General features: G+C 72.4%; 55 protein-coding genes and 2 riboswitches (2 of these 57 only partly in view). Of the genes, 21 read left to right on the top strand and 34 right to left on the bottom strand.

Going from position 1 to position 55888, the window contains the following annotated elements; genetic code table 11:
- The 5 genes from ACWGIS_RS19175 to ACWGIS_RS19155 form a co-directional block, all read left to right on the top strand.
- On the top strand, positions 1–555 hold the 3' portion of the coding sequence (locus ACWGIS_RS19175; RefSeq protein WP_453363614.1) for an ATP-binding cassette domain-containing protein. Its footprint begins 348 nt before the window's first position; 555 of the gene's 903 nt are visible here — the last part of the coding sequence; the start codon falls outside the window, past its left edge; its stop codon occupies positions 553–555.
- Positions 527–2611 carry a YhgE/Pip family protein gene (locus ACWGIS_RS19170; RefSeq protein WP_453363613.1) on the top strand — a complete coding sequence of 695 codons (2085 nt, stop codon included), beginning with the start codon at positions 527–529 and terminating at the stop codon, positions 2609–2611. Before ACWGIS_RS19175 ends, ACWGIS_RS19170 begins: the two co-directional genes overlap by 29 nt.
- A 23-nt stretch (positions 2612–2634) precedes the next feature.
- Entirely contained in the window at positions 2635–3264 is a 630-nt protein-coding gene (locus ACWGIS_RS19165) for a TetR/AcrR family transcriptional regulator (RefSeq protein WP_453363612.1), read from the top strand.
- A gap of 378 nt (positions 3265–3642) precedes the next feature.
- A complete protein-coding gene (locus tag ACWGIS_RS19160) occupies positions 3643–4257 on the top strand; it encodes a DUF4126 domain-containing protein (protein WP_453363611.1) in 615 nt (204 codons plus the stop codon).
- 45 nt (positions 4258–4302) lie between these two features.
- Complete coding sequence (locus tag ACWGIS_RS19155) at positions 4303–5808, top strand: phytoene desaturase family protein (protein WP_453363610.1); 1506 nt, start codon at positions 4303–4305, stop codon at positions 5806–5808.
- A gap of 70 nt (positions 5809–5878) precedes the next feature.
- Here the strand turns inward: ACWGIS_RS19155 and ACWGIS_RS19150 are convergent, their stop codons facing one another.
- From ACWGIS_RS19150 to ACWGIS_RS19125, 6 genes are all read right to left on the bottom strand, one after another.
- Positions 5879–6778 (bottom strand): SCO2102 family sporulation regulator, encoded by a 900-nt coding sequence (locus ACWGIS_RS19150; protein ID WP_453363609.1) that lies wholly within the window; start codon positions 6776–6778, stop codon positions 5879–5881.
- 23 nt (positions 6779–6801) lie between these two features.
- Positions 6802–7758 carry a methylenetetrahydrofolate reductase [NAD(P)H] gene (gene metF / locus ACWGIS_RS19145; protein WP_453363608.1) on the bottom strand — a complete coding sequence of 319 codons (957 nt, stop codon included), beginning with the start codon at positions 7756–7758 and terminating at the stop codon, positions 6802–6804.
- A gap of 95 nt (positions 7759–7853) precedes the next feature.
- The gene (thiE, locus tag ACWGIS_RS19140) at positions 7854–8543 is read right to left on the bottom strand and encodes a thiamine phosphate synthase (RefSeq protein ID WP_453363607.1); all 690 of its coding nucleotides are present in this window, start codon (positions 8541–8543) and stop codon (positions 7854–7856) included.
- Positions 8544–8631: 88 nt separating this feature from the next.
- Complete coding sequence (locus tag ACWGIS_RS19135) at positions 8632–9003, bottom strand: Rv2175c family DNA-binding protein (RefSeq protein ID WP_355791340.1); 372 nt, start codon at positions 9001–9003, stop codon at positions 8632–8634.
- A gap of 88 nt (positions 9004–9091) precedes the next feature.
- Positions 9092–10315: an NAD(P)/FAD-dependent oxidoreductase gene (locus ACWGIS_RS19130; RefSeq protein WP_453363606.1), complete on the bottom strand. Its 1224-nt coding sequence runs from the start codon at positions 10313–10315 to the stop codon at positions 9092–9094.
- Between the two features lie 32 nt (positions 10316–10347).
- The gene (locus ACWGIS_RS19125) at positions 10348–10695 is read right to left on the bottom strand and encodes a hypothetical protein (RefSeq protein ID WP_453363605.1); all 348 of its coding nucleotides are present in this window, start codon (positions 10693–10695) and stop codon (positions 10348–10350) included.
- A gap of 51 nt (positions 10696–10746) precedes the next feature.
- Positions 10747–10859, top strand: a riboswitch (TPP riboswitch).
- Here ACWGIS_RS19125 and thiO point away from each other — a divergent pair.
- The 6 genes from thiO (at position 10857) to ACWGIS_RS19095 (ending at position 16651) form a co-directional block, all read left to right on the top strand.
- Entirely contained in the window at positions 10857–12053 is a 1197-nt protein-coding gene (thiO, locus tag ACWGIS_RS19120; RefSeq protein ID WP_453363604.1) for a glycine oxidase ThiO, read from the top strand. It overlaps the preceding riboswitch by 3 nt.
- A complete protein-coding gene (thiS, locus tag ACWGIS_RS19115; RefSeq protein WP_453363603.1) occupies positions 12050–12250 on the top strand; it encodes a sulfur carrier protein ThiS in 201 nt (66 codons plus the stop codon). The genes thiO and thiS overlap by 4 nt, the downstream gene beginning before the upstream one ends.
- 3 nt (positions 12251–12253) lie before the next feature.
- Entirely contained in the window at positions 12254–13048 is a 795-nt protein-coding gene (locus tag ACWGIS_RS19110; RefSeq protein WP_355792728.1) for a thiazole synthase, read from the top strand.
- A 156-nt stretch (positions 13049–13204) separates the two neighbouring features.
- Positions 13205–15139, top strand: a complete 1935-nt coding sequence (gene pknB / locus ACWGIS_RS19105) for a Stk1 family PASTA domain-containing Ser/Thr kinase (RefSeq protein ID WP_453363602.1) — start codon at positions 13205–13207, stop codon at positions 15137–15139.
- An 81-nt stretch (positions 15140–15220) separates the two neighbouring features.
- A complete protein-coding gene (locus tag ACWGIS_RS19100) occupies positions 15221–16096 on the top strand; it encodes a deoxyribonuclease IV (protein WP_453363601.1) in 876 nt (291 codons plus the stop codon).
- A gap of 78 nt (positions 16097–16174) precedes the next feature.
- Positions 16175–16651, top strand: coding sequence for a DUF4396 domain-containing protein (locus ACWGIS_RS19095; RefSeq protein WP_453363600.1), 477 nt, complete (start codon positions 16175–16177; stop codon positions 16649–16651).
- 25 nt (positions 16652–16676) lie between these two features.
- On the opposite strand, the gene ACWGIS_RS19090 is transcribed toward ACWGIS_RS19095, so the two are convergent.
- A complete protein-coding gene (locus ACWGIS_RS19090) occupies positions 16677–17309 on the bottom strand; it encodes a sulfite oxidase-like oxidoreductase (protein WP_453363599.1) in 633 nt (210 codons plus the stop codon).
- Positions 17310–17464: 155 nt separating this feature from the next.
- On the opposite strand from ACWGIS_RS19090, the gene bfr reads away from it, so the two are divergent.
- On the top strand, positions 17465–17944 hold the full coding sequence (bfr, locus tag ACWGIS_RS19085) for a bacterioferritin (protein ID WP_384809366.1): 480 nt from the start codon (positions 17465–17467) through the stop codon (positions 17942–17944).
- A gap of 14 nt (positions 17945–17958) precedes the next feature.
- Here the strand turns inward: bfr and ACWGIS_RS19080 are convergent, their stop codons facing one another.
- The 3 genes from ACWGIS_RS19080 to ACWGIS_RS19070 form a co-directional block, all read right to left on the bottom strand.
- Positions 17959–18210, bottom strand: coding sequence for a (2Fe-2S)-binding protein (locus ACWGIS_RS19080; RefSeq protein ID WP_453363598.1), 252 nt, complete (start codon positions 18208–18210; stop codon positions 17959–17961).
- A 160-nt stretch (positions 18211–18370) separates the two neighbouring features.
- Positions 18371–19723 (bottom strand): class II 3-deoxy-7-phosphoheptulonate synthase, encoded by a 1353-nt coding sequence (locus tag ACWGIS_RS19075; RefSeq protein WP_453363597.1) that lies wholly within the window; start codon positions 19721–19723, stop codon positions 18371–18373.
- A gap of 146 nt (positions 19724–19869) precedes the next feature.
- Positions 19870–21024: a glycoside hydrolase domain-containing protein gene (locus ACWGIS_RS19070; protein ID WP_453363596.1), complete on the bottom strand. Its 1155-nt coding sequence runs from the start codon at positions 21022–21024 to the stop codon at positions 19870–19872.
- Positions 21025–21111: 87 nt separating this feature from the next.
- On the opposite strand from ACWGIS_RS19070, the gene ACWGIS_RS19065 reads away from it, so the two are divergent.
- The gene (locus ACWGIS_RS19065; RefSeq protein WP_453363595.1) at positions 21112–21252 is read left to right on the top strand and encodes a trp operon leader peptide; all 141 of its coding nucleotides are present in this window, start codon (positions 21112–21114) and stop codon (positions 21250–21252) included.
- A gap of 111 nt (positions 21253–21363) precedes the next feature.
- Positions 21364–23262: an anthranilate synthase family protein gene (locus ACWGIS_RS19060; RefSeq protein WP_453363594.1), complete on the top strand. Its 1899-nt coding sequence runs from the start codon at positions 21364–21366 to the stop codon at positions 23260–23262.
- On the opposite strand, the gene ACWGIS_RS19055 is transcribed toward ACWGIS_RS19060, so the two are convergent.
- The 5 genes from ACWGIS_RS19055 to ACWGIS_RS19035 form a co-directional block, all read right to left on the bottom strand.
- A complete protein-coding gene (locus ACWGIS_RS19055) occupies positions 23205–24209 on the bottom strand; it encodes a 2-hydroxyacid dehydrogenase (protein WP_453363593.1) in 1005 nt (334 codons plus the stop codon). The genes ACWGIS_RS19060 and ACWGIS_RS19055 overlap by 58 nt on opposite strands.
- Before the next feature lie 70 nt (positions 24210–24279).
- Positions 24280–25308: a 6-phosphofructokinase gene (locus ACWGIS_RS19050; protein ID WP_453363592.1), complete on the bottom strand. Its 1029-nt coding sequence runs from the start codon at positions 25306–25308 to the stop codon at positions 24280–24282.
- A gap of 158 nt (positions 25309–25466) precedes the next feature.
- Positions 25467–26114, bottom strand: a complete 648-nt coding sequence (locus ACWGIS_RS19045) for a response regulator (protein ID WP_453363635.1) — start codon at positions 26112–26114, stop codon at positions 25467–25469.
- Between the two features lie 258 nt (positions 26115–26372).
- Entirely contained in the window at positions 26373–27593 is a 1221-nt protein-coding gene (gene macS / locus ACWGIS_RS19040; RefSeq protein ID WP_453363591.1) for a MacS family sensor histidine kinase, read from the bottom strand.
- 27 nt (positions 27594–27620) lie between these two features.
- A complete protein-coding gene (locus ACWGIS_RS19035) occupies positions 27621–28436 on the bottom strand; it encodes a lysophospholipid acyltransferase family protein (RefSeq protein ID WP_453363590.1) in 816 nt (271 codons plus the stop codon).
- Positions 28437–28682: 246 nt separating this feature from the next.
- Here ACWGIS_RS19035 and ACWGIS_RS19030 point away from each other — a divergent pair, with 246 nt between their 5' ends.
- Both ACWGIS_RS19030 and ACWGIS_RS19025 read left to right on the top strand, forming a co-directional pair.
- Entirely contained in the window at positions 28683–29492 is an 810-nt protein-coding gene (locus ACWGIS_RS19030) for an alpha/beta hydrolase (protein WP_453363589.1), read from the top strand.
- Positions 29485–30117 carry a hypothetical protein gene (locus ACWGIS_RS19025; RefSeq protein WP_453363588.1) on the top strand — a complete coding sequence of 211 codons (633 nt, stop codon included), beginning with the start codon at positions 29485–29487 and terminating at the stop codon, positions 30115–30117. Before ACWGIS_RS19030 ends, ACWGIS_RS19025 begins: the two co-directional genes overlap by 8 nt.
- Positions 30118–30163: 46 nt before the next feature.
- Here ACWGIS_RS19025 and ACWGIS_RS19020 read toward each other — a convergent pair whose 3' ends face one another.
- From ACWGIS_RS19020 to ACWGIS_RS18995, 6 genes are all read right to left on the bottom strand, one after another.
- Positions 30164–30934 (bottom strand): endonuclease/exonuclease/phosphatase family protein, encoded by a 771-nt coding sequence (locus tag ACWGIS_RS19020; RefSeq protein ID WP_453363587.1) that lies wholly within the window; start codon positions 30932–30934, stop codon positions 30164–30166.
- A 221-nt stretch (positions 30935–31155) separates the two neighbouring features.
- Complete coding sequence (locus ACWGIS_RS19015) at positions 31156–32109, bottom strand: ROK family glucokinase (protein WP_355794362.1); 954 nt, start codon at positions 32107–32109, stop codon at positions 31156–31158.
- Positions 32110–32163: 54 nt separating this feature from the next.
- A complete protein-coding gene (locus ACWGIS_RS19010; RefSeq protein WP_453363586.1) occupies positions 32164–32640 on the bottom strand; it encodes a DUF5304 domain-containing protein in 477 nt (158 codons plus the stop codon).
- Positions 32641–32742: 102 nt separating this feature from the next.
- Positions 32743–33912 carry an ArsA family ATPase gene (locus tag ACWGIS_RS19005; RefSeq protein WP_453363585.1) on the bottom strand — a complete coding sequence of 390 codons (1170 nt, stop codon included), beginning with the start codon at positions 33910–33912 and terminating at the stop codon, positions 32743–32745.
- 483 nt (positions 33913–34395) lie between these two features.
- The gene (locus tag ACWGIS_RS19000) at positions 34396–34839 is read right to left on the bottom strand and encodes an SRPBCC family protein (RefSeq protein WP_453363584.1); all 444 of its coding nucleotides are present in this window, start codon (positions 34837–34839) and stop codon (positions 34396–34398) included.
- A 180-nt stretch (positions 34840–35019) separates the two neighbouring features.
- Positions 35020–35817, bottom strand: a complete 798-nt coding sequence (locus ACWGIS_RS18995) for a metallophosphoesterase family protein (protein ID WP_453363583.1) — start codon at positions 35815–35817, stop codon at positions 35020–35022.
- 296 nt (positions 35818–36113) lie between these two features.
- Between ACWGIS_RS18995 and ACWGIS_RS18990 the strand changes: the two genes are divergently transcribed.
- Entirely contained in the window at positions 36114–37910 is a 1797-nt protein-coding gene (locus ACWGIS_RS18990; protein WP_453363582.1) for an AMP-dependent synthetase/ligase, read from the top strand.
- A gap of 514 nt (positions 37911–38424) precedes the next feature.
- Here the strand turns inward: ACWGIS_RS18990 and ACWGIS_RS18985 are convergent.
- Positions 38425–39567 (bottom strand): glycosyltransferase family 4 protein, encoded by a 1143-nt coding sequence (locus ACWGIS_RS18985; RefSeq protein ID WP_453363581.1) that lies wholly within the window; start codon positions 39565–39567, stop codon positions 38425–38427.
- 137 nt (positions 39568–39704) lie between these two features.
- Between ACWGIS_RS18985 and ACWGIS_RS18980 the strand changes: the two genes are divergently transcribed.
- On the top strand, positions 39705–40946 hold the full coding sequence (locus tag ACWGIS_RS18980) for a glycosyltransferase 87 family protein (RefSeq protein ID WP_453363580.1): 1242 nt from the start codon (positions 39705–39707) through the stop codon (positions 40944–40946).
- Between the two features lie 28 nt (positions 40947–40974).
- Here ACWGIS_RS18980 and ACWGIS_RS18975 read toward each other — a convergent pair whose 3' ends face one another.
- From ACWGIS_RS18975 to ACWGIS_RS18955, 5 genes are all read right to left on the bottom strand, one after another.
- Complete coding sequence (locus tag ACWGIS_RS18975) at positions 40975–42186, bottom strand: hypothetical protein (protein ID WP_453363579.1); 1212 nt, start codon at positions 42184–42186, stop codon at positions 40975–40977.
- 88 nt (positions 42187–42274) lie between these two features.
- Positions 42275–43288, bottom strand: a complete 1014-nt coding sequence (locus ACWGIS_RS18970; protein WP_453363578.1) for an NlpC/P60 family protein — start codon at positions 43286–43288, stop codon at positions 42275–42277.
- Positions 43289–43526: 238 nt separating this feature from the next.
- The gene (locus ACWGIS_RS18965; protein WP_453363577.1) at positions 43527–44561 is read right to left on the bottom strand and encodes an NlpC/P60 family protein; all 1035 of its coding nucleotides are present in this window, start codon (positions 44559–44561) and stop codon (positions 43527–43529) included.
- A gap of 351 nt (positions 44562–44912) precedes the next feature.
- Positions 44913–46262, bottom strand: a complete 1350-nt coding sequence (locus ACWGIS_RS18960) for an NYN domain-containing protein (protein WP_453363576.1) — start codon at positions 46260–46262, stop codon at positions 44913–44915.
- A 71-nt stretch (positions 46263–46333) separates the two neighbouring features.
- Positions 46334–46573, bottom strand: coding sequence for a hypothetical protein (locus ACWGIS_RS18955; protein WP_355781480.1), 240 nt, complete (start codon positions 46571–46573; stop codon positions 46334–46336).
- A gap of 154 nt (positions 46574–46727) precedes the next feature.
- Here ACWGIS_RS18955 and ACWGIS_RS18950 point away from each other — a divergent pair, with 154 nt between their 5' ends.
- Positions 46728–47459: a rhomboid family intramembrane serine protease gene (locus ACWGIS_RS18950; RefSeq protein ID WP_453363575.1), complete on the top strand. Its 732-nt coding sequence runs from the start codon at positions 46728–46730 to the stop codon at positions 47457–47459.
- Positions 47456–47737: an Lrp/AsnC family transcriptional regulator gene (locus ACWGIS_RS18945; protein ID WP_355781475.1), complete on the top strand. Its 282-nt coding sequence runs from the start codon at positions 47456–47458 to the stop codon at positions 47735–47737. Before ACWGIS_RS18950 ends, ACWGIS_RS18945 begins: the two co-directional genes overlap by 4 nt.
- A gap of 56 nt (positions 47738–47793) precedes the next feature.
- On the opposite strand, the gene ACWGIS_RS18940 is transcribed toward ACWGIS_RS18945, so the two are convergent.
- From ACWGIS_RS18940 to ctaE, 6 genes are all read right to left on the bottom strand, one after another.
- The gene (locus ACWGIS_RS18940) at positions 47794–49155 is read right to left on the bottom strand and encodes an aminotransferase class V-fold PLP-dependent enzyme (protein ID WP_453363574.1); all 1362 of its coding nucleotides are present in this window, start codon (positions 49153–49155) and stop codon (positions 47794–47796) included.
- A 188-nt stretch (positions 49156–49343) separates the two neighbouring features.
- Positions 49344–49460: riboswitch (SAM riboswitch) on the bottom strand.
- An 85-nt stretch (positions 49461–49545) separates the two neighbouring features.
- A complete protein-coding gene (gene trpD / locus ACWGIS_RS18935; protein ID WP_453363573.1) occupies positions 49546–50610 on the bottom strand; it encodes an anthranilate phosphoribosyltransferase in 1065 nt (354 codons plus the stop codon).
- Positions 50611–50765: 155 nt separating this feature from the next.
- The gene (gene qcrB / locus ACWGIS_RS18930) at positions 50766–52400 is read right to left on the bottom strand and encodes a cytochrome bc1 complex cytochrome b subunit (RefSeq protein ID WP_453363572.1); all 1635 of its coding nucleotides are present in this window, start codon (positions 52398–52400) and stop codon (positions 50766–50768) included.
- The gene (gene qcrA / locus ACWGIS_RS18925; protein WP_453363571.1) at positions 52397–53461 is read right to left on the bottom strand and encodes a cytochrome bc1 complex Rieske iron-sulfur subunit; all 1065 of its coding nucleotides are present in this window, start codon (positions 53459–53461) and stop codon (positions 52397–52399) included. The genes qcrB and qcrA overlap by 4 nt, the downstream gene beginning before the upstream one ends.
- Positions 53458–54267 carry a cytochrome bc1 complex diheme cytochrome c subunit gene (gene qcrC / locus ACWGIS_RS18920; protein WP_453363570.1) on the bottom strand — a complete coding sequence of 270 codons (810 nt, stop codon included), beginning with the start codon at positions 54265–54267 and terminating at the stop codon, positions 53458–53460. Before qcrC ends, qcrA begins: the two co-directional genes overlap by 4 nt.
- Positions 54268–54340: 73 nt before the next feature.
- Positions 54341–54961: an aa3-type cytochrome oxidase subunit III gene (gene ctaE, locus ACWGIS_RS18915; RefSeq protein WP_355781457.1), complete on the bottom strand. Its 621-nt coding sequence runs from the start codon at positions 54959–54961 to the stop codon at positions 54341–54343.
- A 187-nt stretch (positions 54962–55148) separates the two neighbouring features.
- On the opposite strand from ctaE, the gene ACWGIS_RS18910 reads away from it, so the two are divergent.
- Entirely contained in the window at positions 55149–55550 is a 402-nt protein-coding gene (locus ACWGIS_RS18910; RefSeq protein ID WP_453363569.1) for a hypothetical protein, read from the top strand.
- Positions 55551–55656: 106 nt separating this feature from the next.
- On the opposite strand, the gene ACWGIS_RS18905 is transcribed toward ACWGIS_RS18910, so the two are convergent.
- Positions 55657–55888: the final stretch of an Ig-like domain-containing protein gene (locus ACWGIS_RS18905; protein WP_453363634.1), read on the bottom strand. It continues 1070 nt past the right edge of the window; the window shows 232 of its 1302 coding nt (coding positions 1071–1302); the start codon falls outside the window, past its right edge — the gene reads right to left on this strand; its stop codon occupies positions 55657–55659.

Genomic DNA, 55888 nt, shown 5'->3' with positions numbered 1-55888 from the left:
TTCACCGGTCCGCTCCGCGACGGCCTGCGCGCGCTGCTGCGTCCGCGGGCCGAGCGGCTGGCCGAGGCGAGGGGGCGCGTCGACCTGGCGCTGGCCGCCGTCGGGCTCGACCTGACGACGCTGCCCAAGGGAGCGCGGACCGCCGTACGCGACCTGGAACGGCTGGAGGCGCTGCGGCTGTCCCTCGCCCTGGCCCTCGTCGACGAACCGCGGCTGCTGGCCGTGGACGACACCGACCTGAAGCTCTCCGATGCCGAACGCGCCGAGGTCTGGGCGCTGTTGAGGTCGCTGGCCGACTCCGGCCCGACCGTCCTCGCGGTGTGCAGCCGGGCCCCGGAGGACGCCGTCGTGGTGTCCACCCGCCCCGCACCCGGCGAGACGGACCCGGACGCACCGGACGACGCCCGCCCCGGGGACGCGCGGGACGTCGGGACCGCGGACGGGGACGAGGCCGACGAGGCCGACGACGACGGAGCCGACGGGACCCACGGGACCCACGGGGACGACGACGACAAGGAGACAGCGGATGCGCTCGCCGAGACTGGCCGCGCTTGAGCTCAGGCGGTTCGGCAGGGGCAGGCTGCCGCGCGCGGCGCTGGCCGCCCTGCTGCTCCTGCCCCTGCTCTACGGCGCCCTGTACCTGTACTCGTTCTGGGACCCGTACGGGCGGCTGGACCGCATTCCCGTGGCCCTCGTGAACGACGACCGGGGGGCGAGCGCCGCCGGGCGGAAGATCGCCGCCGGCGACGACATCGCCAAGGGGCTGCGCGAGAGCGACACCTTCGAGTGGCACGAGGTGAGCGCGGCCGAGGCCCGCAGAGGCGTCGAGGACGGCACGTACTACCTGTCGCTCACCATGCCGGAGGACTTCAGCCGGCGGATCGCGTCCAGCTCCGGGGACTCCCCCGAGACGGGCGCGCTCCAGGTGCGTACGAACGACGCGAACAACTACATCGTCGGGCAGATCTCGCGGACGGTGTTCAGCGAGGTACGCACGGCGGCGTCCACGAAGGCCTCGCGGTCCTTCCTGGACCGGATCTTCATCTCCTTCTCCGACATCCACGGCGAGACCGTGCGGGCCGCCGAGGGCGCCGACAAGCTCAAGGGCGGGATCGGCAAGGCGAAGAAGGGCTCCAAGGACCTCGCCGACGGGCTCAAGGACGCGAAGGCGGGCAGCGGGAAGCTCGCCGGCGGCCTGAAGAAGCTCGACAAGGGGGCGGGCGACCTGGAGGACGGGTCGAAGCGGGTCGCGGACGGCACCCGGGCACTCGCCGACAAGGTCAACGGCGTCGCCGACACCGTGCGGCCCTTCCTGAGGGACAACGAGAAAACGATCGGGGACACGGCACGGCTGGTCGCCGACTCGGCGTCCGCCATCCGCCACAACCTCGACACCCTGGTCAAGACGGCACCGACCGCCGCCAGGAGCGCCCACACGGCCGCCGACGCCCTCGACCGCGTCCACAAGGCCCGCTGCGAGACCGCGCCGCTGCCCGACACCGCGTGCCCGGACCTGAAGAAGGCCGCGCAGGCCGCCGCGGACGTGGCGAAGGTCGCCGACGACGTGAACGCCCTCGTGACCGGGCAGGACGGCGACCTCGACGAGCTCGACAAGAACCTGGCCACCCTCCAGAAGCAGGCCGAGCACCTCGCCGACCGCTCACCGCACCTCTCCGAGGACCTCGACAACGCCGTCAGCAAGATCAACGAGCTGAACAGCGGGGCCGGGAAGGTCGCGGCGGGAGCCAAGAGGCTGCACACCGGACTCGGCACGGCGAAGACCGGCGCGAGCGACCTCGACAAGGGCCTCGGCACGCTCCGGACGGGCGCGGTCGATCTCAACGGAGGCATGTACAAGCTGGTCGACGGCTCAGGGAAGCTCGCCGGCGGCCTCCACGACGGGGCGGGGAAGATCCCGGACTACGACGAGGACGACCGCGACCGGCGCACCCAGGTCATGTCCGACCCGGTGCAGCTCGCCTCGCGGGACCTGCACAAGGCGCCCAACTACGGCACCGGGTTCGCGCCGTACTTCATCCCGCTGTCCCTGTGGGTGGGCGCGATGGTCGCCTACATGCTGATCCCGCCGCTCAACCGGCGCGCGCTCGCCGCGGGCGCCCCGGCCTGGCGGATCGCGGTGGCGGGCTGGCTGCCGGTCGCCGCCCTGGGCGTCCTCCAGACCGCCGCCCTGATGTCGGTGCTGCACTGGCTGATCGGCCTGGACATGGTCAGAGCCGCCGGGACGGTGGGCTTCCTGTTCCTGGTCAGCGCCTGTTTCGCGGCGATCGTCCAGTGGCTGAACGCCCGCTTCGGCGCCGCGGGCCGCGTCCTCGTCCTCGCCCTGCTGATGCTCCAGCTGACCTCGGCGGGCGGCACGTACCCCGTGCAGACGAGTCCCGGCTTCTTCAACGCGATCCACCCCTTCCTGCCGATGAGCCACGTCGTCGACGCCCTGCGCAGACTCATCACCGGCGGCGGCCTCGGCCCCGTCTGGCAGGCGTGCGCCGTCCTCGTCGCCTTCACCGCGGGCGCCCTCGCCCTCACCGCCGTCTCCGCCCGCCGCAGGCAGGTGTGGACCCTCGACCGGCTGCACCCGGAGCTGACCCTGTGACCGTGCCTGTGACAATCGACGCCATGGAAAGCACCAGTGCCACGGGGGCCGGGAGCAGCCGACGCGAGGCGACCCGGCAGAAGCTCTACGAGGCGGCCGTCACCCTCATCGCCGAACAGGGCTTCTCCGCCACGACCGTGGACGAGATCGCCGAACGTGCCGGAGTCGCGAAGGGCACGGTCTACTACAACTTCGCGAGCAAGTCCGTCCTCTTCGAGGAGCTGCTGCGGCACGGTGTCGGGCTCCTGACCGCCTCCCTCCGCGAGGCCTCCGAGAAGGCCGCGCGCGAGGGCGGCAGCAAGGTCGACGCGCTGGACGCGATGATCCGCGCGGGGCTCGTCTTCATCGACCGCTACCCGGCGTTCACGCAGCTGTACGTGGCGGAGCTGTGGCGGACCAACCGGGCCTGGCAGTCCACCCTGATGGTGGTCAGGCAGCAGGCGGTCGCGGTCGTCGAGGACGTCCTGCGCGACGGCGTGGCCAACGGCGAGCTCAGCGGGGAGCTGGACATCCCGCTGACGGCGGCGGCGCTGGTCGGCATGGTCCTGGTGGCCGCCCTGGACTGGCAGGCGTTCCAGCCGGAGCGCTCCCTGGACGACGTCCACGCGGCGCTCTCCCTGCTCCTCCAGGGGCGCGTGAGCGGCAGCCGCTGACCTCGGGAGCGGACACGAGGAAGCGCCGGTCCGCCGCGGCCGCGTCCCCCCGCGGACCGGCTCGGACCGGCGCTCCCTGTCTTCCCCGTCCCCCCGTACCCCCCGTACCCCCGTCGGGTCCCGTGCGGTCGCCCGCCGGGTCCCCCGTGCCTCGCTCCCGCCGAGAGACCGGCGGAAGGAGCGGTCGAGGGCGCCCCGCCGTTCCGCCGCCCCGTGTCGGCGGTGCCGGAGCGGCGCCCCTTTCCGTGCCTCCACTCTGTCCTCCCCAGAGGCCGGGCCCATCCGTCCGGCTACTCATCCCGCCCCCTGGGTACCGGTACTCAGCCCTGGGCACCCGGACCCACGACGCGGCGGCGCCGGATGGCTACGATCGCGTCCGTGTCCGTACTCCCCCTGGTGTTCACGAGCGGCTGGGCCAGCGGCATCAACGCCTACGCGGTGGTGCTGCTCCTCGGCGTCTTCGGCGCGACCGGCCTGACCGACGAGGTGCCGGAGTCCCTCCAGCGCCCCGAGGTCCTGATCACCGCCGGAGTCCTCTTCCTGTGCGAGGCGGTCGCCGACAAGATCCCGTACGTCGACACGGTGTGGGACTCGGTGCACACCGTCATCCGGCCCGTGTCGGGGGCGGTGGTCGGGGCCCTGCTCGCCGGGCAGAGCGGTTCGCTCCCGGATCTCGCGGCGGGCGCCCTCGGGGGTTCGACCGCGCTGGCCAGCCACGCGGTCAAGGCCGGCACCCGGATGGCGATCAACAGCTCGCCCGAGCCGTTCAGCAATATCGTCGTGAGCACGGCCGAGGACCTCGGGGTCGCCGGGATCCTCACCTTCGCGATGTTCCATCCGCGGGCCGCGGCAGTCGTCGCGGGCGCGCTGCTGCTGTCCGGGCTGCTGATGCTGTGGTTCCTGGTCTCGCGCATCCGGCGGTTCCTGCGCCGCAGGGCCCAGCGCCGGGAGGAGCGGCTGCTCGCCGCACGGGCCGGGCGCGCGGCCGACTGACGGGCGCGCGCCGGGCTGTCGGCGGTGGCCGATAAAGTCCCTGGCATGGCACGGATTGCGGTGATCGGCGCCGGGATGGGCGCGATGGCGGCCGCTGCCCGGCTGGCCGTCGCGGGCCACCGGGTGGTGGTGTACGAGCGCACGCGGACGTACGGCGGGGCGGTGCGCCGGCTGGAGCGCGACGGGTTCTCCTTCGACCTGGGCCCCGGGCTGCTGACGCTGCCCGCGGTCTACCGCGACCTGTTCGTCAAGACGGGCAGGGAGCCGCTGGAGCGCTGCGTCGAGCTGGTCCAGGTGGACCCCTCCTCGCGGCACCTGTTCGCGGACGGCACCGAGGTCGCGCTGCCGAACGCCTCCCGCGCGGGCGTCGTGTCCGCCCTGGACGAGGCGTGCGGATCGGGCGCGGGAGCGCGCTGGGGAGACTTCCTGGTGCGGGCGCGCGAGGCCTGGGACCGCACGCGCCGGCCCCTCCTGGAGGAGCCCCTGTGGCCGAACTGGCCGGTGCTCGCCGAGCGTGAGCCCTATCCGTCGGTGCCCCACAAGCGGCTGCTGCGCACCCGGCGGGCCGCCACGCTCGCCGAGGTCGGCGCCTGGGAGCTGCGGGACCCGCGCCTCGTGGCGCTGCTGGAGAGCCACGCCCTCGCGTACGGGCTCGACCCCCGCACCGCGCCGGCGAGCGCGGCCGTGCTGCCGTACATGGAGCACGCCTTCGGCACCTGGTACGTGCGCGGCGGTCTGCGGGAGCTGGCCCGGGCGGTGTACGAGCGGTGCCTGGCCCGCAAGGTGGAGTTCGTCTTCGGTGCCGACGTCGTGCGGATCGTGGAGAAGGACGGGCGGGCCGCGGGGGTGGAGCTCGCGGGGGCCGCGGCGGGGACGGTCGCCGAGGCCGACTTCGTGGTGGCCGGCGTCGCGCCCGGTGTCCTGGACGCCCTCGCGTCCGGGACGGCGGTGCGGGGCGGGGCCGGCGCCGTCCCGCCGCAGGAGGGCGGGGCGAGCCGGCTGACCGTGCTGCTGGCGTTGCGGGGCGGACGTCCGGAGGGAGCGGCGCACCGCACCGTGGTGCACGCGCCGGACCGCGACGCCGAGTTGAGCCGCCTGTTCGGTGAGGACCCGGGGCTCGCCGCCGCGCCGACGGTGACGGTGCTGCGTCCCGGCGACCCGGCGTCGGCGCCGGACGCGGACCACGAGGCGGTGACGCTGACCACCACCGTCCCGCCGGGCCTGGAGGTGTCCGGGCGGGACGTGGAGCGGCTGCTCGACGTCGCGGAGCGGGCCGTGCCGGGGCTGCGTGACCGTCTCCTGTGGCACGAGGCGCGGACGCCCGCGGACATCGCCGCGGCGACGGGCGCGGCCGGCGGCGCGGTGCCGCCCCCGTCGCTCGCGGCGGCGGACGGGCGGCTGCTGCACCCGTCGAACGGCACGGGTCTGCCGGGCCTGTTCGCCGTGGGCGGCTGGGCGCATCCGGGCGGCGGGCTGCCGCACGCGGGCATGTCGGGCGCGCTGGTGGCGGGTCTCGTCGTGGAGGGGCCGGACTTCCGGGGCTCGCAGTGACCGCGCGGGTCCCGCGGGCGGGGTCCGGTCCGGGCCGGACGGGGCGGGCCCCACGGCGCCGCCGCCGGGGTCAGTACCGGTACTGCTCGTCGTAGCCGGTGTTGCCGTGCCCGTTGCCGTCGCCCTGGTAGGGATACGGCTGCTCCGGCGGGAGTTCGCCGCCGTAGGGGTCATCGGCGTTGCGCTGCTGGGGCACCCAGACACCGCCGGGCGGGGTCTCGCCGGGCTGGCCGCCGCCGTACTGCGACTGGTCGTAGCCCTGCTGGCCGTACTGCTGCTGGCCGCCGTAGGTGGTGTCGTACGAGGCGCTGCCGTAGGTCTGCGTGCCGATGTACGGGTCGGAGTAGGCGGCGTACTGCTGCTGCCCGGTGTCGTAGCCGTACTGCTGCTGGTCGTATCCCGTGTAGCCGTCGTAGGCGTACGCCTGCTGGTTCTGGGACTGGTCGGCACTGCCGTAGGACTGCTGGGCCGCGTAGGCGTTCTCGTCGTAGACGCCGTAGGAGCCGGTGTCGTCGGGCAGCGGCTGCGGCTCGTACACGGCGGTGGCCTCGGCGGCCGGGGCGGCGGAGGCGGGCTGCGCCGGGGTGAAGACGTCGTCCGGGTCGTAGTCGTCGTCCGGCGCGTAGGACGGACGGGCGGCCGGCTCCTGGCCGGAGTCCTCCGGCGCCAGGTCCTCGCGGTCCGGCTCCCCGCGGCGCCGCTTGCTGGCGCCGGGACGGCCGCCGATCGCCCAGCCCGTGGAGAAGCCGCGGCGGAAGGAGAGCGTCACGTACGTCTGGCCGACCGCGAAGGCGGCGGCGCCCAGGCCGATGACCACCACGGAGGGGATCAGCACGCCGAGCACGACGCAGAGGAAGCCGCCGAAGGCGAGCAGCCGCCAGCGCAGCCGCGCCTTGTACTGCAGCAGCACCTCACCCAGCAGCCACAGCGCGACCATCCCGAACGCGATGTAGAGGACCGTCCAGCCCATGTACGCCCCTCTCCCAGTAACCGCTACGCAGTGTGTCGCACACCGGCGCGGTCGGTCCAGGCCCGCTGTGGGTGGTGCAGGCCCAGGTTCTCGTAGATCTCCAGTGTCGCCGTGGAGTTGTTGAGCGTGATGAAGTGCAGACCGGGAACTCCCTCGGCCAGCAGTCGCGCGCAGAACTCGGTGGCGAACTCGATGCCAATGGAGCGTACAGCCGCCGGATCGTCTTTGGCTGTGAGGATCCGCTCTTTCAGCTCGGCCGGGATGGAGGCGTTGCTGAGCTGCGGCAACCGTTCCAGCATCCGCACGCTGGTGACCGGCATCACCTCGGGGATCACCGGCGTGCCGCAGCCGGCCGCGGAGACGCGGTCGCGCAGCCGCAGGTACGACTCCGGCCGGAAGAACATCTGGGTGATCGCGTAGTCCGCGCCGGCGCGGCACTTGTCGACGAAGTGGGCGACGTCCAGGTCCCATTCCGCGGACCGCGGGTGCATTTCGGGGAAGGCAGCGACGCCGACGCAGAAGTCACCGGACTCCTTGATCAGCCGCACCAGGTCGGCCGCGTAGGTCAGGCCCTTGGGGTGCGGCACCCAGTCGCCCATGGGGTCGCCGGGCGGGTCGCCGCGGACCGCGAGCATGTTGCGGATCCCGGCGTCCGCGTACTGACCGATGATGTTGCGCAGTTCGGCGACGGAGTGGTTCACCGCGGTCAGGTGGGCGACCGGGGTGAGCGTGGTGTCGGCGACGATCTGCTGGGTCTCCCGGACCGTGCCCGCGCGCGTGGAGCCGCCCGCGCCGTAGGTCACGGAGACGAAGTCGGGTGCGACGGCCTCGACCCGGCGCAGGGCGTTCCACAGGTTCCGCTCGCCCTTGGGGGTCTTCGGCGCGGAGAACTCGAACGAGTACGTCTTCTTGCCGGTCGCGAGCATGTCGCGCACGGTACGTGCGCGGTCAGTCCTGGTGGAAGCAGATCCGAGGGCCATGTTCGCAGGTTAGCCAGGGGATGCCGCCACCCCAACCGAACCGATGATATTTGTCCGATTTGTCGACTTCTTGTCCACCCTTCGGACACTCAGCGTCACCCTCCGCCGTCCCACACCCCGCGCAGCCGCTTGGCGAACTCGCCCGCCGCCGCTCCCGGGTCGTCGGCCTCCGTGATCGCCCGGACGACCACGACCCGGCGGGCGCCCGCCTCCAGGACCTGGTCGAGATTGCCCAGGTCGATGCCGCCGATGGCGAACCAGGGGCGGCCGGTGCCGAGCGACGCCGTGTGCCGGACCAGATCGAGGCCGGGGGCGTGGCGGCCGGGCTTGGTGGGGGTGGGCCAGCAGGGGCCCGTGCAGAAGTAGTCGACGCCCTGCTGGACGGCGGCGGCCTCGGCCTCGGACTCCGCGTGCGTGGAGCGGCCGATCAGGATGTCGTCGCCGAGGATCGCGCGGGCCGCGGGGACCGGCAGGTCGCCCTGGCCCAGGTGCAGGATCGCGGCGCCGGCCGGATGCCGCGCGCGGCTCGCGTGGGCCACGTCCGCCCGGTCGTTCACCGAGAGCAGCGCGCCGTGGCGGCGGCACTTCTCGGCGAACAGCTCCAGGTACTCGAGCTCCTCCGCCGCCTCCAGGCTCTTGTCCCGCAGCTGCACGAGGTCGACACCGCCGGCCAGGACCGCGTCGAGGAACTCCGGGAGGTCGCCCTGGCGCCTGCGGGCGTCCGTGCACAGGTAGAGGCGGGCGTCGGCGAGCTGGGCGCGGGCGGCGGCACCGGTCTCGGGCATGGCTGGGTCCCCCGTGGTCGGTGGTGTACGGACCACGGCGGCCGGGCGGGCCGGCGGGCCGTGGTCCGTACACCGGAAGGTGGTCGGATCAGACGGCGAGCGCCTGGGCGCGGCGCTTCACCTCCGTGCCGCGATTCTCGCTCAGAGCCTGCGCGGGGGTGCCGGGCAGGGTCGAGTCGGGGGTGAAGAGCCACTCGAGCATCTCTTCGTCGGTGAAGCCGTCGTCCCGCAGGAGCGTCAAGGTGCCGGACAGGCCCTTGACGACCTTCTGCTCGGCCCCGTCGATGAAGGCGGCGGGGACGTGCAGCGCGCGGTTCTCACCACGGCGTACGGCGATGAGCTGGCCGTCCTTGACCAGCTGCCGGACGCGGGTCACCTCGACGCCGAGCAGTTCGGCGATGTCGGGGAGGGTGAGCCAGGCGGGGACGAGAGCATCGATCTTTGCGTCAATCTCGGTCACGGGACAAGCCTGCCATCTGGGACCGACAGTCGGAAGCCGGGCCCGTCCGACCTGGGGAGGAGCGAGCGCGCGCGGACCGCGGGACGGCCTACGCCGCCGCCGTCTTCAGCGGCTTCGACGGGTCCGTCAGCGCGTCCGCGTCCATCGGCGTACCGGCCTCGATCAGCTTGCGTCCCTGGGCCAGGTCCCGGGGCCGGCCCACGGCGAGCAGGGCGACCAGGCGGCCCTCGCGGAGCCAGCAGACCGTCCAGGCGGCGCCCGAGGGGTCGCCGCGCCACAGGGTCCTGTCGGCGCCGGCGTGGTGGCCGATGTACTGGACGAAGCGGCCGAACTGCTCGGACCAGAAGTAGGGCACCGGGTCGTACGCCGCGGGGGCCTCGCCGATGATGTTCGCCGCCACGGTGCGCGGCCCCTGGAGCGCGTTGTCCCAGTGGTGGACCAGCAGGCGCCCCTCGTAGCGGCCCGACGGGAAGGAGGCGCAGTCGCCGACCGCGTAGACGTCGGGCGCGGAGGTGCGCAGGTGGGCGTCGGCCACGATCTCGCCCTGGGCGCCGAGTTCGATACCGGAGCCGGTGAGCCAGCCGGTCGCGGGGCGGGCCCCGATGCCGACGACGACCGCGCCCGCGGGCACCCGCGAACCGTCGTCGAGGACGACCGCGCCGGGCTCGACGCGCTCCACGCGCGCGTGGGTGCGCAGCGCGGCCCCGCTGTCGGCGTACCAGGCGGCCATGGGGGCGGCCACCTCGGGAGGCAGCGCACCGGCGAGCGGCCGGTCGGCGGCCTCGACGACGGTCACCGCGCATCCGGCCTCGCGGGCCGCGGTCGCGAACTCGGCGCCGATCCAGCCCGCTCCGACGACCACGATGTCGTGCTGCTCGGCGAGCACCGGGCGCAGCCGCTCGGCGTCGTCCAGGGTGCGCAGCAGATGGACTCCGGGGATGCCTTCGGTGCCCGGCAGCCGAATCGGTTCCGCCCCGGTCGCGATCACCAGGACGTCGTACGGCACGGGCCCGTCGGCGGTGTCCAGTTCGTGCTCCGCGGGGCGTACGCCGAGCACCTCGCAGCCGAGCCGCAGCCCGATGCCGAGCGCCTCGAAGTCGACGTCGAAGGCGGAGCCCTCGGCCTTGCCGAGCAGCACGGCCTTGGACAGCGGCGGACGGTCGTAGGGCTGGTGCGGCTCCCCGCCGATCAGGGTCACCGTGCCGGTGAAGCCCTGTTCCCGCAGGGCGACCGCGGTCTGCACCCCGGCCATGCCCGCGCCCACGACGACGACCCGCCGTGCCGTGTCCCCGGACTGCGTCTGCTCGCTCACGTGATCACCATAGACACCTGACACGGCGTCAGTCACCGGGCGTGGGCGATCTCCTCCACCACGCTCGTCCCGCTGCCCTCCTGCGACTCCCACTGCCAGTTCTCCTCAAGCCGTACCCGTCCGTCGGCCAGCTCGACGACCTGGGACACGCAGTGCCCGGAGGAGGTCGTTCCGTCGTGCTTCAGCTGCACGTACCGGAAGTCGAGGCGGTCACCCTCACGACTACCCACGAGATGACCTCGTACGACATCGCCGCCCGCGTACTCGGCCCAGATCCGCCCGTCCCGCTCGTGGTAGGTGAACCGGGTGCGGGTGCCGACCTGTCCCGGGGCCTGGTCGGCGACCGGGGCGAGGACGAGGCCGTCGAGCGAGCGGGCCATGCGGGGAGCTCCTCTACTGGGGTCCGGGGCGACGGGCTAGGGTGGCCAACGTAAAGCACACGCGGGAGCCCGGACGCACCGGGCTGAGAGGGAGGCTGGACGGCCTCCGACCGTACGAACCTGATCCGGGTCATGCCGGCGAAGGGAGGGGCTGGACGCCCATGTCGCGTACCTCACAGTCCACGGACACCGCACGCGGGTCCTCGGGTCCGCCGGACGTCCTCGTGGTGGGCGGGGGCATCATCGGTCTGGTGACCGCCTGGCGGGCCGCGCAGCGCGGGCTCACCACCGCGGTCGTGGACCCCGAGCCGGGCGGCGGCGCCGCGCAGGTGGCCGCCGGCATGCTGGCCGCCGTCACCGAACTCCACTACGGCGAGCAGACGTTGCTCGGCCTCAACCTGGCCTCCGCCGAGCGCTACCCCGACTTCGTGGCGGAGCTGACCGAGGTCACCGGCCTCGGCCTCGGCTACCGCCGCTGCGGCACACTCGCCGTCGCGCTCGACGCCGACGACCGCGCCCACCTGCGCGAACTGCACGCGCTGCAGCGCCGGTCGGGCCTGGAGTCGGAGTGGCTCAGCGGACGTGACTGCCGCCGGCTGGAGCCGATGCTCGCACCGGGCGTGCGCGGCGGGCTGCGGGTGGACGGCGACCACCAGGTCGATCCGCGCCGGCTCGCCGCCGCGCTCGTCGTGGCCTGCGAGCGCGCCGGGGTGGTCCTGCACCGGACCTGGGCCGAGCGGCTGAGCGTCGTCCGGGGCCGGGCCACCGGGGTGGTCACCGCGGACGGCGGCGCGCTGCCGGCCGGCCGGGTCGTCCTCGCCGGGGGCAGCCTGAGCGGACGGCTGGCGGGCGTCCCCGACGACCTGCTGCCGCCGGTGCGCCCGGTGAAGGGGCAGGTGCTGCGGCTGACCGTGCCGCGGCCGTACGCGCCGTTCCTCAGCCGGACCGTGCGCGCCGTCGTGCGGGGCAGCCACGTCTACCTGGTGCCGCGCGAGAACGGCGAGCTGGTCGTCGGCGCCACCAGCGAGGAGCTGGGCTGGGACACCACGGTCACCGCGGGCGGTGTGTACGAGCTGCTGCGCGACGCCCACGAACTGGTCCCCGGGATCACGGAACTGCCGCTGACCGAGACCCGCGCCGGGCTGCGCCCCTGCTCGCCGGACAACGCCCCGCTGCTCGGGCCCACCGGACTGGACGGCCTGCTGCTGGCCACCGGCCACCACCGCAACGGCGTGCTGCTCACCCCGGTCACCGGCGACGCCATGGCGCACGTCCTGACCACCGGTGAACTCCCGGACGTGGCACGCCCGTTCACCCCCCGACGCTTCAGCACCGCCCGCACGGAGCAGCCCGCATGAACATCTTCGTCAACGGGGAGCGCCGGCACGTCGCCCCGGGCACCGCGCTCGACGCCCTCGTCGCGACCCTCACCGCGGCCCCGTCCGGTGTCGCCGCCGCCCTGAACGAGACCGTCGTCCCGCGCCGTCAGTGGGCCGGCACGGCCCTCGCCGACGGGGACCGCGTCGAAGTACTCACCGCCGTCCAAGGAGGCTGACCCATGGCCGACGACCCCTTCGTCCTCGGCGGCACGTCCTACGCGTCCCGCCTGATCATGGGTACCGGCGGCGCCCCCAGCCTGGACCTGCTGGAGCGCTCCCTGGTGGCCTCGGGCACGGAGCTGACCACGGTCGCGATGCGCCGGGTCGATCCGCGGGCGCACGGTTCGGTGCTGTCCGTCCTGGACCGGCTCGGCATCCGGGTCCTGCCGAACACGGCGGGCTGCTTCACGGCGGGCGAGGCGGTCCTCACCGCCCGGCTCGCTCGGGAGGCCCTCGGCACCGACCTGGTCAAACTGGAGGTCATCGCGGACGAGCGCACGTTGCTGCCGGACCCGATCGAGCTGCTGGACGCCGCCGAGACGCTGGTCGACGACGGGTTCACGGTGCTGCCGTACACGAACGACGACCCGGTGCTGGCGCGGAAGCTGGAGGACGTCGGCTGCGCCGCGATCATGCCGCTGGGCTCGCCCATCGGCTCCGGCCTCGGTATCCGCAACCCGCACAACTTCCAGCTGATCGTGGAGCACGCGCGTGTGCCGGTCATCCTGGACGCGGGCGCCGGGACCGCGTCGGACGCCGCGCTCGCCATGGAGCTGGGGTGCGCGGGTGTGATGCTCGCCTCGGCCGTGACCCGGGCTCAGGAGCCGGTGCTGATGGCCGACGCCATGCGGCACGCGGTCGAGGCGGGGCGGCTGGCGTACCGGGCGGGCCGCATCCCGCGCCGGCACTTCGCGGAGGCGTCCTCCCCGGTGGAGGGGCGTGCGCGGCTGGACCCGGAGCGCCCCGCCTTCTAGGGCGCTGCGCGAGCGTTCCGGCGTTCGTCCCGGGGCGGGCCGCCCGGACCGGCCCGCCTCGGACAGGCCACACGACAGTCACAGGTCTGCTGCATTCCGCCCCCGGAAAGAGCGGACCGGGTGGGCGTGACGGTGGCGGCTCGTAGACTCACCTGCGTGGATACGACCCTTCAGGACCCGCTTGTCGGGCAGGTGCTCGACGGCCGCTACCGCGTCGACGCGCGGATCGCGGTCGGCGGGATGGCCACGGTCTACCGGGCCCTGGACACCCGCCTCGACCGCGTGCTCGCGCTCAAGGTGATGCACCCGGCGCTGGCCGCCGACGCCTCCTTCGTCGAGCGGTTCATCCGGGAGGCCAAGTCCGTCGCCCGGCTCGCCCACCCGAACGTGGTGCAGGTCTTCGACCAGGGGACGGACGGGTCGTACGTCTACCTGGCCATGGAGTACGTCGCCGGGTGCACCCTGCGCGACGTGCTGCGCGAGCGCGGGGCGCTCCAGCCGCGGGCCGCGCTCGACATCCTGGAGCCGGTCCTCGCCGCGCTCGGCGCCGCCCACCGGGCCGGTTTCGTGCACCGCGACATGAAGCCGGAGAACGTCCTGATAGGGGACGACGGCCGGGTCAAGGTGGCGGACTTCGGTCTCGTGCGCGCCGTGGACACGGTGACGAACACCACGGGGTCCGTCCTCGGCACCGTCTCCTACCTCGCCCCCGAGCAGGTGGAGCACGGCACGGCGGACCCCCGCGTCGACGTGTACGCCTGCGGTGTCGTCCTGTACGAGATGCTCACCGGCGACAAGCCGCACTCCGGCGACTCCCCCGCGCAGGTGCTCTACCAGCACCTGAACGCGGACGTGCCGCCGCCGTCGGCCGCCGTGCCGGGGCTGCCCCTCGCCCTCGACGACCTGGTCGCCTCGTCGACCGCGCGCAACCCCGAGGTGCGTCCGTACGACGCGGTGGCGCTGCTCGCCGAGGTGCTGGAGGCGCGCGGCGGACTGACCGCCGAGCAGCTGGACGCCGTACCGCCGAAGGCCGTGGCGGTGAACCACGACAACGCCGAGGACCGGACGAGCGTGATCCCGCGCTCGCTGTCCGGGCAGCGGCCGCTGCCGGTGAACGAGGACGAGGCGGTGCTGAACCGCACCAGCCGCCTCGCGAGCCCGCCGGTCCCGCCGCGGCGGCCCACCGGCGCGGGTGTCCGGCCCGGGCGCGGGATGGTGGCGATCGTTGCTGCCGTGCTGCTGGTGCTCGGCGTCGGCGCGGGCGTCTGGTACATCAACTCCGGGCAGTTCACCAAGGTCCCGGCGGTGCTGGAGAAGACCGAGGACCAGGCGAGGGACCGGCTGGAGGCGGCCGGACTCGACGTCAAGGAGGTCCGGCGGGACTTCAGCGACACGGTGAAGCGGGGCACGGTCAGCAAGGTCGACCCGGGTGTCGGTGAGCGGATCCGGGAGAACGACTCGGTGACGCTGACCATCTCCAAGGGCCCCGAGGTCGTGAAGGTGCCCGACCTGGAGGGCGAGACGCTGGAGAGCGCCAGGGACCGGCTGAAGTCGGCGGGCCTGGCGGCCGGGATGGTCACCCGCGACTTCAGCGAGGACGTCGACCGCGGTTCCGTGATCGGTACGGAGCCCGGGGCCGGGACCGAGCGGCACGCCGGGTCGGCCATCGCGATCACGGTGAGCAGGGGCCGCGCGATCGACGTGCCCGACGTCACGGGTTCCTCGGTCGAGGACGCCACCGAGGAGCTGGAGGACGCGGGCCTGAAGGTCGAGGTCGCCGCGGAGCGGGTGACGTCGTCGGAGTTCGACAAGGGCGAGGTCGCCGAGCAGAAGCCGCGCGGCGACGAGAAGCAGCTCGCCGAGGGCGACACCGTGACGCTGACCCTCTCCAAGGGCCCGGAGATGATCGAGGTCCCGGACGTCGTCGGGGACAGCGTGGACGACGCGACCCGGGAGCTGGAGGACGCCGGGTTCGAGGTCGACCAGGACCGCGGGCTGCTCGGCCTCTTCGGGGACACCGTCGAGAGCCAGTCGGTGGACGGCGGGGACAAGGCCCCCAAGGGGTCGACGATCACCATCGAGATCCGCTGAGCGGTGCCGGCCGTTTCCCGGGGACGGCCGGTACGACCGTGACGTCCGGCGCCGGAGCACCCGCGAGCACATGACACCCTGATGGGTGTGACAAGCAAGCAGCTCCGCAATCCCGTCGGCAGCCACGTCCCGGTGGCCGGCGGCCTCGACACCGTCGGCCTGGCCTACGCGCGTGAGATGGGCGCCGAGGCCGTGCAGGTCTTCGTCGCCAACCCGCGCGGCTGGGCGACGCCGGCCGGCAACCCGAAGCAGGACGAGGCGTTCCGCACGGCGTGCGCCGCCGAGTCGATACCGGCGTACGTCCACGCCCCCTACCTGATCAACTTCGGGTCGCACACGGAGGCGACCGTCGAGAAGTCGGTGGCCTCGCTGCGGCACTCGCTGCGCCGGGCCCGGCAGATCGGCGCGCTCGGCGTGGTCGTGCACACCGGGAGCGCCACCGGCGGCCGGGAGCGGGCGACGGCTCTCGCGCAGGTACGGGAGCGGATGCTGCCGCTGCTGGACGAGCTGACCCACGACGACGACCCGTACCTGCTGCTGGAGTCGACGGCGGGCCAGGGCTCCTCCCTGTGCTCCCGGACCTGGGACTTCGCGCCCTACTTCGAGGCGCTCGACGCCCACCCGAGGCTCGGCGTCTGCCTGGACACCTGCCACGTCTTCGCCGCGGGCCACGACCTGACCGGCCCGGACGGCATGCGCCAGACCCTGGACCTGCTGGTCTCCACCGTCGGCGCGGGCCGTCTGCGGCTCGTCCACGCCAACGACTCCATGGACGTGGTCGGCGCCCACAAGGACCGCCACGCCAACATCGGCGCGGGCCACATCGGCGAGGACCCGTTCCGCGAGCTGATGACGCACCCCGCCACCGAGGGCGTACCGCTGGTCATCGAGACGCCCGGCGGCAAGGAGGGACACGCGGCGGACGTGGAGCGGCTCAAGAAGCTGCGCGACGGCTGACCCCGTTGAGGAATACCCCAGGGGGGTATACGGTTCCTGTCAGGTGCAGGAACCGCTACCTGACGTTGGGGGCATCTCATGGAGCACGACACACACACCGGGCACGCGCACCGGGCCGAGGTCACCTGGGCCATGGCCGCCCAGGCCACGCTGCACTGCCTGACCGGCTGCGCCATCGGCGAGGTGCTCGGCATGGTGATCGGCACCGCGCTCGGCTGGGGCAACGTGCCGACGATGGTCCTGGCGATCGCCCTGGCCTTCTTCTTCGGCTACTCGCTCACGCTGCGCGGCGTGCTCAAGGCGGACGTCGGCTTCCGGACGGCGTTCCGGATCGCCCTCGCCGCGGACACGCTGTCCATCGCGGTGATGGAGCTGATCGACAACTCGGTGATCGCCCTGTGGCCGAACGCCATGGACGCCCACCTCGACGACCTGCTGTTCTGGGGCGCCCTGGCGATCTCGCTGGTCGTCGCCTTCGTGGTGACGACGCCGGTGAACCGGTGGATGATCGGCCGCGGCAAGGGCCACGCGGTGGTGCACGCGTACCACCACTGAGGCAGCGGGAACGGCACCGAGAGAGTCAGAGCTCGGGGCCGTCCCCGGGCTCCTCCTGGTACGAGTAGCGCTGCTCGCGCCAGGGGTCGCCCACGTTGTGATAGCCGCGCTCCTCCCAGAAGCCGCGGCGGTCGGCCGTCATGTACTCGACGCCCCGGACCCACTTGGGCCCCTTCCAGGCGTACAGGTGCGGCACGACCAGGCGCAGCGGGAAGCCGTGCTCGGCGGTGAGCAGCTCGCCGTCCTTGTGGGTGGCGAAGATGGTGCGCTCGGAGGCGAAGTCGTCGAGGCGCAGGTTCGAGCTGAAGCCGTACTCCGCCCAGACCATCACGTGGGTCACGGAGGGCGCCGGCGGGGCCAGCTCCAGGATCGTGCGGGCCGGGATGCCGCCCCATTCGGCCCCGATCATGCTGAACTTCGTGACACAGTGCAGATCGGCGACCACGGTGGCGTACGGCAGGGCCGTGAACTCCTCGTGGGTCCAGCAGCGCTTCTCCTGGTCGGCGGTGGCGCCGAAGACCCTGAACTCCCAGCGCTCGGGGCGGAACTTGGGCACCGGGCCGTAGTGCGTGACCGGCCAGCCGCGCTGAAGTCGCTGTCCCGGCGGAAGGTCCGGCTGTGCCGCTTCTCCAGATTCACGCTCCACCGGCTGACCCATGACTCCATCCTGACAGACCTGGGACGGTGCACATGACCAGGCCTGTCCCGATTCGGGCAACTCCTACTAAGCGTGCACTTACTGGACTGCCCGGGGTGCCGATGCGAGGATGCGGCGCAACCTGCCCACTCCCCCGCCTGGAAGGAGCCTCTGCGATGCAGGGCGACCCCGAGGTCCTCGAATTCCTCAACGAGCAGCTGACCGCCGAGCTCACCGCGATCAACCAGTACTTCCTGCACGCGAAGATGCAGGAGAACTTCGGCTGGACGAAGCTCGCGAAGTACACGCGGCACGAGTCGTTCGACGAGATGAAGCACGCCGAGCTGCTCACCGACCGGATTCTCTTCCTGGACGGCCTGCCGAACTACCAGCGGCTCTTCCATGTCCGGGTGGGGCAGACGGTGACCGAGATGTTCCAGGCGGACCGGCAGGTGGAGGTGGAGGCGATCGACCGCCTCCGGCGCGGGATCGACGTGATGCGCGCGAAGGGCGACGTCACCTCGGCGAACATCTTCGAGTCGATCCTCGCGGACGAGGAACACCACATCGACTACCTGGACACCCAGCTGGAGCTGGTCGAGAAGCTCGGTGAGGCGCTCTACATCGCGCAGCTGATCGAGCAGCCGGAGAGCTGAGCCGCGGTGGCGGGCTAGGCGGCCTCGTCCAGGGCGGCGGGCGCCGCGGTCCCGGCGAGCACCGGACCCGCGCGGTCCAGCAGCTCGGGACGCGGGGCGGCCCCCCGGCCGAGCAGGGCCTGGATGCGGCGGACGCAGGAGCCGCAGTCCGTGCCGGCCTTGCAGGCCGAGGCGATCTGGCGGGGGGTGCAGGCACCGGCCTCCGCGTGCTGCTTCACCTGCGCCTCGGTGACACCGAAGCAGTTGCAGACGAACACGCGGCTCACCTCCCGAAGGGATCCTGGGTCATGCCGTCCCGATTGTTCGGTGAGGCAAACCTAACCTTACCCATAGCTCGGGAACCGCAAAAGTGGGGTGGGGCGCGGATCGTATGTGATCCGCGCCCCACTTCACGTCGCGACGAGCACCGGACCGGCCGGTGGGCCGCTACTGGTCCCGGTACATCTCGGAGACCAGGAACGCCAGGTCCAGGGACTGGCTGCGGTTCAGGCGGGGGTCGCAGGCCGTCTCGTAGCGCTGGTGCAGGTCGTCGACGAAGATCTCGTCGCCGCCGCCCACGCACTCGGTGACGTCGTCACCGGTGAGCTCGACGTGGATGCCGCCCGGGTGGGTGCCGAGCGCCTTGTGGACCTCGAAGAAGCCCTTGACCTCGTCGAGCACGTCGTCGAAGCGCCGGGTCTTGTGGCCGGAGGCCGCCTCGTAGGTGTTGCCGTGCATCGGGTCGGTGATCCAGGCGACGGTCGCGCCGGAGGCGGTGACCTTCTCGACCAGCTCGGGCAGCTTGTCGCGGACCTTGTCCGCGCCCATCCGCACGATGAAGGTGAGGCGGCCGGGCTCGCGGTCCGGGTCGAGACGCTCGATGTACTGCAGCGCCTCCTCGGCCGTCGTCGTCGGGCCGAGCTTGATGCCGATCGGGTTGCGGATCTTCGAGGCGAACTCGATGTGCGCGCCGTCCAGCTGGCGGGTGCGCTCACCGATCCACACCATGTGGGCCGAGACGTCGTACAGCCGCCCGGTGCGCGAGTCCACCCGGGTGAGCGCCGACTCGTAGTCGAGCAGCAGAGCCTCGTGGGAGGCGTAGAACTCGACGGTCTTGAACTCCTCCGGGTCGGCCCCGCAGGCGTGCATGAAGTTCAGCGCCTGGTCGATCTCCCGGGCCAGCTGCTCGTAGCGCTGGCCGGAGGGGGACGACTTCACGAAGTCCTGGTTCCAGGCGTGCACCTGGCGCAGGTCCGCGTAACCGCCGGTGGTGAAGGCACGCACCAGGTTGAGCGTCGAGGCGGAGGCGTTGTACATCCGCTTCAGCCGCTCGGGGTCCGGGATGCGGGCCGCTTCGGTGAAGTCGAAGCCGTTGACGGAGTCGCCCCGGTAGGTGGGCAGCGTCACGCCGTCGCGGGTCTCGGTCGGCTTGGAGCGCGGCTTGGAGTACTGGCCGGCGATCCGGCCGACCTTCACGACCGGCACCGAGGCGGCGTACGTGAGCACGGCGCCCATCTGGAGCAGGGTCTTGAGCTTGTTGCGGATCTGGTCGGCGGACACCGCGTCGAAGGCCTCGGCGCAGTCGCCGCCCTGGAGGAGGAACGCCTCTCCCTTGGCGACGGACGCCAACCGGGCGCGCAGCTGGTCGCACTCGCCCGCGAAGACGAGCGGCGGATACGACTCGAGGTCCGCGATCACATCGCGCAGAGCCTCGGCATCGGGGTACTCGGGCTGCTGCGCCGCGGGAAGGTCTCGCCAGGTGTTGCCAGCGCTCGCGCTGGACTTAGCGTTCACGGTCACCTCCCCCACATTACGGGGTCGTGTCCGGCGTCCATCCACCTGCTCATCAAGTGAGACGGCGGCCGCTCGTACGGCACGGGACCGGGGGCGGCCGGCGAGGACGGGGCGGGCCCGGCGCGGTGGGGCCCGCCGGGCCGGGCGCGCGGTCAGGGGCCGACGTCGAGCTGGTTGCGGTCGATGCCGATCTTCACCCCGCCGTGGGTCTCGGTGCGGTCGCCCGCGTACTGGTGGATGCGCTGGTGGTCCGCCCACATGGTGTCCGGGATCGCCGGGTCGGACGTGGTGGCCGAGTCGTTCCAGCGGGCGAAGTGGATCACGTCGGGGAGCGTGCCGCCGTCCGCGTTCGCGACGAGGTCGGGGACCAGGGAGGTCGCGCTGCCGTACGCCCCCGAGCGGTAGCCGAGTTCGTGCAGCCGCTCGGTGTACGCCTCCAGGTACGCGAGCACGCGCCGGGTCACCGCCGCGCCGCGGACGTAGTGCTCCAGGTCGTTGTAGATCACGGTGCCCTTGCCGAAGCCGAGCGCCCCCGCCTGCCGGGCGGCGTCGTCGGCGGCGGCGGTGCCCTGCGGCTCCGGGTCGGTGATCGCCGTACAGCCGCTCCCGCAGCTGCCTCCGTCGGACGAGGGCTGCCGGCCGACGTAGAGCGGGAAGAAGCGCCAGCCGTTGGCGTACTGGGTCTGCACCCAGCGGGCGGTGAGGTTGCGCTGGGCGCAGGCGCGGTTGATGCCGCCGATGTAGATGCCGACCGCGCCGTAGCCGGAGGTGCCCTTCCAGGCGTCCATGGCCGCCTGGCCGGGGGCGGTGCAGGCGTCGAAGCCCTTGCCCCGGAAGGCCGTCGCGTCGGCGGGCAGGGCCGCGGGAGCGCCGGCGAGGGTCTCGGCCCGCGCGGAGGCGACGGGCAGCCCGGCGGTGCGCAGGATCTCCCGGATCCGCGAGCGGTCCTGCCCGTACGCGGCGGTGACGGCGATCCGGTCGGCGGTGGCCCGGTAGGTGCCGGCCGTGCGGTTCTCGGTGACCTCGGCGGCGGCGGACCCGGCGGGCTGCACCAGGAGCGCCTCGGTGCGCCCCGCCGGGTCCGCGGGGCAGTTCTGCCGCTCGCCCGGCGTCCCGAGGTACACGACGTGGCGGTCGAAGCGGACGCAGGCGTCCGGGTCCTTCTCCAGGTCCACCACCCGCCAGGACGCGGGGACGGTGAACACGTGGCCCCGGTAGGCGACCTCGACGGTCTCCTCCGGGGGCGGGGACGCGGCCGGAGCGGCGGCGAGCGGATGGGCGGCGAGCGCGGTGGCGGCGGCGAGCACCGTGAGGACACGGGCGCCGCGGCGGCGGACTCGGGGGGAACGGGCTGGCTGGATGGCTCTCTCCTCGGTCGGGCTTCCTGGCCATGAATGGCCGCGCGGGGCGCCCGGCGAACCCCTCGCCGCCGCGGTTCACGCTGTTGCCGGTCCCGGCCGTCGGGTAGGGTGCGGCGCATGTTCGCGCACTCGACCAGGAACTGGTGGTGGACCGCTCATCCGGCGGCCCACTGACTGCGCGTACGCACACACGTCGCGAAGGCCGCCCGAGGGGCGGCCTTCGGTGTTTCCCGGCCCGGCCGTTCCTCCCGGCGGATCTCCGCCCTCCGAGAAGGAACAGGACCGATGAACCTGCCCGACCTGCTCGACGATCCCCGTCCGTTCGCCCTGCTGCGCCGCCGCACCCCCGGCCACGACCACGACACGGTGGAGCTGCTGCTCGGTCCGGTGCGCGAGGTCGACCGCCTGGCCGACATCCCGGTGGGCGAGCGTCCCTCCCTCGCGCTGGTGCCGTTCCGGCAGATCCGCGAGCGCGGTTTCGACGTGCGCGACGACGGCACCCCGCTGGCCGTGCTGACCGCCGAGGAGACGCGCGTGGTCCCGCTGGCCGAGGCGCTGGCGCAGCTCCCGTCGCACGACGTGCGCGTCGAGGACGGCGGCTTCGACGTCGCCGACGAGGAGTACGCCGGGATCGTCGGCCGGGTGCTGGAGGAGGAGATCGGGCGGGGCGAGGGCGCGAACTTCGTCATCCGGCGTACGTACGAGGGCCGGATCCCCGGGTTCGGCCGGGCCGACGCCCTCGCCCTCTTCCGCAGGCTGCTGGTCGGCGAGCGGGGCGCCTACTGGACGTACGTCGTGCACACCGGGGACCGGACGCTGGTCGGGGCGAGCCCCGAGGTGCACGTGCGGATGTCCGGCGGGACCGTCGTGATGAACCCGATCAGCGGGACCTACCGCTACCCGGCCGAGGGGCCGACCCCCGAGGACCTGCTGGACTTCCTCGCCGACGGCAAGGAGATCGAGGAGCTGTCGATGGTCGTCGACGAGGAGCTCAAGATGATGTGCACCGTCGGCGACCGGGGCGGCGTGGTGATCGGGCCGCGGCTCAAGGAGATGGCCCATCTGGCGCACACCGAATACGAGTTGCGGGGCCGCTCGTCGCTGGACGTGCGCGAGGTGCTGCGGGAGACCATGTTCGCGGCGACCGTCACCGGGTCGCCGGTGCAGAACGCCTGCCGGGTGATCGAGCGGCACGAGGTGGGCGGGCGGGGCTACTACGCCGGAGCGCTGGCCCTCCTCGCCCGGGACGAGGGCGGGGCGCAGACCCTCGACTCCCCCATCCTGATCAGGACCGCCGACATCGACGCGGACGGCGGGCTGCGCGTGCCGGTGGGCGCCACGCTGGTCCGCGGCTCGGACCCGGCGGGCGAGGTCGCCGAGACCCACGCGAAGGCCGCCGGGGTCCTGGCGGCGCTGGGGGTGCGTCCGGGCAGGCCGCGGGCCGAGGGCGTACGGCCGCGGCTGGCCGACGATCCGCGTGTGCGGGCCGCGCTGGACGGGCGGCGGGCCGCGCTCGCGCCGTTCTGGCTGCGGATGCAGGAGCGGGCCGACGAACCGGCCGGGCACGCGCTGGTCGTGGACGGCGAGGACACGTTCACCGCGATGCTGGCGCACGTGCTGCGGTCGTGCGGGCTCGCGGTGACGGTGCGGCGGTACGACGAGCCGGGGCTGCGGGAGGCCGTCCTCGGGCACGAGGGGCCGGTGGTCCTCGGCCCCGGTCCCGGCGACCCCTCGGACACCGCCGACCCGAAGATGCGGTTCCTGCGCTCCCTGACCGCCGAGGTGCTGCGCGGGCACCGGCACGGGGTGCTGGGCGTCTGCCTCGGCCATGAGCTGATCGCCGCCGGGCTTGGCCTCCCGATCGTCCGCAAGGACGTCCCGCACCAGGGCGCCCAGACCGGCATCGACCTGTTCGGGCGCACCGAGACCGTCGGCTTCTACAACAGCTTCGCGGCCCGCTGCGACGACCGGGACCGCGCCGGGCTGGCCGCCCGGGGCGTCGAGGTCGCCCTGAGCGCCGCCGGCGAGGTGCACGCGCTGCGCGGGCCCGGGTTCGCGGGCGTGCAGTTCCACCCGGAGTCGGTGCTGTCGCTGCGCGGTACGGAGATCGTGCGGGAGCTGCTGGCTCAGCTGCGCGCGAGCGCCGGCACGAGCACGTTCTCCGAGCGCCGGCCCGCGAGGTAGTCGAGGACGTTGCGCACGGTGGTGTCGACGATCTGGGCGACGGCGTCCTCGGTGTAGTACGCCTGGTGGGAGGTGACCAGGACGTTCGGGAAGGTGACGAGGCGGGCCAGGGTGTCGTCGTCGACGGCCTCCAGGGACCGGTCCACGAAGAACAGGCCCGCCTCGGCCTCGTACACGTCGAGTCCGACTCCCGTGAAGCGGCCCTCGCGCAGCTCGGCGACGAGGGCCCGGGTGTCGACGAGGCCGCCCCGGCTGGAGTTCACGAGGATCGCGTCGTCCTTCATGGAGCGCAGCGCGGCGGCGTCGATGAGGTGCTGGGTCTCCGGCATCAGCGGCAGGTGCAGGGTGACCAGGTCGGCCTCGGCGAGGAGCTGCTGCTTGGGCACGTACTTCATGCCGAGTTCCATGCAGGCGGGGTTCTCGGCGACGTCCCAGCCGAGCAGCCGCATGCCGAAGCCGTGGGCGATCCGGGTGAACGCCTCGCCGATCTTGCCGGTGCCGAGGACGCCCGCGGTGCGGCCGTGCATGTCGCGGCCCATCAGCCCGTCGAGCCGGAAGTCGAAGTCGCGGGTGCGGTTGGCGGCGCGTACGACCCGGCGGTTGACGGCCGTGCCGAGGGTCCAGGCGAATTCGGCGACGGAGTAGGGCGAGTAGTACGAGACGCGGGCGACCGTCAGGCCGAGGCGCCTGGCGGCGTCCAGGTCGATGTTGTTGAAGCCGGTCGAGCGCTGGGCGATCATCCGGGTGCCGCCGGCCGCCAGAATCTCCAGTACGCGGGGCCCCAGTTCGGCGTTGACGCTGCTGGAGACGACCTCGTGGCCGGCCGCGATGGGGGCGGTGTCCTCGGTGAGGAAGACGTCGAGACAGCGGACCTCGCAGTGCCCGTCGAAGGCCTTCTCGATCAGCGGCTTCTCGTCGGACTGGACGCCGAAGGCCAGGATCTCCACGGTTCCTCCCGGGCTGAGGTGGTTACCGCCGAATATAGGGCGGCAACCACCGGGGCGCCGGTCGGCCGGGTCAGCCGAAGAAGACGCCGACCTCCTCGTACAGCTTGGGGTCGACGGTCTTGAGCCTGGCCGTGGCCTCCGCCATCGGGACGCGGACGATGTCCGTGCCGCGCAGGGCGACCATCTTCCCGAAGTCGCCGTCGCGGACGGCCTCGATGGCGTGCAGCCCGAAGCGGGTGGCGAGCCAGCGGTCGAAGGCGCTCGGGGTGCCGCCGCGCTGGACGTGCCCGAGGACCGTGGTCCTGGCCTCCTTGCCGGTGCGCCGCTCGATCTCCTTGGCCAGCCACTCGCCGACGCCGGAGAGCCGGACGTGCCCGAAGGAGTCGAGGGTGCCGTCCTTGAGGACCATGTCGCCGTCCTTGGGCATCGCGCCCTCCGCGACGACCACGATCGGGGCGTACGACGCCTTGAACCGCGAGGTCACCCAGGCGCAGACCTGCTCGACGTCGAAGCGCTGCTCGGGGATCAGGATCACGTTCGCGCCGCCCGCGAGGCCCGAGTGGAGGGCGATCCAGCCCGCGTGCCGCCCCATCACCTCGCAGACGAGGACGCGCATGTGGGACTCGGCGGTGGTGTGCAGCCGGTCGATGGCCTCGGTGGCGATGCCGACGGCGGTGTCGAAGCCGAAGGTGTAGTCGGTGGCCGAGAGGTCGTTGTCTATGGTCTTCGGGACGCCGACGACACCGATGCCGAACTCGTCGTTGAGCCGCGCGGCGACTCCCAGGGTGTCCTCGCCGCCGATCGCGATGAGCGCGTCGACCTCCTGCTTGCCGAGGTTCTCCTTGATCCGGCGGACGGCGTCCTGCTGCTTGAGGGGGTTGGTGCGCGAGGAGCCGAGGATGGTGCCGCCGCGGGGCAGGATCCCGCGCACGGCCGGGATGTCGAGCCGCACGGTGTCGTTCTCCAGGGGGCCTCGCCAGCCGTCCCGGAAGCCGACGAAGTCGTAGCCGTACTCCTGCACGCCCTTGCGGACGATGCCCCGGATGACGGCGTTGAGTCCGGGGCAGTCGCCGCCTCCGGTCAGTACTCCGACTCGCATGGAAGAAGTCCCTTCGCCGGGTTGCCTGAGGGGACTCACGCTAATAGTGATCCAGGTCACTTCGGCATGGGGCGGAAGGTCAATTCCAGTGCAATGTGCGGGAGTTGATCACGCGCCTTCACTCGTCGGTGGCGAACGGGCGGTTTACCCGCTGGGTGTCAGGCGTCGTCGAGGCCGCGCTCTATGGCGTAGCGCACCAGTTCCACGCGGTTGTGCAGCTGGAGCTTGCCGAGGGTGTTCTGCACGTGGTTCTGCACGGTGCGGTGCGAGATGACCAGGCGTTCGGCGATCTGCTTGTAGCTCAGGCCCTTGGCGACCAGCCGCAGGACCTCGGTCTCCCGGTCGGTGAGCTGGGGGGCCTTGGGCTCGTCGGCGCCCGCGGCGGGAGCGGGCTCGGAGGCGAGCCTGCGGTACTCGCCGAGGACCAGGCCCGCGAGTCCGGGAGTGAACACGGGGTCGCCGACCGCCGTCCGGCGCACCGCGTCGATCAGCTCCTCCGTGGACGCCGACTTCAGCAGGTAGCCCGTGGCACCCGACTTGACCGCCTCCAGCACGTCGGCGTGCTCGCCGCTCGCCGACAGGACCAGGACGCGCAGGGCGGGGTCGGCGCCGACGAGTTCCTTGCAGACCTGGACGCCGGGCTTGGCGGGCAGGTTCAGGTCCAGGACGAGGACCTCGGGCGAGACGGCCCGGGCACGGCGTACGGCCTGCTCGCCGTCGCCCGCCGTGGCCACCACCTCGAAACCGGCCTCGGCGAGGTCGCGGGCGACGGCGTCGCGCCACATCGGGTGGTCGTCGACGACCATCACCTTGATCGGGTCCCGGTCCGCCTGCCGCGCCGCCCCGGTCGTCCCCGTCGTCTCCGTCATCACTGCCCCGTCGTCCTCGTCGTCGCGAAAGTCGTCGTACTGCTTCTACTGCTCGTCGTGCTTGTCGTGCTCGTCGCCGCTCGGCGTGCTCGTCGTGCTCTTGGTTCTCGTCGTGCTCGTCGTTGCGTCCGGCCCGCTTCAGTACTCGTGCGCTACCAGTACCGGTACTGGTAGCGGCGCCGGCGCCCCCCTGCGTCAGCGCACCCCCGCGGCCCCCCGCGCGGCCTTCGGCACCTTCAGCTCGACCTCCGTGCCCTGCCCCGGGACCGAGATCAGTTCGGCGGTGCCGCCGATGTCCCGCAGCCGGCCCCGGATCGAGAGGGCGACGCCGAGCCGTCCCTCGCCCTCGGCCTGGGCGAGCCGCCCCTCCGGGATGCCGGGCCCCTCGTCGCGCACGGTCACGATCACCGCGTCCGGCTCGTCCTCGACCAGGATCCAGGCACGGGCGCTCTCCCCGACGTGCTCGCGGACGTTGTCCAGGGCCGCGCCGACCGCACCGGCCAGCTCCCGGGCCGCCGCCGGAGGCAGCGGCACCGGCGCGCCGGGCTCGGACAGGGTCACGCGGGCGCGTGCGTAGCGGGCGAGCAGCGGGCGCAGGTCGACGGGCTCGCCCGTCTCCTCGTCCGGTTCGTCCACCGCGCGGACGACGGCACCGAGCGCCGCGTCCTCGGAGACCCGGGAGACCGGCACCAGTCCCCCGGAGACCAGTGAGCGCAGGGCCACCTCCTGCTCGCCCGCCATCCGCCCCAGCTCGGCCGCCTCGCCGCCGAGCACCGCGCCCCGCCGCTGCACCATGGCGAGGACCTGGAGCACACCGTCGTGGATGTCGCGGGCCAGGCGCTCCCGTTCGCGGGTCGCCGCCTCGATCTCCAGGGCGCGGGCGAGGGTGCGCTCGGAGGCGCGGGCGACCTCGACGACGTAGCCGATGGCGATGGAGGCGACCCAGACGAGGATCACGTTGTGGACGGTGTCCCGGGTCGGGGCGCCGCGCTCGGCGATGTTGACGGCCGCGACGAGCGTGGAGGCGAAGGCCGCCCAGCGCCAGCCGCCCTTGATGGCGAAGGCCAGCACGGATCCCGCGGTCCAGATCGACGGCAGGGTCGGACCGCCCGCCTCTATCCGGGACACGTCGTCGGCGACCCGGGTGAGCAGGACGCCGGCCAGCGCGACGGTGAGGTCGGCGGCGAGGAACGGTCTGGTGCAGGCCGCGGCGCCGGAGACCCGGGGCAGGGTCGCGAGGGTCCACCCGGCCAGCACCACGTAATAGCCGACGGCGACCCAGGGCCGGGGGAACTTGTCGTACGCGGTGACGAAGAGCCCGATCGCGTAGAACAGCGTCAGCACGCGGTACGCGGTGAGCGCACGCCACAGCGGCTGCTCGACCGACATCCTCATGACTCTCTCGCGCTTGGCCATGTCCCCCACCCCCCATGACGGACGCGGTTACGAGCCGGACCGTTCCCCGTCCGCCCGTTCCTTTTCGTCCTGCTCCTGCTGTGCCCGGTCCCTGGCGGCGGCCTGGGCCCTGTCCTTCTCCGCCTGTGCGAGTGCGGCCCTGGCGGCCTTCTCGGCTTCCTTCTCCGCCTTGGCCGCCTCCGCGATCTGCCGCTTGGCGGCCGTCGCGTAGATGTCGACGTACTCCTGGCCGGAGAGCTTCATGATCTCGTACATGACCTCGTCGGTCACCGCGCGGAGCACGAAGCGGTCGTGCTCCATGCCGTTGTAGCGGCTGAAGTCCAGCGGCCTGCCGATGCGGATGCCGGGCCGCATCAGCTTCGGCATCACCTGCCCGGGCGGCTGGATCTTCTCCGTGTCGATCATCGCGACCGGGATCACGGGGGCGCCGGTGGCCAGCGCCACGCGCGCGAGGCCGCCGGGCTTGCCCCGGTAGAGACGTCCGTCGGGCGAGCGGGTGCCCTCGGGATAGATCCCGAACAGCTCACCGCGCTCGATGACGTCGACCCCGCTCTTGATGGCCGCCTCGCCCGCGCCGCGCCCTCCGGAGCGGTCCACGGGAAGCTGGCCCACGCCCTTGAAGAAGGCCGCGGTCATCCGCCCCTTGATGCCGGGAGTGGTGAAGTACTCGGCCTTCGCGATGAACGTCACCTTGCGGTCGAGGACCGCGGGGAGGAAGAAGGAGTCCGAGAACGACAGGTGATTGCTCGCCAGGATGGCGGGGCCCTCGGCGGGAATGTTCTCGAGGCCTTCCACCCAGGGCCTGAAGGCGAGCTTCAGTGGCCCTCCGATGGAAAACTTCATTGCGCCGTAGATCAACCGAGTGCCTCCTGTGTCGTCGGTCAGACCTTAACCCGGGGCACTGCCAATGGCCCCGACGACCCTGGTCGGTGTCAGTGCGGTCGCGTACGGTGAAGTACGCCCCGAACCCTCGGGACCCCCGGGCGCACGTGCCGCCCCCGTCGTCGTGCCGTCCTCCGGTCGGGCCCGTCCCCGGCCGTTCCGCCCGCACATGCCCGTTCCGCCCCCTGATGAACAAGGAGACCGAAGGTGCCGGTCCTTCCCGGAGCCGAGCCGTACCGCCACGAAGGCGGAGAGACCGGCGTCCTCCTCTGTCACGGCTTCACCGGTTCCCCGCAGTCGCTGCGCCCCTGGGCGGAGTACCTGGCCGAGCGGGGCCTGACCGTCGCGCTGCCGCTGCTGCCCGGGCACGGCACGCGCTGGGAGGACATGCAGCTCACCGGCTGGCAGGACTGGTACGCGGAGGTGGACCGCGAGCTGCGGGCCCTGCGGGAGCGGTGCACGCGGGTGTTCGTCTGCGGTCTGTCCATGGGCGGTGCCCTGACCCTGCGGCTGGCCGCCCGGCACGGGGACGACATCAGCGGCATCGTCGTCGTCAACCCGGCGAACAAGGTGCACGGACTCTCCGCGTACGCTCTTCCGGTCCTGCGCCACCTCGTGCGCACGACGAAGGGGCTCACCAGCGACATCGCCAAGGAGGGCGGCGTCGAGATCGGCTACGACAAGGTGCCGCTGCACGCCGCCCACTCGCTGCGGAACTTCTTCCGGGTGGTCGACGCCGAGCTGCCGCAGGTCACGCAGCCGATGCTGCTGCTGCACAGCCCGCAGGACCATGTCGTGCCGCCCGCCGACTCGGCCCGCATCCTCAGCCGGGTGTCGTCCACGGACGTGACCGAGATCCTGCTGGAACAGAGCTACCACGTCGCGACGTTGGACCATGACGCGGACCGGATCTTCGAGGAGAGCTACGCGTTCATCGGCCGGCTCGCGCCCGAGGTCGGCGACGAGTCCGAAGCGGGTCAGGTGAGTCAGCAGGAAGGGACGGCCACCGGTGGCTGAGTACGACGCGGACCGCGGCGAGCCAGACGAGAAGGACCCGCCGCTCGGTGACGAGCAGAGCGTCCCCTTCGACGAGGAGGCCGCGTGGGCGGCGATCGTCGCGGGGTACGGTGCCGAGCCGCCGGACCCGCCCGGCGCCAAGCCGTTCAAGTCCGTCGAGGACCTGGCCCTGCTGGACCCGGAGACGAACGACGCCAAGTCGGACGGCACCGGGGCGGACGACCCGGAGAAGGACGCCACGGGCCGGCGCTCGAAGGAGCCGCCCGCGTCGGCGAGGCCGCTGGGCAGCTCCGTCGCCTTCGCCCCGGGCGTCGGCGGCGGCCCCCGCGACTACGAGTCCCCCGACGCCTCCGAGGACGACTTCGGCGACGACGACGAGGGCCACTTCGTGCCGCCCGAGCCGCCCCCGCTGCCCGCGGCCGACACGACGGCCAAGTTCGCCTGGCTCGCGGTGACCGGCGGGCCCGTGCTGCTGCTGCTCGCCGTGCTGCTCGGCTGGGACATGACCTGGTGGCTCGCCACCCTCGGCATCGGCGGCTTCCTCGGCGGCTTCGGCACGCTGGTCATGCGGATGCGGGGCGACGACGAGGGCGAGGACGACCCCGGCCGCGGCGCGGTCGTCTGAGACCCGCGCCCCTCACGGCCTGACGGCGCGGAGGGGGCGGGGAGACCTAAGCGGCGGGGATTCTGAGGGCGGCCAGGACCGGAAGGTGGTCCGTGGCCGCCCTCAGGTCCGTCTGCGTCACCCCCGGATGGCCGAGCGGCACCCCGCAGCCCAGGATCTCGACGCCCGGGGTGGCGAAGAGCGCGTCGATGCGCTGGTGCGGGTCGGCGGGGGTCGAGGTGTGCTCGGCGCCCCAGGGGGCGGTCGCCCAGCAGTCCCGGAGTTCCTCGCCGACGCGGGTGAAGGCACGGCCGCCGGGACGTTCGTTCAGGTCGCCGCCCGCGACGGCGTACGGGGTGCCGAGTCCGGCGACGCGGTCGAGGAGCATGCCGGCCTGCCGGTACCGCTCGTCCTTCTGCAGTGAGAGATGGCAGCTCAGGACGCCCAGGCGGGCCCCGCCGAAGCGGACCACGGCGGTCGCGAAGCCGCGGCGGTGCAGGCCCGGGGTGAGCGGGAGCAGGACGTCCTCGGTCCGTTCGACCGTCGCGCGCAGACTGCACAGGACGGCGGGCCCGGACGCCGTGGCGCCGCCCGTCAGGACCACCTGCCCCGAGGCCGCCGCGAGCCGGGCCAGTTTCTTGCGCCAGCGGAAGAACCGCGGCGCCTCCTGGACGAGGACCAGGTCGGGCGCGCAGGCGCCGATAACCCGGGCGAGGGCGTCGGTGTCGTCGCGCATCGACCGGATGTTGTAGCTGAGCACCCGTACGACGGCCGAACCGTCGGCCTCGGTGCGGGAGTCGGGCAGCGGACTGGTCGCGCTCGGCGTGCTCGCAGACATGCCGATCAAGATACGACAGCCGCCCCCGGCCCACGTCCAGGACGGCCCCACCCGTTCCGGCGGTTCGGCCGGCGGCCGGGGCACGCCCTGACCGGTTGGGGGTCGCGTCGGGGGGCGGCGCCCGGCCGTCGGGCAGGCGCGGCGGCGGTGGCGTACGAACGCGGCAGCGCCCGCCGTGCCCCTCGTGGGGTGCGGCGGGCGCTGCCGTGGAGCGGGGGCCGTCACATGACGGGGTCGGGCTCCCGGGCCAGGTCGGCCGCACCGACGAGACCGGCCTTGTTGCCCAGCTGCGCGGCGATGACGTCGGCCACGGGCCGCCAGTTCCCGCCGACCAGCCAGCGCTTGTACGACTTGCGGATCGGGTCGAGCACCAGGTCGCCCTCGTCCGACAGGCCGCCGCCCACGATGAAGGCGGAGGGGTCGAAGAGGGAGGCCAGGTCGGCCAGGCCGGCGCCGGCCCAGCGGGCCAGCTCGCGGTAGGAGTCCACGGCGACCGGGCAGCCCTGCCGGGCGGCCATCGAGATGTGCTTGCCCTCGATCCCGTCCGGGGTGCCGTCCCCGAGGGCCAGCAGGACCTCGGCGCGCTCGGGGGTGGCGTTGGCGCGCTGCTTGGCGTAGCGCACGAGGGCCCGGCCGGACGCGTACTGCTCCCAGCAGCCCTGCGAACCGCAGCCGCACAGCAGCCCGTCCGGCACCATGCGGATGTGCCCGAACTCGGCGGCGACGCCGAAGTGCCCGCGGCGCAGCTTGTTGCCGATGATGATGCCGCCGCCGAGGCCGGTGCCGAGGGTGATGCAGATGACGTTGCGGTGCCCCTTGCCGGCACCGAACTTGTACTCGCCCCAGGCGGCCGCGTTCGCGTCGTTCTCCACGACGACGGGCAGACCGACCCGGGCCTCGACCTCGTCCTTCAGCGGCTCCTGCCGCCAGTCGATGTTCGGCGCGAAGTACACGGTCGAGCGCTGACGGTTGACGTAACCGGCGGCACCGATGCCCACGCCCACGATGTCGTGCCCCGCCCGGGCGCCCTCCACTGCCGCGGCGATGGCGTCCACGATCGCCTGCGGCGTGGTCGGGGTCGGCACCTTGAAGGTCGAGAGGATGTTGCCTTCCTCGTCGACCACGCCGGCCGCGATCTTCGTGCCGCCGATGTCGACGCCGATGGTGAGTCCCATGAATCCCTCAGTTTCGGTCGAGCCCCGCTACGGGCAACCGTACCCGAGGGGCTCTCAGTCCAAGTCGATGTGTTCCCCGGGACCGGTGCCCTCGTCCCGGGGCCGGGTGGTGTCCCCGGCCGTCCAGCGCCGCTCCTGGGCCTCGACGGCGGAGCGGTAGGCGGCCAGCAGCTCGGAGCCGGCGGCCGCCAGGTGGTCGAAGACGTCCGGGTTGCGCTCGATGACCGGTTCCACCGCCGCCTTGGCCTGCTGCACGACCTGGCTGACCATCTGCTGGGCCGTGCCCGAGGCGACGGCTCCGAACAGGGGCGACTGCAGTCCGGACAGCTTGTCGGCGACGGCGTCGACCAGCTTGCGCAGTTCCTCGGCGGCGGAGCCGGGCGGCTTGCCCTGCTCGGCCCGGCGGCGGGCCTTCTCCGCCGCCAGGTCCTCGGCGCACGCCTTCGCCCAGGCGTCGGCGTCGGCGTCGGCGGCTCGCACCTCGTCGTCCCGGTCCTGAGCGGCGTCGGACGTGGGGCGCTCTTCGCTCATGGCGGACTCCTGACTACGTTTCGTCCCTCCGACGTTACCCGAACGGAGGTAAGCGGTTCACCGTGTCCGCGCCCGGTTTCCCGGCCGGTGCCCGCGATCCGGTCATCCGCCCCGCGGCCACAGTCCGGGATCGGGGGCGAACCGGACGCGCAGCTCGCCCTCGCGCAGGGCGGCGCCCGCCACCGTGCAGCGGCGCAGCACGGAGGGCAGCGGCACGATCCGGCGGAACGGTCCGACGGCCACGACGAGTTCGTCGCCGCGGCGCACGAGGTCGAGTTCCTCGCGTATCGCGCCGGGCAGCGGGAGGTGCCAGACGAGCACCCCGTCGTCGGCGAGGTGGTCGGTGACGGGCCACTCGACCGGCGTCCCGGGTTCACCCGGACCGGGGACGGCGAGTGCGGTCAGGTCGTCGGCGCCGCGGGGGTCGTGCCCGAGGTGCGTGACCTCGTGCAGGGCGTACGCTCCCCGCCACTCGTCCAGGGCCTTGCCCTGCTGGGCCGACAGCGCGGCCAGCCAGTGGTCCTCGGTGTCGGCAGGCAGCACGCGGTTGGCGATCAGCGAGTCGACGCGCAGGCCGCGCAGGGCCAGGGCGGTGGCCGCGGTGCGTACGGCGTCGGCGCCGGCCGGTCCGGGCTCGGCGACCAGCCGTACGGTCGTGGCGGCGTCCGCGACGACCGCCTCCACGGCGGCGAGCTCGACGTCCCAGCGGGCCGCAGTCTCGTACAGCCACTCCGCGGGCATCGGTACGCCGGCCAGCCGGCCGAGCATGGGGCGCAGGGCGCGGGCCGCCTGTCGTTCGGCGGGGAGCAGCCGGCGCAGATAGCGGCGCAGTTCCTCGGGGAGGGCGAGGAGGGCGAGGGCCTGCGGGGCCGGCGGGAGGTCGACGACCAGCAGGCCGTACGTGCCCGAGGTGGCCGCGTCGCGCAGGGCGCGGAGCAGCGCGAGCTCCTCGGCGCCGGGCAGCGGGGTGACCTCCTCGGCGTCGAGGCGGGTGGCGCCGAGCAGGTCCAGGGCGCCGGTGGCGCGCTCCTGGAACGCCGTGAGGTCGTCGCGGAAGCGTTCCGCCGCGTCGGGGCGCCAGGCGGTGAGGTGCGGCGCGGCCTCGACGGGGTCGGCGCCGGTGCGGGTGCCGAGGCACGCCCCGAGGGTGTCGGTGCGGTCGGCGCTCAGGACCAGGGTGCGGGTGCCCTCGCGGGCGGCCTTCAGCGCGGTGGCCGCGGCGACGGTGGTGCGGCCGGTGCCGCCTTGGCCGGTGATCAGGATGGTGCGCATGGTGGTGAACGGTACCTGGGCCTTGCCGGCCGGGGGGCGGGGTCCACCTGGGCGTTGGCCTGCCCGGCGGGGTGGGTCTGGCTCCGCCGGCCGCGTTGTGAGGGTGCCGTCGGTTGCCCCGCCGTCGATCGCCCTGCGGGCTCGTCCTCAAACGCCGGACGGGCTGAATGCTCACCCCCGACGCCCCCGGCACCCTCGGTCCCCCGACCACCGAACGCCCTCCGGACTCGTCCTCAAGCGCCGGACGGGCTGAATGCTCACCCCCGACGCCCCCGACACCCTCGGTCCCCCGACCACCGAACGCCCTGCGAGCTCGTCCTCAAACGCCGGACGGGCTGAATGCTCACCCCCGACGCCCCGGCAATCTCGGTCTCCCGACCGCCGAACGCCCTGCGGGCTCGTCCTCAAACGCCGGACGGGCTGAATGCTCGCCCCCGACGCCGGAGCGCGCCCTCGGCATCGTCGGGCGGCGTCGCGCTCCGGCTACTTCTCGCCGGATTCCACTCGCTTCTTCAGGCCCGCCAGGGCGCGGTCGATGATGACCTTTTCGGCCTTGCGCTTGATCATGCCGAGCATGGGGATCTTGACGTCGACGGTCAGGCGGTAGGTGACCTCGGTGGCGCCGGCGCCGGCCGGGGCGAGGTGGTACGAGCCGTCCAGGGAGCGGAGCATCTGGGACTTGACCAGGGTCCAGGAGACCTCGTGGTCGCCGGTCCAGGTGTAGCCCAGCGTCTGGTCGTCCTTGATGGCGCCCGCGTCCATGACGAGACGCACCTGCTCGGCGCGGCCCTGCGCGTCCGTGGCGAGAACCTCCGCCTCCTTCACCTCGCCGGTCCAGTCCGGGTAGCGGGCGAAGTCCGCGATCACCGCCATGACGTCGGCCGGTGCCGCCTCGATCGTGATGCTCGAGCTGGTGTGTTCCGCCATCGCGGTGGCTCCTCCAGATGCGGTCCGGTGAGGAAGGGTGCTGCGCACGTGTGTGCAGCGTGAAGGCTACCGCGCGCGGACCCGCCCGCCGTCACCGCGTCCGCGGCCGCCCGCCGTCCGCCGCGCCCCGTGTCGCCGGGGCCGGGAACACCGCGTGGCCCGCCCGGTGGATCCGGGACCTCACCACTCCAGGGCCCAGGGCCGGCCCGAACTCGCGAAGTGCCCCACGTTCACGCACTCGGTCGCCCCGACGCGCATCCGCCGGACCAGCGGCTGGTGGACGTGGCCGAACAGCGAGTAGCGCGGGCGGGTGCGGTGGATGGCGTCCAGCAGGGCCCGGCTGCCGCGTTCGAAACGGCGCGCGACCGTGTCGTACACCAGCTCCGGCACCTCCGGCGGGATGTGCGTGCACAGCACGTCGACCTCGCCGACCGCCTCGATCTTCGCCGCGTACTCCTCGTCGCTGATCTCGTACGGCGTGCGCATGGGCGTGCGCAGTCCGCCGCCGACGAACCCGAAGACCCACCCGCCGATCTCCACCCGTTCGCCGTCGAGGACCGTCGTACCGGGTCCGGCGTATTCCGGCCACAGGGTCGGCATGTCGACATTGCCGTAGGTCGCGTACGTCGGTGTCGGGAAGGCCCCGAACAGTTCGGCGTACTGCCGGCGGACCGCCTTCTCGATGGCCGCCGCCCGGTCCGCGCCGATCCCGCTCCACAGCCGCGCCCCGAACTCGCGCGCCTCCTCGAAGCGGCGGGCGGTGCGCAGCTCGACGATGCGGTCCGCGTTCTCCGGGCCGAACAGGTCGGGGAAGATGCCGCGCGAATGGTCGGCGTAGTCCAGGAAGAGCACCAGGTCACCGAGGCAGATCAGGGCGTCGGCGCCCTCTTTGGCCGTGGCCAGGTCGCGCGCGTTGCCGTGCACGTCGCTGACCACGTGGACGCGCGTCCTTCGGTTACCGCCTCGTGTGGGTGCCATGACGATCAAGCGTAGGCGTGTGCGGCAAACGTGAACAGAGGCGGCCGGACCTGCGGTTACTGGCTAGTCCCGAAGGGGGTGGACTACTGTGCGCGAAGGAACGCCAACACGTGTGACGCATAGAACATCTCGCCGGGACCCCCTGTCGAAGAAGCCATACCGGCGGGTAACGTCCGGGCCGTCCAGTCGTGCTCAGGATTTCAACCATGACGTCTTCGAGCACCTGCCCGAGCCTTGGACCGCACCGTCGCATCACACAGAGTCGTGGCGCCGGCGCCCTATGAGGAGCAGCAGTCTTGCGCGAGTTCAGCCTTCCGGCTTTGTACGAGGTCCCTGCGGACGGCAATCTGACCGACATCGTCCGCAGAAACGCCGCGCAGCATCCCGACGTCGCCGTCATCGCCCGCAAGGTGGGCGGCACGTGGACGGACGTCAGCGCCACGACGTTCCTCGCCGAGGTGCGGGCCGCGGCCAAGGGCCTGATCGCATCCGGCGTCCAGCCGGGCGACCGGGTCGGCCTGATGTCCCGCACCCGCTACGAGTGGACCCTGCTCGACTTCGCGATCTGGAGCGCCGGCGCGGTCACCGTCCCGGTGTACGAGACCAGCTCGGCGGAGCAGGTGCAGTGGATCCTGGGCGACTCGGGCGCGACCGCCTGCATCGTCGAGCTGGAGACGCACGCCGCCTCCGTCGAGTCGGTGCGCGACCGGCTGCCCGCGCTGAAGCACATCTGGCAGATCGACGCCGGCGGCGTCGAGGAGCTGGGGCGCGCGGGCAAGGACGTCTCCGACGAGACCGTCGAGGAGCGCAGCTCGGCCGCCAAGGCCGACGACCCGGCGACCATCGTCTACACCAGCGGCACGACCGGCCGCCCCAAGGGCTGTGTCCTCACCCACCGCGCCTTCTTCGCCGAGTGCGGCAACATCGTGGAGCGGCTGCGCCCGCTGTTCCGCACCGGCGAGTGCTCGGTCCTGCTCTTCCTGCCGCTCGCACACGTCTTCGGGCGCCTGGTGCAGGTGGCGCCGATGATGGCGCCGATCAAGCTCGGCTGCGTCCCGGACATCAAGAACCTCACCGACGAGCTGGCGGCGTTCCGGCCGACGCTGATCCTCGGCGTGCCGCGCGTCTTCGAGAAGGTCTACAACTCGGCGCGCGCCAAGGCGCAGGCCGACGGCAAGGGCAAGATCTTCGACAAGGCGGCGGACACCGCGATCGCGTACAGCCGCGCGCTCGACACCCCTTCCGGGCCGTCCCTCGGCCTGAAGATCAAGTACAAGACCTTCGACAAGCTCGTCTACAGCAAGCTGCGGGCCGTGCTCGGCGGACGGGGCGAGTACGCGATCTCCGGCGGCGCGCCGCTCGGCGAGCGCCTCGGCCACTTCTTCCGCGGCATCGGCTTCACGGTCCTGGAGGGCTACGGGCTCACCGAGTCCTGCGCGGCCACCGCCTTCAACCCGTGGGACCGCACCAAGATCGGCACGGTCGGGCAGCCGCTGCCGGGCTCCGTGGTGCGGATCGCGGACGACGGCGAGGTGCTGCTGCACGGCGAGCACCTGTTCAAGGAGTACTGGAACAACGAGGGCGCGACCGCCGAGGCGCTGGCGGACGGCTGGTTCCACACCGGTGACATCGGCACCCTCGACGAGGACGGGTACCTCCGGATCACCGGCCGCAAGAAGGAGATCATCGTCACCGCGGGCGGCAAGAACGTCGCCCCGGCCGTGATCGAGGACCGTATCCGGGCGCACGCGCTGGTCGCGGAGTGCATGGTGGTCGGCGACGGGCGGCCCTTCGTGGGCGCGCTGGTCACCGTCGACGAGGAGTTCCTCGGCCGCTGGGCCGAGGAGCACGGGAAGCCGGCCGGGTCCACGGCGGCGTCGCTCCGGGAGGACCCGGAGCTGCTCCGCGCCATCCAGGACGCCGTCGACGACGGCAACTCGGCGGTGTCCAAAGCCGAGTCGGTGCGGAAGTTCCGGCTGCTGCCGGCGCAGTTCACCGAGGAGTCGGGGCATCTCACGCCGTCGCTGAAGCTGAAGCGGAACGTGGTGGCGAAGGACTTCGCGGACGAGATCGAGGCGATTTATCGGGGCTGATGCCCGAGCAGCGGTTCCCCTGTCGGCCGGGGTGAGCGGTGGGCGGGGTCCACTGGGCGTGGGGGCCTTGTGGGGTGGGGTGGGGAGGGCGTCCGGGTGTGCGGGCGCCCTTTTCGTGTGCGGGGTGTTGTCCCCGGGGGCGGGCTTGGCTTTCGGCTCGGCCGCCGTGGGGTGGTCGTTTGCGGCTTGCCCGCCGTGGGGGCTTGTCGCGCCGTTCCCCGCGCCCCTGAAACGCCCAACCGCCGCACGACCGCCGGGCCCGTCCGCGACCCTCCCGCCGCGGGGGCTCGTCGCGCCGTTCCCCGCGCCCCTGAAACGCCTACCCGCCGTACGACCGCCGGGCCCGTCTGCGACCCTCCCCGCCGTGGAGGCTCGTCGCGCCGTTCCCCGCGCCCCTGACACGCCCACCCGCCGTACGACCGCCGGGCCCGTCTGCGACCCTCCCCGCCGTGGAGGCTTGTCGCGCCCGTGACACGACCGGACGGATCGAGGGGGAGTGTGGGCGCGCTCTCGGCTACAGGAGGGCCTTCAGGTGGTCCGCCAGGAGGTCCCAGCGCCATTTTTCTTCGATCCATGCGCGGCCCCGCTCACCCATCCGGTGGCGGAGTTCCGCGTCGCCCAGGAGGGTGACGATGCGGTCGGCGGTCTCCTCCGGGGCGTCGCCGCGGACGACCCAGCCGGTCTCGCCGTCCAGTACGGCGTCGGGCGCGCCGCCCGAGTCCCCGGCGACCACGGGAAGGCCCGTCGCGGACGCCTCCAGGTAGACGATCCCGAGCCCCTCGACGTCGAGCCCGCCCCGGCGCGTACGGCACGGCATGGCGAAGACGTCACCGGCGCCGTAGTGCGCGGGCAGCTCCGACCAGGGCACCGCGCCGGTGAAGCGGACGGAGCCGGCGACACCGGTGGCGTGGGCGAGCCGGCGCAGGTCCTTCTCGTACGGTCCGCCGCCGACGACGAGCAGCACCGTCTCCGGCTCAGCCGCCAGGATGCGGGGCAGGGCGCGGATCAGGGTGTCCTGGCCCTTGCGCGGTACGAGCCGCGAGACGCAGACGACGACCGGCCGGTCGGTGAGGCCGAGCCGGGCGCGGACCGCGTCGCCGCCCGAGCCGGGGTGGAAGGTCTTCTCGTCGACACCGGGCGGCAGTTGGACCATGCGGGAGGCGGCCTCGGGCGTCAGCGCGGAGGCGATCCGCGAGCGCGTGTACTCCCCGAGGTAGGTGATGGTGTCCGTGGACTCGCCGATCCGGCGCAGGAGTTGCCGGGCCGCGGGCAGCTGGGCCCAGCCCGCCTCGTGGCCGTGGGTGGTCGCCACGAGCCGCCGGGCGCCCGCCTTGCGCAGCGCCGGTGCCATCAGTCCGAGCGGTGCCGCGGCGCCGAACCAGACCGACGTGCAGCCGTGTTCGCGCAGCAGGCCCGCCGCCCGCCGGGTCACCGCGGGCGTCGGCAGCAGCATCGTCGTGCGGTCCCGTACGACGGTGAAGGGCTGCTCGGCGTCGAAGGCGGCGGTCGCCTCGGCACCCTCGTGACCGCGCTTCCAGGTGGACGCGTAGACCACCAGCCGCCCGGGGTCCAGCCGCAGCGCCATGTTGTGCAGGAACGCCTGGATGCCGCCGGGGCGGGGCGGGAAGTCGTTGGTCACGATCAGCGTCTTGTCCATCGCGCCCGACCCTACCCAACCGCTCTCCCGGCCGTACCGACAGCTCCGTACGGCCGTGTTTGACGGCCCTCGCACAGCGCCGCGGGCCATCATGACTGCGCGTACGCACGATCCGGACGAACGGGGGCCAGGTGGGCATGACGGGCACGCGGGGCGAGAGGTTCCCGTACGCGCCGCTCGGGGTCTGGGCGCTGACCAGGGCGGTGCTGCTGCTGTTCGTGTTCCGGGTGTTCGTCTTCCCGGGGCCCGACGTGACGAGCGACGTGTCCGTGATCTACCAGGGCTGGTACGAGGTGCTGCGCACCGGCACCTTCCCGCTCGACGACGTCACGTGGCAGTACCCGCCCGCCGCGGCGCTCCCGGTCCTCTCCCCCGCCCTGCTGCCCTTCCTCGACTACGCGTCGGCGTTCTTCGTGCTGGCGCTCCTCGCCGACCTGCTGGTGTTCGCGCTGCTCGGGTACGCGGGGCGGCGTCCCGGGAAGTCCCCGCGCGGGGCCTGGGTGTGGGTGGTGGGCGTCGCGCTGCTCGGCCCGACCGTGTACGCCCGCTACGACGTGATGGTGACGGCGGTCGCCGTGGCCGCGCTGCTCGCGGGGGTCCGCCACCCGCGGGCGATGGGGGCACTGGCCGGGTTCGGGGCGCTGCTGAAGGTGTGGCCGGCGCTGGTGCTGGCGGGGGCCGCGAAGGGCAGTGCCCGGCGGGCCTGGGGCACGGCGGCGGTGACCGCCGGCGGGCTCGCCCTGCTCTTCGGGACCGGGATGCCGGGCGCGTTCTCCTTCCTCGCCTACCAGCGCGGCCGCGGCACGGAGGTGGAGTCGCTGGGCTCGCTGGTCTTCCATGTCGCCCGGCACTTCGGCTGGGAGGGCGAGGTGCTGCTGAACTACGGCTCGGTGGAGTTCCTCGGCCCGCACGTCGGCCTGGTGAGCGGGGCGGCGCTCCTGCTCACCGCGGTCGCGTTCGGCTGGATGCTGCTGTGGCGGCTGTGCGCGAGGCGCTTCCTGGCGCACACGCTCGCCGAGGCCGCGTTCGTCGCCGGGCTGATGTTCACGGTCACCAGCCGGGTGATCAGCCCGCAGTACATGGTGTGGCTGGTGGGGCTGGCGGCGGTCTGCCTGTGCTTCCGCGGCACCCGGATGACCCGGCCGGCCCTGCTGGTCCTGGCGGCGGCCCTGGCGACCGTCCTGGAGTTCCCGGTGTTCTTCTCGCACGTGGTGGCGAGCGACGCCCTCGGTGTAACGCTCCTGCTGGCTCGCAACGGCCTCCTGGTCGCCGCCGTCCTCCTCGCCGCCCGCGAGCTGTGGCGGGGCACGGTCTCCCAGCCGGCCCCGACGGTCCCCCCGCAGGCCACCCGCAGCAAGGCGTCCCTCGCCTCGTCCTGACGTCGCCCGGCGCCGGGGCGGACACGGCCTACGGAGCGGCCCGCGGGCCGAGCTGCGCGCGCAGGTAGTCCCGCCACTGGCCGGTGAACTCCTCCGGCGACGTGTGCAGGACGTCCCGCAGCGCGGCCTCGACGGCCCCGGCGCGCTGCCGGTGCTCGCCGACGGCGCGGTAGAACTCGTTCAGCCGGACCTCGCCCCAGCGGTCGGCGATCAGCCGGCAGGCCAGCCAGCCGCCCTCGTAGGCCCGCGCGAGCCGCGCCGCGTCGCCGGTGAAGCCGAAGTCCGCGTCCTCGGGCAGGCCGGCGGGCAGCCGCCCGTCCACCACGGCGCGCTCCAGCTCCGGGGCGACCTCGGTGGCGGCCCGCCCGCTGCCCAGGTAGCCCGCCCAGTCGGCGTAGCCCTCCGACAGCCACAGGGGCGTGGCCGCGGTGGTGTGGGCGCGGGTGGCGACGTGGGTGGTCTCGTGGGTGAGCACGACCTGCCGGCCGAGGGCGCCGAGGACGCCGTACGCCTCGGGGTTGACGATGATCCGGTCCGCGGGCGCGCTCGCCGAGCCGCCCGCCTCGCCGGTGGTGACGGCCGCGATCCCCCGGTACCCGGAGGCCGCCGCGCCGAGCAGCTGGGCCATGCCGTCCAGCGACTTCGGTACGAGCACGACGACGTGCCCCGACCAGTCCGTGCCCCACGTCCGCGACACCGCGGGGACCGCGCGGTCCGCGAGCCGCGCGTACCCGCGCAGGGTCTCGGCCGACTGCCCGACGCCGAGGACGAGGCTGTGCTCGCCGCGTACGGTGCGCACGGGCCCCTGCTCCCAGAGCTGTTCGGCGGCCTTCACGGCGGGCCGGTCGGAGACGACGTGCCAGCGGCCGTCGCCGCGGGCCAGGCGCAGGGTGCGGGCCGCGGTCAGCGGCGCCCGGTCGTAGCCCTCGATGCGGTAGCTGAGGTCGGCGTCGGCGGTGGCCGTGTCGCCGGTGCGGTGGAAGCCGGTCAGCCGGTACGACCAGGCGGCCAGCGGTACCTCGCGCAGGTTTCCGAGGGCGGTGGTCCCGGCGGCCCCGGTCCCGGTGGCGCGGTAGGCCGCCGCGTCCCGGTGCAGGACGGCCGCCGCCCGCCGGTCGAGCACGCGCTGCACGGCGTCGGCCGCGGTGTCGCGCGCGGGCCGGCCCGCGCAGCCGACCAGGGACACGAGGAGCAGCACACAGCTCGCCACCGCCCCCGACACCCGCCCACGACCAGCCACGTTCCCGATCGTACGGCGGGCCGGCCGGGGCGTCCGCCCGCTGTCCGGGAACCCGTCCGGAACCGGACCCCCGCACCGGGCCGTCCGGTCAGACCCGGGTCACCGAGGACACCGGCATCATGCCCACCGGGTCGTAGCGGACCGGCGCGCCCGGGTAGGGGGCGTGGATCACCTGGCCGTTGCCCATGTACATCCCGATGTGGCTCGCGTCGGAGCGGTAGGTGACCAGGTCGCCTGGCTGCGCCTGGGAGAGCGGCACCTGGCGTCCGGCGTACCGCTGGGCCTGCGAGGTGCGCGGCAGCCCGACACCGGCCTGGGCGTACGACCACTGCATCAGGCCCGAACAGTCGAAGCCGCCGGGGCCGTTGGCGCCCCACACGTACGGGCGTCCGAGGGCCGAGCGCGCGGCGGCGACGGCGGCGGCGGCCCGGCCCGAGGCGGGCGCCGCGCCGGGGTCGGGCACGCCCGCGCGTCCGGAGCGGGAGGCCCGGTCGTAGGCGGCGCGCTCCGCGTACGGCAGCGAGTTGAGCAACTCCCGCGCCTTGCCCAGCTTCTGCTCGACGGTCTTCTTGTGCCGGGCGACGGCGGCGCGGCTGCGTTCCAGTTCGGCGAGCTTGTCGCTCGCCTCGTCGCGCCGCTGGGCGAGGTCGCGCATGGCCGTCTGCAGTTCCTTGAGTTCGCCCGCCTGGTGCACGCCGATCCGGTCGAGCACGGCGGCCTTGTCGAGGTAGTCGTCCGGGTCGTCGGAGAACAGCAGGGCGAGCGAGGGGTCCAGCCCGCCGGAGCGGTACTGGGCTCCGGCCAGCGAACCGAGCGCGTCCCGCATGGTGTTGACGCGCTCCTGCCGGCGGGCGATCTCGTCCTGGGCCGTGGACACCTGCTCGCGCAGGGCGTCCGCCCGCTCGTCGGCCTTGTTGTACGCCTCGGTGGCCTGTTCGGCCTGCTCGTAGAGGCGGTCCACGGTGGACCGGGTGTCCTCCTCGGGCTCGGCGAGGGCCGGTACGGCCCCGAGGGCGGCGGCCGCGGCGGACAGGACGCAGACGGCGGCGGCGGCCGCGCCCCGGTCGAACCCGGATGGTGCAAGGCGACGATGGGACCCCACGGGTAGCCGCTCTCCCTCCGCTGACGGACCCCCGGTGTTGGGGGAAACGCGCCAGACAGTAGCCGTGCGACTACGCGACGGCCAAAGACCCCGGCGGGCACACAACGTGACGCCCCGCCTCAGACGCAGGTCATCAGCGGGGCGCGGGGTCAGCGGGAGCCGCGTCAATTCGCCCGTTTGGGCGGTACGGCGGCGGCCGTGGGAGGGTGGCCCGCCGGGGCGGGCCGCACGGAGGATGTCAGACGCGGACGCCGAACTGGAAGGGCATGTTGCCGATCGACTCGTAGCGCACGACGGTTCCGGTGCGCGGCGCGTGGATCACCTGGCCGTTGCCGGCGTAGAGGCCCACGTGGTGCTGGTCGCCGTAGAAGATGACCAGGTCGCCGATCTGCAGGTCGCTCTGGGAGTAGATGCGGGTGCCGGCGTTGGCCTGCTGCTGCGAGGTACGGGGTATGCCGACACCGGCCTGGGCGTAGGCCCACGAGGTGAGGCCCGAACAGTCGAAGGAGCTGGGGCCGGTCGCGCCGTAGACGTACGGCGAGCCGAGCTTGGTCTGGGCGGCGGCGAAGGCCGCTCCGGCCCGGCCGGAGGCGGGCTTGGCGCCGGAGTCGAGGGCGCTGCGCTCGCTGGCGCGGGTGGCGCGTGCCTGCTCCGCGTCGAGGGCCGCCTTCTCCTTGGCCGTCAGGGTGTTGAGGAGCTTCTGCGCCTCGGCGAGCTTGCCCTGGACTTCCTTCTTCTTCTTGCCGAGCTCGGTGCGGGTGTCCGCGAGGTCCTTGAGCTTGGCGGAGGCTTCCTGGCGCTGCTGGGAGAGCGAGCGCTGCTTCTCCTGGATCTTCTTCAGCGCCTCGACCTGCTGGCCGCTCAACTGGTCGAGCGTGGACGCCTTGTCGAGGTAGTCGTCCGGGTCCGAGGAGAGGAAGAGCTGGACGGAGGGGTCGATGCCACCGGAGCGGTACTGGGCGGTGGCCAGCGAACCGAGGCCGTCGCGCAGGTCGTTGAGCTCTTCCTGGCCGCGGGCGACGTTGTCCTGCAGGGTGCCGATCTGCTTCTCGAGCTTGTCCTGCTTCTCCTTGGCCCCGTTGTACTTCTCGGTGGCCTTCTCGGCGTCTTCGTAGAGCTTGTCGACCTTGGACTTGACCTCGTCCTTGCTCGGCTTCTCGCTCGGCGCGGCGTTGGCGGCCTGCGAGCTGAGGGCGACTGCGGCGGCAGCAGCGGTGGTGAGCACGGTCACACGGGTGCGGCTCGGCTGCTTGGGTCGACGGTGGGACGCCACGAAGGCGAGCTCCTTCTTCCTCCAGCCGCCTGCCGATGCGCCGACGGGCGGTGTCCCTCCACCGTCACTCCCAATGAGTGATCACCCGAGCGGAGGTTCGAGGCCTGACCCTAGTGACCTCCTTGTGATCAGTTCAAATCCTCGCAGGAAAAATCTCGGTCACCGAGTGCATTCTTTACCGGCAACTCACGTGCAGTGATGCGCGTTTGACGCTACGTTGCGTGAAGGTTTCGCCAATTCGGGCATCAGGCCCAGACGTTACGCATGGTGCGTACGTTTCCTATGGGCCGGTAAGCACGGAAAGGCGCCTCGGCGGACCCGGCGTCGTAAAGCGGTGTATTCGGCTCCGCCTCAGCCGCGCGAGAAGCGCTTGAGGAGCACCACCGAGGCGACCGGCCGCGCACCCGCCTTGGCGATCCCGTCGGCCACCTCGCGGTCGGTCGACACGACGATCACGGGCCGCCCCGGGGGCTCGGCGCGCACCAGCTGGCGGATCAGCTCGTCCGCCGTCACCCCGGGCTTGGAGAACAGCACCCGCACCCCGCGCGGCGGAGCGAGCAGCACCGGCGCGGCCAGCTCGGCCCCGTCGAAGACACAGGTGACCTCGGCACCGGTCTGCGCGGCGAGTTGCGAGAGCTGGCCGAGGAGCCGCAGCCGCTGCTTCTCCAGCGGCATCTGCGGATAGCCGGTCTTGGTGACGTTGTACCCGTCGACGACCAGATGGGCCTGGGGCAGCGCGAGCAGCTGGTCGATGATCGCCGGGTCGTTCTCGGACAGGGCGCGGGCGGCGATGTCCTTCGGCGTCATCCGTCCGGGCTCGACGGCGTCCACGGTCTCGGCGGGACGCTGGGACACCGGGGGCAGGGCGAGTTCGCGCCGCAGCCCCTGCGCCGCGTCCAGGACCGTGTCGAGCAGCAGCCGCACCCGCATGTCCTCGACGCTGCGTCCCTCGCGCGCGGCCCTGCGGGTGGCCTCCAGGGCCGCCTCGGCCTCACCGAGGCGCGCCTTGAGCCGCCGGCTCTCGCTCTCGGCGGCGGACAGCTGTGCCTGCCCCTCGGCGCGCGCGGTCTCCATCTCGTTCTGGATCTTGCGGAGGGCGGCCTCGCCCCGCTTGACGTCACTGAGGGCGCTGCGCAGCTTGCGGTGAAGCGATTCGGCTTCCTTGCGGGCCGACTCCAGCTCCGTGCGCAGCCGTTCGGTCTCGGCCCTGGTCTGGCCGCGGGCCGCCGCGAGTTCCTCGCGCAGCCGCTCCAGCTCGGCCCGGTTCTCCTCATCGGCGCGCTCGGCGTCCGCCCGCAGGGCCTCCTCGCCCGCGGCGGTGACGAGCTTCACCCAGCCCGTGGGGCGCAACACGTAGGCCGCGGCCGCCACGTCCAGCGGGTCCGCGGCCGGAGGCGGTGAACCCGCGTCCAGGGCACCGGTGAGCTCCGGCTGGGCCTCTCTCAGCTTCTCGGCGATGCGCTGCCGGAACAGCGGGTCCGTCTCCAGTGCCGCGGCCATGGCGTTGCCCGCGAACTTCGCCCGCCGGTTGGGGGCGAAGCGCGCGTACTGCCTCAGCTGCGGGGGCAGTTCGGCCACGGTGAGGCCGCCGAAGCCGTCGGAGACGATCTGCACGACCCGGCGCCGCACGCCGTCGGGCAGCGGGCGGTCGAGCACCTCGGCGGTGCCGTCGTCCGGCTCCCCGCCCGTGGTCTCCACCATCCGTCACACCCCAATTTCTCGCGGGGCCCTCCCCCACTCTCGGCTTCGCTCGAGCGGGGGGACCCCCATCGTCAGGAGCCGGCGCCCGGCCTGTCCACCAGTTCCACCTGATCCACCGCGTTGCACCAGCGGCAGCGGACCGAGTCGATGGTCTCACTGACCACCTCGCGCTCCTCGACCTTCGGCTCACCGGCCAGGTCGAGGTGCACGTACTCGACGACCTTCGACGAGCGGGTCACGTCGAAACGCGTGAGGTTGCCGCAGAGCATGCAGCGCCACCGGGTCTCGGCGGTCGGCAGGGGAACCGTCATCGTGGCTGTTCGCTTTCCCTCTAGTGTCCGTGATGCGCCAGCTTCCCTGGTGCGTGTGGCTCGTACCCTACGGCCTGGCGGGTCCTCGACGCTCGGCCGTCCATGCGGCGAGGCGGTCTGTGCGCTTCGGTCCGGTTACGTCATGCTCTGTCGCATGATCGGAAAGTGGAGCGCGGTGATCGGCCGGACGGACCGGGGACAGTCCGCGCCGGTGACGTACGGACTGATCGGTGTCTGCTGCCTGATCTTCGTGATCGGCCCGGCGGCGGGACTGAACCCGGTGTACGGCACCGGCGACGAGCTGTTCGCCGCCCAGCAGGCGTACTTCCGCCGCTGGGGCGTGATCCCCGCCGAACTCCTCGACGGGCGGCCGCGCGCCCTGCTCACTCCCGCGACGGCGCTGTTCATCCACGGCAGCTGGCTCCACCTCCTGGGCAACATGCTCTTCCTCTACGTCTTCGGGGCGATGGCGGAGGAGCGCATGGGCCGCGCCGGGTTCGCCCTCTTCTACCTGGGCTGCGGGTACCTGGCCCTGCTCGGCTACGCGATCGCCAACGCCGGGTCCACGCAGACCCTGGTCGGCGCCTCGGGAGCGATCTCCGCGGTCCTCGGAGCGTTCCTGTACCTGTTCCCCGGCGCCCGGGTGACCAGTCTCTTCCCGTTCCTCTTCTTCCTGCCGCTGCGCTTCCCGGCCTGGGTGGTCCTGCCCTTCTGGGCGGTCCTCCAGTGGCTCGCGGCGGGCCGCGACGACCAGGGGCCCGGGGTCGCCTACCTCGCCCACCTGCTGGGCTTCACCGCCGGGTTCCTCTGCGCCTGGGTGCGCTTCGGCCGTGCGACTAGAGTGAAAACCCCAGTGACGGCCCCCGAGGGAGAGAACCAGCCGTGATCACCGCGATCGTGCTCATCAAGACCAGCGTGGACCGGATCCCCGAGATCGCGGAGTCGATCGCGGCCCTCGACAGCGTCAGCGAGGTCTTCTCCGTCACCGGCACCTACGACCTGATCGCCATGGTCCGCGTGCAGGCCCACGACGACCTGGCGGACGTCATCCCGGGCCGGATCAGCAAGATCCCCGGCGTCGAGGGCACCGACACCCACGTCGCGTTCCGCACGTACTCCCAGCACGACCTGGAGGCGGCGTTCGCGATCGGTCTCGACTCCTGACCTGCCGGGACCTCACCGCGTCCGCCGCCTCCGGGCGCTGAGCCGTACCTCCGGCCTCAGACCGCCGGCACGCACCGCCCGTCCTGGGTGCGGTACTGCCACCGAGCGCCGTCCCGCACCAGCTCCTTCACGGCGCGGACGAAGCGCTCCACGTGCTCGTCCGGGGTGCCGGCGCCGAAGCTGACGCGGATCGCGTTCAGGGACTTCTCGCCGGGCGCGGCCTCGGGGGCGCCGCACTCCCCCTGGCTCTGCGGGTCGCTGCCGAGCAGGGTGCGCACCAGCGGGTGGGCGCAGAACAGGCCGTCGCGCACGCCGATGCCGTACTCCGCGGACAGGGCCGCCGCGAAGTGCGAGCTGTTCCAGCCGTCGACGACGAACGAGATGACGCCGACCCGCGGGGCGTCGTCCCCGAACAGCGACAGGACCCGCACCTCGGGCACCTCCGCGAGGCCCGCGCGGACGGTGTCGATCAGGTACCGCTCGCGGGCGACCAGGGTGTCGAAGCCGGCCTCGGTGAGCGCCTTGCAGGCCGACGCGATGGAGTACACGCCGATCACGTTCGGGGAGCCGGCCTCGTGGCGGGCGGCGCTGTCGTGCCACTCGACGTCGACCCCGCCGTCCGCGCGCCGCGACACCTTGCGGCTGGCGCCGCCGCCCGCGAGGTAGGGCTCGGCCTCGGTCAGCCAGTCGGCGCGGCCGGCGAGGACGCCGGAGCCGAAGGGCGCGTACAGCTTGTGCCCGGAGAAGGCGACCCAGTCGACGTCCAGGTCCCGGACCGACACCGGGTGGTGCGGGGCGAGCTGGGCGGCGTCCAGGACGATGCGGGCGCCGTGCGCGTGGGCGGCGGCGGCGAGTTCGCGCACCGGCCACAGCTCACCGGTGACGTTGGAGGCGCCGGTGACGCACACCAGGGCGGGGCCGTACGGGTCGCGGGCGGCCAGCGCGCGCTCCAGGGTGGCGACGGCCTCGCCGGGGGTGCGCGGGGCGTTCAGGTACGTCACGCGGGCGTCGCGCCAGGGCAGCAGCGAGGCGTGGTGCTCGGTCTCGAAGACGAAGACCTGGCAGTCGGCCGGCAGGGCCCCGGCGAGCAGGTTGAGGGAGTCGGTGGTGGAGCGGGTGAAGACGACCTGGTCGCCGGCGCGGCAGTCGAGGAACTCGGCGACGGTCACGCGGGCGCTCTCGAAGAGGTCGGTGGAGAGCTGGGAGAGGTAACCGGCGCCCCGGTGGACGCTGCCGTAGTAGGGGGCGTACGCGGCGACGTCGTCCCAGACGCGCTGGAGGGCCGGGGCGCTGGCGGCGTAGTCCAGCGCGGCGTAGGTGACCTCGCCGCCCGTGACGAGGGGGACGGTGACATCCCTGCCCAGAACGGGCAGCGGGGCACAAACGGAACGGTCGGCGGCAGCGGTGGGGACGGACATGGCGAACTCCTGTGAGTGGCAGGCGAGATCGCTGTGCGGACAGCCCGCGCAGAGGGGCGTCGACGGCACAGGAAGGGAAGAAGGGTGTGCGGAGGCGGGGCTCTACGCCCTACCGCATTCGCTTGCTCACAGAAGGCTCCCTCGAACGACCAGGACCCCTGGCGGTGCTCACTCGGAAGAGTGCGAGGGGTCCGCGCTTGCCGTAGACCTCGCTGCCTACGGCCTGGTCTTCACCCGGGGCACCCCGCCACGGACGGAGGGTTGCCGGACAGCCGGCCGGGGCCTGATGGCTGTCGCTCATGACCTGGTACAGCATCTTGCCAGATGATCGCGGACGCGCAAGGCGCGGTCCAGAATCCGGACCGCGCCTTGCGTGCTGCCGTGTGCCGTTCAGGCGTTGCTGGCCGCGACCCACCGGTCGAGGGTCCGCTTCGCGGCCCCGGAGTCGATGGCCTCGGCGGCCCGATCCATGCCCGCGCGGATCCGGTCCGCGAGGGGCCCGCTCTCCGGCTCCAGGGCGACCAGGGCCGCCGCTGCGTTCAGCAGCACCGCGTCCCGTACGGGCCCGGTCTCGCCGTTCAGCAGCCGCCGGGCGACGTCCGCGTTGTACGAGGCGTCGGCGCCCCGCAGCGCCTCGACCGGGACCAGCTCGATGCCGACGTCACGCGGGTCGAAGCCGTCCTCGTGGACCTTCTCGTCGCGGACGACCCACACCCGGGACGTGGCCGTGGTGGTCAGCTCGTCGAGGCCGTCGTCGCCGCGGAACACCAGCGAGGAGTTGCCGCGTTCGGCGAAGACACCGGCGACGATGGGCGCCATCCGAAGGTCGGCCACCCCGACCGCCTGGGCCTTGACCCGGGCCGGGTTGGTCAGCGGGCCCAGGAAGTTGAAGGTGGTGCGGATGCCCAATTGACCGCGGGCGGCGGCCACATGACGCAGCGCGGGGTGGAACTTCACCGCGAAGCAGAAGGTGATCCCGGCCTCCTCCGCCACCTCCGCGACCCGCTTGGGCGTCAGCTCCAGATTCACGCCCAGCTTCTCCAGGACGTCGGAGGCGCCGGACGCGCTCGACGCGGCCCGGTTGCCGTGCTTGACCACCTTGGCGCCCGTGCCGGCCACGACGATCGCCGACATGGTGGAGATGTTGACGGTCTTCGCGCCGTCGCCGCCCGTGCCGACGATGTCGACGGTCTCCCCGGGCACCTCGATCACGTTGGCGTGCTCGTACATCGCGCGGACCAGGCCGGAGATCTCCTCGACGGTCTCGCCCTTGGCCCGCAGCGCCACCGCGAACCCGGCGATCTGCGCGTCCGTCGCCTCACCGCGCATGATGCGGTCCATCGCCCAGGCCGTCTCGTCCGCGCTCTGGTCGCGCCCGTCCAGCAGGCCGTTCAGCACCTGGGGCCAGGAACGGCCCGCCGCGATGTCGCCTCCAGCGGGGGTCACAGCACTCATATGCCGCTCCTGGGTTCGTAGACGAGGACGAGAGCCCGCGCACGACCGGTGACGGGCAGGGTCCACCCTATCCACGCCCGGGGACGGCAAAGAGCCCCGTCCATGCAATGGACGGGGCTCCAGCCGTGGCGACCGGTCGGGACCGGGGCGGACGATCAGTGGTGGCCGTGGCCGCTCGTGATCTCCTTGTACTCGTCGACCGTGGGCTTGGGGATCTGGCCCTCGTCCCCGTAGTACGCGTTGCTGAGCTTCGCGCGCAGCTTCTGGGTGCCCTTGACCTTGCGCTCGACACCGTTCTCGTCGACCGCGGGGCCGATCTCGGCGGGCTGGTACTGCTCGTGCGCGGTGAGCGTGTGCAGCGCCTCCTGGCTGAGCGGCTCGTGCACCTCGACGAACTCACCGTGCGGCAGGCGCTTGATGATGCCCGACTCGCGGCCGTGCAGCACCTTGTCGCGGTCCCGGCGCTGGAGGCCGAGGCAGATCCGCTTGGTCACGATGAACGCGATCACCGGCGCCACGAAGAACGCGATGCGGACGAACCAGGTGATGGCGTTGATCGACATGTGGAAGTGGGTGGCGAAGAGGTCGTTGCCACCACCGATCAGCATGACGACGTACCAGGTGATCCAGGCGACGCCCACGGCCGTACGGGTCGGCGCGTTGCGCGGGCGGTCCAGGATGTGGTGCTCGCGCTTGTCGCCGGTGACCCAGGACTCGATGAACGGGTAGACCGCGATCACGACGAGCACCAGCGGGAAGATCATCAGCGGGACGAAGACACCCAGGACGAGGGTGTGGCCCCACAGGTTGATCTCCCAGCCCGGCATGGTGCGGATCAGGCCCTCGGAGAAGCCCATGTACCAGTCCGGCTGGGCGCCGGTCGACACCTGGTCCGGCCGGTAGGGGCCGAGCGTCCAGATCGGGTTGATCGAGGCGATGGCCGCGATGATCGCGATGACGCCGAAGACCAGGAAGAAGAAGCCGCCCGCCTTGGCCATGTAGACCGGCAGGAGGGGCATGCCCACGACGTTCTTCTCGGTCTTGCCCGGGCCCGCCCACTGGGTGTGCTTGTGGTAGAAGACCAGGATCAGGTGCGCCACGACCAGGCCGAGCATGATGCCCGGCAGCAGCAGGACGTGGACCGAGTAGAACCGCGCGACGAAGTCGCCGCCCGGGAACTCGCCGCCGAAGAGGAAGAACGACAGGTACGTGCCGACGATCGGCACGGACAGGACCGCGCCCTCCATGAAGCGGACACCGGTGCCGGAGAGCAGGTCGTCCGGGAGCGAGTAGCCGGTGAAACCGGTGAACATGCCCAGGACGAACAGCAGGAAGCCGAACAGCCAGTTGACCTCACGCGGCTTGCGGAACGCGCCCGTGAAGAACACACGCATCATGTGGACGAACATGCCGGCCAGGAAGACCAGCGCCGACCAGTGGTGGATCTGCCGGATGAGCAGACCGCCGCGCACCTCGAACGAGATGTGCATGGTCGAGTTGAACGCCTCCGACATCAGCTGTCCCTGGAGCGGGACGTAGCTGCCGTCGTACACGACCTCGTTCATCGAGGGGTGGAAGAACAGCGTCAGGTACACACCCGTGAGGATGATGATGATGAAGCTGTAGAGGCAGATCTCGCCCAGCATGAAGGACCAGTGGTCCGGGAAGATCTTGCGCATGTTGGACTTGGCGAGGGAGTAGATCCCCAGCCTGCCGTCCGCCCAGTCCGCCACCCGCTCACCGGCGGGCGCCTTCTCGCGCGAACGCGTCTCGTTGTGTGCAGTGCTCATCCGCGCTCCCAGAAAGCAGGACCGACGGGCTCTTCGAAGTCGCCGAGCGCCTGAAGGTAGCCCTCATCGTTCACACCGATGCGCAGCTGCGGCAGCGGGTGACCGGCCGGGCCGAAGATCACTCGGGCACCGTCGGAGAGGTCGAAGGTGGACTGGTGGCACGGGCACAGGACGTGGTGTGTCTGCTGCTCGTACAGGGAGATCGGGCAGCCCACGTGGGTGCAGATCTTCGAGTACGCCACGATGCCCTCGTGCGACCACTCGAGCTCGCGCTTGTCCTTGATGTTGTCCGGCTGGAGCCGGACGATCATCAGGGCCGCCTTGGCGATCTCGGTCTGGAACTCCTCGTCGTGCTCCTCCAGGCCCTCGGGCTTGACGAAGGTGAGCGAACCGACGGCGACGTCCGAGGGACGCAGCGGCTCGTTCGTGTTCATGTTGACGAGCAGCTTGCCCTTGGACCACAGGGTGTGACGCAGCTTGTCCTCGGGCAGCGGCCCCAGGTCGCGCAGCAGGATGACGCCGGACAGCGGCACCAGGGTCAGCGCCCCGAACATGGTGTTGCGGATCAGCTTGCGACGGCCGAGCTCGGACTCCTTGGCACCCTGCCGGAAGTCGGCCATGACCTTGGCGCGCACCTCGGGCGGCGCCTCGATCGGGTGACGGTCGTCGGCGATCTCCACGTCGGACATCAGCGTGCGGGCCCAGTGGACCGCGCCCGCGCCGATGGCGAAGAGCGCGATGCCGAGCGTGGTGCCCAGCGCGAAGTTGAGTGCGCTGATGTGCCCGAGCGGCCAGATGAAGACCGACTTGTCGGCCGGGATCGTCACGAACGAGGCGATGAAGCCGATCGTGGCCAGCATCGACAGCGTGAACAGCATGGCGACCACGCGCTCGGAGCGCTTGGCGGCCTGCTCGTCGATGTCCTGGACGCGGTGCTCGTGGGGCGGCAGCCCGGGGTCCGCGAACGGGTTCTGCTCGTCCGCGATGCCGACCGCAGCGTGGTGCTCGTCGGTGGCCCGCTCAGCAGGCAGGTTCTCTTCTGGAATGTCTTGGCTACTCATGACTTCTTGGCCTTTGCGGTCCGAGCGGCGACCCAGACGGCGACGGCGATGAGCGCGCCGAGTCCGAAGATCCAGCCGAACAGGCCTTCACTGACCGGCCCGAGGCCGCCCAGGTCAAGGCCGCCGGGGCTCTCGGTGTCGTCTCCGTTGACCGCGTGGAGGTACGCGATGATGTCCTTCTTGTTCTTCTCCGACATCGTGGTGTCGGGGAAGGACGGCATGTTCTGCGGGCCGGTCTGCATGGCCTCGTAGATGTGCTTCGGGTCCACGTCTTCCAGGCTCGGCGCGTACTTGCCCTCGGAGAGCGCACCACCCTTGCCGACGAAGTTGTGGCACTGCGCGCAGTTGGTGCGGAAGAGCTCGCCGCCCTTGGCGATGTCCGCACCCTCGGGGCTGTACTGGTTCTTCGTGGGCACCGAGGGACCGGCACCGAGCGAGGCGATGAACGCCGCGAGCTGGTCGATCTCGGCCTGCGAGTAGATGTTCTTCTTCTTGGGGATCTGAGCACCGGGCTGCTGGGCCGGCATCCGGCCCGTAGCGACCTGGAAGTCGACGGCGGCAGCGCCCACGCCGACCAGCGAGGGACCATCGGTGGTGCCCTCACCGCCGGTGCCGTGGCAGCTGGCGCAGCCCACGGAGTACAGCTTCTTGCCCTCGTCGATGGCGAGGGACTGGGCGGTTTCGTCGGCCTGCGCCTTGCCCGCGGGTGCGAACGCGGCGTACAGCCCCCCGGTGGCCGCCAGCGCGAGGAGTAGGACGACGACCGCCGCCAGCGGATGGCGTCGTCGTGCGGAGAGCTTTTTCACGGATTACCCCGGTGTCAGGATCTTCTGCGTCGATGCTTCGGGAATGGATCGGACCGCCTGTGCGGCGCGCCGACTACTTGATCATGTAGATCGTGGCGAAGAGGCCGATCCAGACGACATCGACGAAGTGCCAGTAGTAGGACACGACAATGGCGGCGGTTGCCTGCTCGTGAGTGAACCTTCTGGCCGCGTAGGTGCGGCCGAGGACCAGCAGGAAGGCGATGAGACCGCCTGTCACGTGCAGGCCGTGGAAGCCGGTGGTCAGGTAGAACACCGAGCCGTACGGGTCGGAGGAGAGCGAGAGCCCGTCCTTCTTGACCAGCTCCGTGTACTCGAAGACCTGACCGCCGATGAAGATCGCACCCATGATGAAGGTGACGATGAACCACATCCGGAGCTTCTTCACGTCCCCGCGCTCGGCGGCGAAGACGCCGAGCTGGCAGGTCAGGGAGGAGAGCACCAGGATCGTGGTGTTCGTCGCCGAGAACGGGAAGTTCAGGCTTGACGCCATTTCCTTCCAGTGATCCGGCCCGGTCACCGATCGCAGGGTGAAGTACATCGCGAAGAGGGCCGCGAAGAACATCAGCTCGGAACTCAGCCAGATGATGGTTCCGACGCTGGTGAGGTTCGGCCGATTGACCGACGGGTGCGCGTGCCCGGTTTCTACTGTCGTTGCTGTCGCCACGACCGACATTATGTCGGTCGCTTATCCCGCCCTCACCCCGGGGGGTGCCGTTCGGAGTGTCCGGGGGGTGTGTCCAGCCCGTATGGCCCATCGAAGCCCTGTCCGAACCGGTGCTGACGAGGTGTCCGAGGGAGTAGCATCCGCGCATCGGTTCACACCCGTACGACGCCGACGTCGCCGAAGTCACGGAGGAACAATGCAGCCGACCGCCACGGTGCTGGTCTACAGCGACGACTCCAACACCCGCGAACAGGTGCGGCTCGCGACCGGCCGCAGGCCCGCCTCCGACGTCCCCCAGGTGGAGTTCGTCGAGTGCGCCACGCCCGCCGCCGTGCTGAAGGAGCTGGACAAGGGCGGGATCGACGTCTGCGTGCTGGACGGCGAGGCGGTGCCGATGGGCGGCATGGGTGTGTGCCGGCAGATCAAGGACGAGATCTTCGAGTGCCCGCCGGTCCTCGTGCTGATCGGCCGGCCCCAGGACGCCTGGCTGGCCACCTGGAGCCGTGCGGAGGCCGCGGTGACCCTTCCGGTCGACCCGGTGGAGTTCGCCGCCACGCTGGCCTCGCTGCTCCGCCGCAAGGCCCTCCAGGGAACCTGATCGCCCGGCGGGCCGGGCGTGTCGCCCGCCGGCCGTCCCCGGCCTCGCGCGTCCGCGCGCGGGGGCCGTGCGGGTCACGGCCCCGCGCCCCTCGCGGGGCGCGGCGTCAGGCACTCTCCGGACGCAGCCGCGCCCGGTCCGCGGGCCCGGGTCCGTCGGGGGTGCCGCCGAGCAGCGCGCTGCCGGAGCGCCACTTGTCCCAGTCGAGGTTCCAGTCCCCGAACCCGTTGCCGAACGCGTCCATCGTGTCGCCGTCGGAGTTCTCGACCTTCACGATGTCGCCGGGGCGGACGTTCTTGAAGAACCAGGCGGCGTTGGCGGTGCTCATGCCGGTGCAG

The organism is Streptomyces sp. NPDC054842 (assembly GCF_053611025.1).
Note: the sequence above shows the minus strand (reverse complement) of the source record. Positions and strands in the feature narration are given on the sequence as shown.

Coding starts and splice junctions, on each gene's coding strand:
- qcrB (WP_453363572.1), bottom strand. CDS start 52,400: ATGAGCACTGCACACAACGAGACGCGTTCGCGCGAGAAGGCGCCCGCC.
- ACWGIS_RS18960 (WP_453363576.1), bottom strand. CDS start 46,262: ATGGTGGAGACCACGGGCGGGGAGCCGGACGACGGCACCGCCGAGGTG.
- ACWGIS_RS18980 (WP_453363580.1), top strand. CDS start 39,705: ATGACGGGCACGCGGGGCGAGAGGTTCCCGTACGCGCCGCTCGGGGTC.
- ACWGIS_RS19000 (WP_453363584.1), bottom strand. CDS start 34,839: ATGGCGGAACACACCAGCTCGAGCATCACGATCGAGGCGGCACCGGCC.
- ACWGIS_RS18955 (WP_355781480.1), bottom strand. CDS start 46,573: ATGACGGTTCCCCTGCCGACCGCCGAGACCCGGTGGCGCTGCATGCTC.
- ctaE (WP_355781457.1), bottom strand. CDS start 54,961: ATGTCGGTCGTGGCGACAGCAACGACAGTAGAAACCGGGCACGCGCAC.
- ACWGIS_RS19095 (WP_453363600.1), top strand. CDS start 16,175: ATGGAGCACGACACACACACCGGGCACGCGCACCGGGCCGAGGTCACC.
- ACWGIS_RS19155 (WP_453363610.1), top strand. CDS start 4,303: ATGGCACGGATTGCGGTGATCGGCGCCGGGATGGGCGCGATGGCGGCC.
- ACWGIS_RS19035 (WP_453363590.1), bottom strand. CDS start 28,436: ATGAAGTTTTCCATCGGAGGGCCACTGAAGCTCGCCTTCAGGCCCTGG.
- ACWGIS_RS18950 (WP_453363575.1), top strand. CDS start 46,728: ATGATCGGAAAGTGGAGCGCGGTGATCGGCCGGACGGACCGGGGACAG.
- bfr (WP_384809366.1), top strand. CDS start 17,465: ATGCAGGGCGACCCCGAGGTCCTCGAATTCCTCAACGAGCAGCTGACC.
- ACWGIS_RS19050 (WP_453363592.1), bottom strand. CDS start 25,308: ATGCGAGTCGGAGTACTGACCGGAGGCGGCGACTGCCCCGGACTCAAC.
- ACWGIS_RS19125 (WP_453363605.1), bottom strand. CDS start 10,695: ATGGCCCGCTCGCTCGACGGCCTCGTCCTCGCCCCGGTCGCCGACCAG.
- ACWGIS_RS19110 (WP_355792728.1), top strand. CDS start 12,254: ATGGCCGACGACCCCTTCGTCCTCGGCGGCACGTCCTACGCGTCCCGC.
- ACWGIS_RS19090 (WP_453363599.1), bottom strand. CDS start 17,309: ATGGGTCAGCCGGTGGAGCGTGAATCTGGAGAAGCGGCACAGCCGGAC.
- macS (WP_453363591.1), bottom strand. CDS start 27,593: ATGGCCAAGCGCGAGAGAGTCATGAGGATGTCGGTCGAGCAGCCGCTG.
- ACWGIS_RS19015 (WP_355794362.1), bottom strand. CDS start 32,109: ATGGGACTCACCATCGGCGTCGACATCGGCGGCACGAAGATCGCGGCC.
- ACWGIS_RS18940 (WP_453363574.1), bottom strand. CDS start 49,155: ATGTCCGTCCCCACCGCTGCCGCCGACCGTTCCGTTTGTGCCCCGCTG.
- ACWGIS_RS19010 (WP_453363586.1), bottom strand. CDS start 32,640: ATGAGCGAAGAGCGCCCCACGTCCGACGCCGCTCAGGACCGGGACGAC.
- ACWGIS_RS18985 (WP_453363581.1), bottom strand. CDS start 39,567: ATGGACAAGACGCTGATCGTGACCAACGACTTCCCGCCCCGCCCCGGC.
- ACWGIS_RS19170 (WP_453363613.1), top strand. CDS start 527: ATGCGCTCGCCGAGACTGGCCGCGCTTGAGCTCAGGCGGTTCGGCAGG.
- ACWGIS_RS19045 (WP_453363635.1), bottom strand. CDS start 26,114: ATGGTCGTCGACGACCACCCGATGTGGCGCGACGCCGTCGCCCGCGAC.
- metF (WP_453363608.1), bottom strand. CDS start 7,758: ATGGCCCTCGGATCTGCTTCCACCAGGACTGACCGCGCACGTACCGTG.
- thiS (WP_453363603.1), top strand. CDS start 12,050: ATGAACATCTTCGTCAACGGGGAGCGCCGGCACGTCGCCCCGGGCACC.
- thiO (WP_453363604.1), top strand. CDS start 10,857: ATGTCGCGTACCTCACAGTCCACGGACACCGCACGCGGGTCCTCGGGT.
- ACWGIS_RS18910 (WP_453363569.1), top strand. CDS start 55,149: ATGCAGCCGACCGCCACGGTGCTGGTCTACAGCGACGACTCCAACACC.
- ACWGIS_RS19150 (WP_453363609.1), bottom strand. CDS start 6,778: ATGGGCTGGACGGTCCTCTACATCGCGTTCGGGATGGTCGCGCTGTGG.
- ACWGIS_RS19020 (WP_453363587.1), bottom strand. CDS start 30,934: ATGTCTGCGAGCACGCCGAGCGCGACCAGTCCGCTGCCCGACTCCCGC.
- ACWGIS_RS19165 (WP_453363612.1), top strand. CDS start 2,635: ATGGAAAGCACCAGTGCCACGGGGGCCGGGAGCAGCCGACGCGAGGCG.
- qcrA (WP_453363571.1), bottom strand. CDS start 53,461: ATGAGTAGCCAAGACATTCCAGAAGAGAACCTGCCTGCTGAGCGGGCC.
- ACWGIS_RS19100 (WP_453363601.1), top strand. CDS start 15,221: ATGGGTGTGACAAGCAAGCAGCTCCGCAATCCCGTCGGCAGCCACGTC.
- ACWGIS_RS19005 (WP_453363585.1), bottom strand. CDS start 33,912: ATGCGCACCATCCTGATCACCGGCCAAGGCGGCACCGGCCGCACCACC.
- trpD (WP_453363573.1), bottom strand. CDS start 50,610: ATGAGTGCTGTGACCCCCGCTGGAGGCGACATCGCGGCGGGCCGTTCC.
- thiE (WP_453363607.1), bottom strand. CDS start 8,543: ATGCCCGAGACCGGTGCCGCCGCCCGCGCCCAGCTCGCCGACGCCCGC.
- ACWGIS_RS18995 (WP_453363583.1), bottom strand. CDS start 35,817: ATGGCACCCACACGAGGCGGTAACCGAAGGACGCGCGTCCACGTGGTC.
- ACWGIS_RS19065 (WP_453363595.1), top strand. CDS start 21,112: ATGGCCGCGCGGGGCGCCCGGCGAACCCCTCGCCGCCGCGGTTCACGC.
- ACWGIS_RS19060 (WP_453363594.1), top strand. CDS start 21,364: ATGAACCTGCCCGACCTGCTCGACGATCCCCGTCCGTTCGCCCTGCTG.